The organism is Bradyrhizobium jicamae (assembly GCF_018130215.1).
Lineage (GTDB): Bacteria > Pseudomonadota > Alphaproteobacteria > Rhizobiales > Xanthobacteraceae > Bradyrhizobium > Bradyrhizobium jicamae_A.
In genome coordinates, this window is sequence record NZ_JAFCKQ010000011.1 from 1 (window position 1) to 55,948 (window position 55,948).

Annotated in this window: 57 protein-coding genes (1 of these 57 cut by a window edge); 32 read left to right on the forward strand and 25 right to left on the reverse strand. The window is 61.6% G+C overall.

Features of this window, described 5'->3' with window-relative positions; genetic code table 11:
• The first annotated feature begins 410 nt into the window (after positions 1-410).
• Both JQ586_RS14875 and JQ586_RS14880 read left to right on the forward strand, forming a co-directional pair.
• Complete coding sequence (locus JQ586_RS14875) at positions 411-557, forward strand: hypothetical protein (RefSeq protein ID WP_212395334.1); 147 nt, start codon at positions 411-413, stop codon at positions 555-557.
• A 520-nt stretch (positions 558-1,077) separates the two neighbouring features.
• On the forward strand, positions 1,078-1,416 hold the full coding sequence (locus JQ586_RS14880) for a hypothetical protein (RefSeq protein ID WP_212395335.1): 339 nt from the start codon (positions 1,078-1,080) through the stop codon (positions 1,414-1,416).
• Between the two features lie 483 nt (positions 1,417-1,899).
• On the opposite strand, the gene JQ586_RS14885 is transcribed toward JQ586_RS14880, so the two are convergent.
• Positions 1,900-2,394 carry a heme-binding protein gene (locus JQ586_RS14885; protein WP_312016967.1) on the reverse strand — a complete coding sequence of 165 codons (495 nt, stop codon included), beginning with the start codon at positions 2,392-2,394 and terminating at the stop codon, positions 1,900-1,902.
• 766 nt (positions 2,395-3,160) lie between these two features.
• Between JQ586_RS14885 and JQ586_RS14890 the strand changes: the two genes are divergently transcribed.
• The gene (locus JQ586_RS14890; RefSeq protein WP_212395337.1) at positions 3,161-3,505 is read left to right on the forward strand and encodes a hypothetical protein; all 345 of its coding nucleotides are present in this window, start codon (positions 3,161-3,163) and stop codon (positions 3,503-3,505) included.
• A gap of 42 nt (positions 3,506-3,547) precedes the next feature.
• On the opposite strand, the gene JQ586_RS14895 is transcribed toward JQ586_RS14890, so the two are convergent.
• Positions 3,548-4,072 (reverse strand): hypothetical protein, encoded by a 525-nt coding sequence (locus JQ586_RS14895; protein ID WP_212395338.1) that lies wholly within the window; start codon positions 4,070-4,072, stop codon positions 3,548-3,550.
• A gap of 288 nt (positions 4,073-4,360) precedes the next feature.
• Between JQ586_RS14895 and JQ586_RS14900 the strand changes: the two genes are divergently transcribed.
• The 3 genes from JQ586_RS14900 to JQ586_RS14910 all read left to right on the forward strand — a co-directional run bounded on the left by JQ586_RS14900 (position 4,361) and on the right by JQ586_RS14910 (position 6,015).
• Positions 4,361-4,624 carry a hypothetical protein gene (locus tag JQ586_RS14900; RefSeq protein WP_212395339.1) on the forward strand — a complete coding sequence of 88 codons (264 nt, stop codon included), beginning with the start codon at positions 4,361-4,363 and terminating at the stop codon, positions 4,622-4,624.
• Positions 4,625-4,773: 149 nt separating this feature from the next.
• Entirely contained in the window at positions 4,774-4,953 is a 180-nt protein-coding gene (locus JQ586_RS14905; protein ID WP_312016968.1) for a hypothetical protein, read from the forward strand.
• A gap of 285 nt (positions 4,954-5,238) precedes the next feature.
• Positions 5,239-6,015, forward strand: coding sequence for a hypothetical protein (locus JQ586_RS14910; protein ID WP_212395341.1), 777 nt, complete (start codon positions 5,239-5,241; stop codon positions 6,013-6,015).
• Positions 6,016-6,110: 95 nt separating this feature from the next.
• On the opposite strand, the gene JQ586_RS14915 is transcribed toward JQ586_RS14910, so the two are convergent.
• Positions 6,111-6,773 carry a carbonic anhydrase gene (locus JQ586_RS14915; RefSeq protein WP_212395342.1) on the reverse strand — a complete coding sequence of 221 codons (663 nt, stop codon included), beginning with the start codon at positions 6,771-6,773 and terminating at the stop codon, positions 6,111-6,113.
• Positions 6,774-7,563: 790 nt separating this feature from the next.
• Here JQ586_RS14915 and JQ586_RS14920 point away from each other — a divergent pair.
• Positions 7,564-8,490 (forward strand): catalase, encoded by a 927-nt coding sequence (locus tag JQ586_RS14920; RefSeq protein WP_212395343.1) that lies wholly within the window; start codon positions 7,564-7,566, stop codon positions 8,488-8,490.
• An 8-nt stretch (positions 8,491-8,498) separates the two neighbouring features.
• Here the strand turns inward: JQ586_RS14920 and JQ586_RS14925 are convergent, their stop codons facing one another.
• Positions 8,499-9,428: an AraC family transcriptional regulator gene (locus tag JQ586_RS14925; protein WP_212395344.1), complete on the reverse strand. Its 930-nt coding sequence runs from the start codon at positions 9,426-9,428 to the stop codon at positions 8,499-8,501.
• Between the two features lie 454 nt (positions 9,429-9,882).
• On the opposite strand from JQ586_RS14925, the gene JQ586_RS14930 reads away from it, so the two are divergent.
• From JQ586_RS14930 to JQ586_RS15005, 16 genes are all read left to right on the forward strand, one after another.
• Positions 9,883-10,836 (forward strand): AraC family transcriptional regulator, encoded by a 954-nt coding sequence (locus JQ586_RS14930; RefSeq protein WP_212395345.1) that lies wholly within the window; start codon positions 9,883-9,885, stop codon positions 10,834-10,836.
• A 51-nt stretch (positions 10,837-10,887) separates the two neighbouring features.
• Positions 10,888-11,838: an AraC family transcriptional regulator gene (locus tag JQ586_RS14935; protein WP_212395346.1), complete on the forward strand. Its 951-nt coding sequence runs from the start codon at positions 10,888-10,890 to the stop codon at positions 11,836-11,838.
• Between the two features lie 537 nt (positions 11,839-12,375).
• The gene (locus JQ586_RS14940; protein ID WP_212395347.1) at positions 12,376-13,578 is read left to right on the forward strand and encodes an NAD(P)/FAD-dependent oxidoreductase; all 1,203 of its coding nucleotides are present in this window, start codon (positions 12,376-12,378) and stop codon (positions 13,576-13,578) included.
• An 80-nt stretch (positions 13,579-13,658) separates the two neighbouring features.
• Entirely contained in the window at positions 13,659-14,456 is a 798-nt protein-coding gene (locus JQ586_RS14945) for an acetoacetate decarboxylase (protein ID WP_212395348.1), read from the forward strand.
• A gap of 32 nt (positions 14,457-14,488) precedes the next feature.
• Positions 14,489-15,664 (forward strand): patatin-like phospholipase family protein, encoded by a 1,176-nt coding sequence (locus JQ586_RS14950; RefSeq protein ID WP_212395349.1) that lies wholly within the window; start codon positions 14,489-14,491, stop codon positions 15,662-15,664.
• Positions 15,665-15,697: 33 nt separating this feature from the next.
• On the forward strand, positions 15,698-16,846 hold the full coding sequence (locus tag JQ586_RS14955) for an HlyD family secretion protein (RefSeq protein ID WP_212395350.1): 1,149 nt from the start codon (positions 15,698-15,700) through the stop codon (positions 16,844-16,846).
• Positions 16,847-16,888: 42 nt separating this feature from the next.
• On the forward strand, positions 16,889-18,508 hold the full coding sequence (locus JQ586_RS14960; RefSeq protein ID WP_212395351.1) for an MDR family MFS transporter: 1,620 nt from the start codon (positions 16,889-16,891) through the stop codon (positions 18,506-18,508).
• 28 nt (positions 18,509-18,536) lie between these two features.
• Complete coding sequence (locus JQ586_RS14965; protein ID WP_212395352.1) at positions 18,537-19,001, forward strand: carboxymuconolactone decarboxylase family protein; 465 nt, start codon at positions 18,537-18,539, stop codon at positions 18,999-19,001.
• A 42-nt stretch (positions 19,002-19,043) separates the two neighbouring features.
• Positions 19,044-19,826 (forward strand): 3-hydroxybutyrate dehydrogenase, encoded by a 783-nt coding sequence (locus tag JQ586_RS14970; protein ID WP_212395353.1) that lies wholly within the window; start codon positions 19,044-19,046, stop codon positions 19,824-19,826.
• 56 nt (positions 19,827-19,882) lie between these two features.
• Positions 19,883-20,593, forward strand: coding sequence for an SDR family NAD(P)-dependent oxidoreductase (locus tag JQ586_RS14975; RefSeq protein ID WP_212395354.1), 711 nt, complete (start codon positions 19,883-19,885; stop codon positions 20,591-20,593).
• A gap of 143 nt (positions 20,594-20,736) precedes the next feature.
• Entirely contained in the window at positions 20,737-21,948 is a 1,212-nt protein-coding gene (locus JQ586_RS14980) for a threonine/serine exporter ThrE family protein (RefSeq protein ID WP_212395355.1), read from the forward strand.
• Positions 21,949-22,329: 381 nt separating this feature from the next.
• On the forward strand, positions 22,330-23,505 hold the full coding sequence (locus JQ586_RS14985) for an LLM class flavin-dependent oxidoreductase (RefSeq protein ID WP_212395356.1): 1,176 nt from the start codon (positions 22,330-22,332) through the stop codon (positions 23,503-23,505).
• A 317-nt stretch (positions 23,506-23,822) separates the two neighbouring features.
• Positions 23,823-24,161 carry an MliC family protein gene (locus tag JQ586_RS41535; protein WP_212395357.1) on the forward strand — a complete coding sequence of 113 codons (339 nt, stop codon included), beginning with the start codon at positions 23,823-23,825 and terminating at the stop codon, positions 24,159-24,161.
• A gap of 267 nt (positions 24,162-24,428) precedes the next feature.
• Entirely contained in the window at positions 24,429-25,076 is a 648-nt protein-coding gene (locus JQ586_RS14995) for a CoA transferase subunit A (RefSeq protein ID WP_212395358.1), read from the forward strand.
• A 3-nt stretch (positions 25,077-25,079) separates the two neighbouring features.
• A complete protein-coding gene (locus tag JQ586_RS15000) occupies positions 25,080-25,730 on the forward strand; it encodes a 3-oxoacid CoA-transferase subunit B (RefSeq protein WP_212395359.1) in 651 nt (216 codons plus the stop codon).
• A gap of 18 nt (positions 25,731-25,748) precedes the next feature.
• On the forward strand, positions 25,749-26,207 hold the full coding sequence (locus JQ586_RS15005) for a MaoC family dehydratase (protein ID WP_212395360.1): 459 nt from the start codon (positions 25,749-25,751) through the stop codon (positions 26,205-26,207).
• A gap of 18 nt (positions 26,208-26,225) precedes the next feature.
• Here JQ586_RS15005 and fabI read toward each other — a convergent pair whose 3' ends face one another.
• Genes fabI through JQ586_RS15025 form a run of 4 tightly spaced genes read right to left on the reverse strand, consistent with a single transcriptional unit; the run spans position 26,226 to position 31,436 of the window.
• A complete protein-coding gene (gene fabI, locus JQ586_RS15010; protein WP_212395361.1) occupies positions 26,226-27,017 on the reverse strand; it encodes an enoyl-ACP reductase FabI in 792 nt (263 codons plus the stop codon).
• A gap of 5 nt (positions 27,018-27,022) precedes the next feature.
• Positions 27,023-28,228 carry an acetate/propionate family kinase gene (locus JQ586_RS15015; protein WP_212395362.1) on the reverse strand — a complete coding sequence of 402 codons (1,206 nt, stop codon included), beginning with the start codon at positions 28,226-28,228 and terminating at the stop codon, positions 27,023-27,025.
• 5 nt (positions 28,229-28,233) lie between these two features.
• The gene (locus JQ586_RS15020) at positions 28,234-29,208 is read right to left on the reverse strand and encodes a phosphate acetyltransferase (protein WP_409334533.1); all 975 of its coding nucleotides are present in this window, start codon (positions 29,206-29,208) and stop codon (positions 28,234-28,236) included.
• 17 nt (positions 29,209-29,225) lie between these two features.
• Positions 29,226-31,436, reverse strand: a complete 2,211-nt coding sequence (locus JQ586_RS15025) for a DUF3141 domain-containing protein (protein WP_212395363.1) — start codon at positions 31,434-31,436, stop codon at positions 29,226-29,228.
• Between the two features lie 117 nt (positions 31,437-31,553).
• Here JQ586_RS15025 and JQ586_RS15030 point away from each other — a divergent pair, with 117 nt between their 5' ends.
• Complete coding sequence (locus tag JQ586_RS15030) at positions 31,554-32,075, forward strand: GNAT family N-acetyltransferase (RefSeq protein WP_212395364.1); 522 nt, start codon at positions 31,554-31,556, stop codon at positions 32,073-32,075.
• A gap of 132 nt (positions 32,076-32,207) precedes the next feature.
• On the opposite strand, the gene JQ586_RS15035 is transcribed toward JQ586_RS15030, so the two are convergent.
• The 7 genes from JQ586_RS15035 to JQ586_RS15065 all read right to left on the reverse strand — a co-directional run bounded on the left by JQ586_RS15035 (position 32,208) and on the right by JQ586_RS15065 (position 38,863).
• Positions 32,208-32,627 carry a hypothetical protein gene (locus JQ586_RS15035; RefSeq protein WP_249147615.1) on the reverse strand — a complete coding sequence of 140 codons (420 nt, stop codon included), beginning with the start codon at positions 32,625-32,627 and terminating at the stop codon, positions 32,208-32,210.
• Between the two features lie 33 nt (positions 32,628-32,660).
• Complete coding sequence (locus JQ586_RS15040) at positions 32,661-33,590, reverse strand: DUF2950 domain-containing protein (RefSeq protein ID WP_212395365.1); 930 nt, start codon at positions 33,588-33,590, stop codon at positions 32,661-32,663.
• Positions 33,587-35,239, reverse strand: coding sequence for a DUF3300 domain-containing protein (locus JQ586_RS15045; RefSeq protein WP_212395366.1), 1,653 nt, complete (start codon positions 35,237-35,239; stop codon positions 33,587-33,589). Before JQ586_RS15045 ends, JQ586_RS15040 begins: the two co-directional genes overlap by 4 nt.
• A gap of 87 nt (positions 35,240-35,326) precedes the next feature.
• A complete protein-coding gene (locus tag JQ586_RS15050) occupies positions 35,327-36,625 on the reverse strand; it encodes a TAXI family TRAP transporter solute-binding subunit (protein ID WP_249147617.1) in 1,299 nt (432 codons plus the stop codon).
• A gap of 103 nt (positions 36,626-36,728) precedes the next feature.
• Entirely contained in the window at positions 36,729-37,142 is a 414-nt protein-coding gene (locus JQ586_RS15055) for a hypothetical protein (protein WP_249147618.1), read from the reverse strand.
• Positions 37,143-37,173: 31 nt separating this feature from the next.
• Entirely contained in the window at positions 37,174-38,406 is a 1,233-nt protein-coding gene (locus JQ586_RS15060; protein ID WP_212395368.1) for an HlyD family secretion protein, read from the reverse strand.
• A complete protein-coding gene (locus JQ586_RS15065) occupies positions 38,399-38,863 on the reverse strand; it encodes a hypothetical protein (RefSeq protein WP_249147619.1) in 465 nt (154 codons plus the stop codon). The genes JQ586_RS15060 and JQ586_RS15065 overlap by 8 nt, the downstream gene beginning before the upstream one ends.
• A 135-nt stretch (positions 38,864-38,998) precedes the next feature.
• Here JQ586_RS15065 and JQ586_RS15070 point away from each other — a divergent pair, with 135 nt between their 5' ends.
• Both JQ586_RS15070 and ppk2 read left to right on the forward strand, forming a co-directional pair.
• The gene (locus tag JQ586_RS15070; RefSeq protein ID WP_212395369.1) at positions 38,999-39,454 is read left to right on the forward strand and encodes a hypothetical protein; all 456 of its coding nucleotides are present in this window, start codon (positions 38,999-39,001) and stop codon (positions 39,452-39,454) included.
• Between the two features lie 23 nt (positions 39,455-39,477).
• Entirely contained in the window at positions 39,478-40,278 is an 801-nt protein-coding gene (gene ppk2 / locus JQ586_RS15075) for a polyphosphate kinase 2 (RefSeq protein ID WP_212395370.1), read from the forward strand.
• A gap of 52 nt (positions 40,279-40,330) precedes the next feature.
• Here the strand turns inward: ppk2 and JQ586_RS15080 are convergent, their stop codons facing one another.
• From JQ586_RS15080 to JQ586_RS15090, 3 genes are all read right to left on the reverse strand, one after another.
• Complete coding sequence (locus JQ586_RS15080) at positions 40,331-40,762, reverse strand: hypothetical protein (protein WP_212395371.1); 432 nt, start codon at positions 40,760-40,762, stop codon at positions 40,331-40,333.
• Positions 40,763-40,967: 205 nt separating this feature from the next.
• Positions 40,968-43,715, reverse strand: coding sequence for a beta-eliminating lyase-related protein (locus JQ586_RS15085; protein WP_212395372.1), 2,748 nt, complete (start codon positions 43,713-43,715; stop codon positions 40,968-40,970).
• 186 nt (positions 43,716-43,901) lie between these two features.
• Positions 43,902-45,599, reverse strand: coding sequence for a SulP family inorganic anion transporter (locus JQ586_RS15090; protein WP_212395373.1), 1,698 nt, complete (start codon positions 45,597-45,599; stop codon positions 43,902-43,904).
• 335 nt (positions 45,600-45,934) lie between these two features.
• Between JQ586_RS15090 and JQ586_RS41315 the strand changes: the two genes are divergently transcribed.
• Together JQ586_RS41315 and JQ586_RS15100 are read left to right on the forward strand one after the other, a co-directional pair.
• Positions 45,935-46,270 (forward strand): hypothetical protein, encoded by a 336-nt coding sequence (locus JQ586_RS41315; protein ID WP_312016969.1) that lies wholly within the window; start codon positions 45,935-45,937, stop codon positions 46,268-46,270.
• Positions 46,271-46,305: 35 nt separating this feature from the next.
• Positions 46,306-46,860, forward strand: a complete 555-nt coding sequence (locus tag JQ586_RS15100; RefSeq protein WP_249147620.1) for an invasion associated locus B family protein — start codon at positions 46,306-46,308, stop codon at positions 46,858-46,860.
• Positions 46,861-46,876: 16 nt separating this feature from the next.
• Here the strand turns inward: JQ586_RS15100 and JQ586_RS15105 are convergent, their stop codons facing one another.
• The 3 genes from JQ586_RS15105 to JQ586_RS15115 form a co-directional block, all read right to left on the reverse strand.
• Positions 46,877-47,326, reverse strand: a complete 450-nt coding sequence (locus JQ586_RS15105; protein ID WP_312016970.1) for a response regulator — start codon at positions 47,324-47,326, stop codon at positions 46,877-46,879.
• Between the two features lie 117 nt (positions 47,327-47,443).
• On the reverse strand, positions 47,444-48,076 hold the full coding sequence (locus JQ586_RS15110) for a response regulator transcription factor (RefSeq protein WP_212395374.1): 633 nt from the start codon (positions 48,074-48,076) through the stop codon (positions 47,444-47,446).
• Positions 48,077-48,408: 332 nt separating this feature from the next.
• Positions 48,409-50,250 carry an ABC transporter substrate binding protein gene (locus JQ586_RS15115; RefSeq protein ID WP_212395375.1) on the reverse strand — a complete coding sequence of 614 codons (1,842 nt, stop codon included), beginning with the start codon at positions 50,248-50,250 and terminating at the stop codon, positions 48,409-48,411.
• Positions 50,251-50,486: 236 nt separating this feature from the next.
• On the opposite strand from JQ586_RS15115, the gene JQ586_RS15120 reads away from it, so the two are divergent.
• A complete protein-coding gene (locus tag JQ586_RS15120) occupies positions 50,487-51,155 on the forward strand; it encodes a helix-turn-helix domain-containing protein (RefSeq protein WP_212395376.1) in 669 nt (222 codons plus the stop codon).
• A gap of 9 nt (positions 51,156-51,164) precedes the next feature.
• Here the strand turns inward: JQ586_RS15120 and JQ586_RS15125 are convergent, their stop codons facing one another.
• Positions 51,165-51,602 (reverse strand): potassium channel family protein, encoded by a 438-nt coding sequence (locus JQ586_RS15125; protein ID WP_212395377.1) that lies wholly within the window; start codon positions 51,600-51,602, stop codon positions 51,165-51,167.
• Complete coding sequence (locus tag JQ586_RS15130) at positions 51,602-52,681, reverse strand: AI-2E family transporter (protein WP_212395378.1); 1,080 nt, start codon at positions 52,679-52,681, stop codon at positions 51,602-51,604. Before JQ586_RS15130 ends, JQ586_RS15125 begins: the two co-directional genes overlap by 1 nt.
• 791 nt (positions 52,682-53,472) lie before the next feature.
• Between JQ586_RS15130 and JQ586_RS15135 the strand changes: the two genes are divergently transcribed.
• Positions 53,473-54,429: a helix-turn-helix domain-containing protein gene (locus JQ586_RS15135; RefSeq protein ID WP_212395379.1), complete on the forward strand. Its 957-nt coding sequence runs from the start codon at positions 53,473-53,475 to the stop codon at positions 54,427-54,429.
• 137 nt (positions 54,430-54,566) lie between these two features.
• On the opposite strand, the gene JQ586_RS15140 is transcribed toward JQ586_RS15135, so the two are convergent.
• Positions 54,567-55,091: a DUF3617 family protein gene (locus JQ586_RS15140; protein ID WP_212395380.1), complete on the reverse strand. Its 525-nt coding sequence runs from the start codon at positions 55,089-55,091 to the stop codon at positions 54,567-54,569.
• Between the two features lie 203 nt (positions 55,092-55,294).
• Between JQ586_RS15140 and JQ586_RS15145 the strand changes: the two genes are divergently transcribed.
• Together JQ586_RS15145 and JQ586_RS15150 are read left to right on the forward strand one after the other, a co-directional pair.
• A complete protein-coding gene (locus JQ586_RS15145) occupies positions 55,295-55,462 on the forward strand; it encodes a hypothetical protein (protein ID WP_212395381.1) in 168 nt (55 codons plus the stop codon).
• 140 nt (positions 55,463-55,602) lie between these two features.
• On the forward strand, positions 55,603-55,860 hold the full coding sequence (locus JQ586_RS15150; protein WP_212395382.1) for a hypothetical protein: 258 nt from the start codon (positions 55,603-55,605) through the stop codon (positions 55,858-55,860).
• On the opposite strand, the gene JQ586_RS15155 is transcribed toward JQ586_RS15150, so the two are convergent.
• Positions 55,857-55,948: the 3' end of a PQQ-dependent sugar dehydrogenase gene (locus JQ586_RS15155; protein ID WP_409410990.1), read on the reverse strand. 1,249 nt of this gene lie beyond the right edge of the window; 92 of the gene's 1,341 nt are visible here — the last part of the coding sequence; the start codon falls outside the window, past its right edge; it ends in the stop codon at positions 55,857-55,859. The genes JQ586_RS15150 and JQ586_RS15155 overlap by 4 nt on opposite strands.

Below are 55,948 nucleotides of genomic sequence, written 5' to 3' on the forward strand. Positions count from 1 at the left end.
CCTTAAAGCTAGACTAAAGGTCACACGCTTCGCGAATTACCACCCGTCACGCAAGACGGCCCTCGTCGGAGGCGTACGTCGAACCGATCCATCGACACTTAATTCGAGCATAAGTCTGACGCAGTTGCTGCTCCGCAGCAAAGCAATCCGGCCAGCTATTCGAATGTCACGTGGGGTTAAGGCCGCCTCAGTTGGCGGCCTTAAGGTCACGACCGTGCAGCAGCCTTGACGTATCTCTTGATTATCGAAGCGTCGGAGGCCGCAATTGCTGGCGGCTCTCCGTCCCGCGCCATCGGCGCGATCATCAGGGTATGCCAGGCCCTTAAGACCACCTTCGGCGACATGCGCTGGGCGTCCGCGGCGTGCTGATCTACTGTTCAGACTACCAACGCAGCCACTCGATCGAGCTCATGGCTGACCGCTGGGGCGATGATCTGCGGCCTTCAGACATCGAGCCGCGCCTGGTTTGCACTGCCTGCGGCAAGCGCGGCGCCGACGTCCGCCCGAACTTTAACTGGCATGTAAAGGGGCCGGTCGGCGGCATGGGGTATCGATGAGTCTGTGGCAATCCGCCGGCGCCGCTCATCGTCTGCTGGATGAAAACTCCGTTGGGCAATTTGGGCAAGATAAGTCAGATTTCTGCTGCACCCTCCAAACCAGAAAGGCAGCGAGCACCAACGCCGTGACGACCAGCTTGGCCAAAGTGTCGTTACTCAGCAAATGTGCCTACCCACCGTTCCTGGCGTTTACCCTCTCGCCTCACATGGCCATGACGTAGACCGCAAAGGCGACGACGATTACCACCCAGGCCAGAGAAAGACGGAAAACAATCTGATCGCGATTCATATGGAGGAACATAGATCGCCCGACTGACGCCAACCTTACAGCCCTTCGGCTGGCACGGCCGCTGCGCTTGTGTTTCCTGGCGGGGATTTGGCAGCCCAGCCCGAGACAGGGCGCCGCCGGACAGCACATTTCGAGCCCGGCGGCGAAGCTTTTTGGGACTAGCGGGACAGTTGCCAGTCCGCCAACTATATTGCGCTTGGACTTACCCCCGCCCTGACGGAAGCCCGGCTCATGACGAAGAAGCTCGCATTGCTGATTGTCGCTGCCATTGGCTTTTCTGCACCTTCCCTTGCCCAGGTGAAGGTCATCACTGGCGACATCGAACACGTCTACGGACCGAAGGGGGAAATCCTCGACAGTCCGGAGCTCATTGCGAAGAACCAGCGCGCAAAACGCCAGACACGCAGTGAGGAGACGGCCGCTCAACAAAGGCTGTCCGTCCAGCAAAGCGGCCCAAGTCGGGTGCCAAACAGTTGGTGGAGCAACGATGCCGCACGGCGCGCGCCACCGACGAGCTGGTGGAATAAAAATGGCTATCAACCACCCAAGAGTGTGTGGAGCAATCAGTGAACTGCTCGGCCAGGTTTAAAGCGGCTCATGACCTCGCTCGCCGGGCCCGTTGCTGATCCCACTGACGCGAGCGTTTGGGTCCGCGGTCGCCTGATTGGAGGAACAAGTCAGGTCAACCTGGGTTATAGGTCCGGCTTGGAATTCGTACTCTTCTGGGATCAATCAAATGGCTCGGCTGCTGGCGGTTTTCGCTTTTTGGGCTTTCTGCACGCTTCCAGACGTAGCATCCGCGTATCAGCCGAAGCCACAGCATAGTCTGGCGTCCGATTTCAGCTCTCGTCAGCGCTGCGTGTGCAGCACATCATGGCACGGGCCAGTCCGTATCGCCCGATATAGGCATTCCCGACTAAGAGCAGTATATTTGATCGGCTATGATGCGCTGCCGTACCGTTACGGCTCGACATACGTTTTCGAACCGCCCTATCGCTACTACAGGTGATAGGCTGAGCTGTCGACCAAACGCCAGTTGGCGTCGTGAGGATCCTAAAAATCGAGCTTGTCCTGAACCGCGTCGACTCCAGCCTTGGCGCATGCCTCGTCTTTATCGCCGCCCGGCGCGCCCGCGACGCCAACAGCGCCAAGGAGCGAGCCTCCCGCTTCGATCACGACCCCCCCAGCAAGCGGCGTCACACCTGGCAAGCCCACTAAGCCTGCGCCGATCCTGCCGTCCTTAATTGCCTTGGCGAAGTCGCTGGTATTGCGCGTGAAAGTTATACTGGTCCAGGCTTTGCCTTTCGCTATGTCCAGCGCGCCCACTGGGGTGTAACGGTCACGCAGTTCGACTAGAGGGGCTCCGAACCGGTCGCTCACCACAACCGCAATTTGATAGCCGTCCTTTCGACATTGCTGCAGGGCAGACTGCGCTAGATCGAAAGCGACATCGGGAGCCAGCGATTTATAAGTGACGATACCTTCAGCGGCACGCGCCGGCGCAAGCACGATACAGCATGTCACCGCAATCAGAGACGCTTGTTTCACTTGAGCTCCTTGCGTTTGCCCAAAGCAGGCCGACAATATCATAGTTCCCAGCCGCTGAGCGGTCGGCGGCTGATCGATTCCACTCTCGAGCAATCGTTTCGTTTGCCGTATTCCGATTTGTGTTCTGCCACCCGCGCTGACTCCGCGCGTTCATCCCCGCATGGGCACAAAATCGCGCGAGCACCTATTCGGCGCCATCGTCCGGCACCTCGCCGAACAGGCCGGGGAGGCCCGCAAGGGAGCCGGTGCATAGCCTGCCAGACATGGAACGCCCGCATGCTGGCCTTCGAGGGACCCGCCCAGCCATCCCCTGCCCTAGGTGACGCCCTGAACGCCGGATATAAGCCGCCTGCGTGGCGCACGGAGTTTGGGCTTCTTGACTAAGACTCAGCGGACGGACGTCGGCTAACGTCTCATACGCGAACGCTGCAGACGTCTGCACCGCGATGAACCCAGCAGATATTCCAACTGAGAGTGTCTGAGCCGTTAGTAGTCAATCGCTGAGCTTTCGATCGCGAAATCCTCTTGCAGTCATCGGAGTCTCCCGACGGCGAAGCGAGACTACCTAGTCAGTCCCATGGCGAGGCCTAAGCGGCCTCGAAGGAGCGGTCTCGTGAGACGATCAAACCTTGATTTGCATCAATGCAGACGACAATCCTCCGCGGCTGCATGGTAACGATCTTCTCGGCTTACTCGGGCTATTGGCCCGGTGCGGCCACACTCGATACTCGTCCTCGGCTGGATGTCCCAATTCTTGGAGAAGACGATGAAGCGTGCTGTGCTGACGACGATCATTTCCATATTGGGCCTATTCGCAGCATGCGCCGAGGTCTGGGCCGCCCAATGCTCTTTGTACTATATCTCGGAAATCAACCTTGTATCGACGGCCGACACCGAGGCCGGACATGTGCAGACCTACGTCGGGTTCGGACTGTCGAAAGAAGAGGCCGAGAAGAACGCCTTGGGATGGTGTTCACGTATCAGATTTGACCTTGAGACTTGCCTGAACTCGGATCGTATTACGAGTCCCAACGCCGCTTCCAATGGAAGCGATAGTTCACTTCATTCGAAGTACATGAAGGCCGTGAAGCGCGTTACCAACTGCGACTAGATCGACGCACCCTGGGTCGGGCTGGTGGCAAATCAATCCCGCTTACGGCTTGCCGAGAGCAGCCGTCTCCTTTCTGATGAGTCGGTCGGGCGCCTCCTGGCCGGCGCTCGAAGAGCAATCCCTCAGCTTCACTAGCGCGCCGGATAACGTCTGGCCCAATTGTCCAATCGCTTGGTCGGTGAGGATCGATTTCGCGTTTCCAAGCCGATCGACGCTGACATTCAAGTCGGTCAACGCGTCCCTCAGTTGCACCATCTCGTGTTGAAGCGCCGGACGTTCTCCCGCCTTGATCTCCCGAAGGGTATTGCCAAGCGTGCGGACTTCCGTCGTCAGGTTTTGCAGATTCGCCAGCACGTCTTTCGCTGGCAGGTCGACCTTCGACAGTACCGCTTCGGTCATCGTTGCGGCGACGTTCTCGGCAAAATGGTTGATGCGCGCAATCGCGACTAGCGCAACAATCGCGGCGACAATCACGAGGATTGCCGTCCCATTGATCAGTGCCAGCAGCAACTGTGCAGGAAGCCTCCACAACCGCGAGGAAATCCCATTGGCATCGGACTCGAGCATGGTTGCCTCCGGTCGTTGTCGACAGCCGCTGCTAGCAGGCGGCAAGCCATCCTAGCGCTGCCTCTTAGCCGCGGGTCGCTCGGCTGCCGTGGCCCCACGATTGCAACTAACTGGAGCCGGTGGTCGCAGCGCCGGCTCCTGCACCGCAAGGAAAAAGCAAGGTTGCAGGACCGCACTGTTGCCAGGAGATGTAGCCCGACATCGCGCCCGGCGTTGATCTACGTCAACATCACGTATTCTTCGCCACTCACGATGGGGGCCGGTTCGCGCACGAACAGGAGGATCACCATGCATCCGATGAAGGGTCTCTCGATCAGCTCAGTGACAGTTGCGGGGATTGCAGCCAGCGTCCTGCTTGGGCTTGCAGGTGCGACTCTCAGTCCGGCACCGGCCCAGGCCGTAATTTACTGCACGTATGTTGGCTATCCGGCAGGCTGTGTCGCGCGGGCCGGCGTCGTGCTCAGGCCTCGGCCGGTGGCGCGCGCTGCGGTCCGCCATAACGCCGGCGGCAATATGAATGGCGGCGTCAATCGCGTCGGGGTGCGGCGGTGATGCCGTCTTGCGGATCGCGGCCGGAGCAATTCCCGGCAAGGCAACTTTGTGACCCGGCGAGTTCCGATCAATCGATGAGGCACACCTGGTACGTGACTTTCGAGGTGCGACAGCGTCGTGGGATGTTGCCGAAACCGAGACATTCTCGGTTGACCAAGACATTTGCGACGGAGATCGACGCCAAGCAATTTGCGAAAGAGAGGCTCGATCAGGGACTGGACGTGACAGCCGGCACCCTCAATCCACACGTGCCCAAGCAAATTATTCCATCGAGCGCCATGCCAATCTGGCTTGGGAGCCTGCTCGATCCGAGTGCGGAGGGATCTTAGCGACTGAGGCGGCCATGTCCGTTGATGGCCCGACCGAGACCTCGCGACCATCCCTGACAAACCTTGGCTTCCAGGCTGAAAGCGGAAGGGGTTCGGCAGACAGTCAAGGCGACGGTCATGACCTCCAAACCGACTTCAGTTGAGACCAATATGCGGTACGAAGCACCTTCAAGAATCACAGCGGCCATGCTGGTCCGGCCTGAGCTTGGCCGGAGAGCAGAGGCGTTGCCATTTGATCAACCCTTTTTCGAATCGATTTTGCGTCCGCGTTCTTCGAGCATCTAGATGCTGGATCTCTATCAATATCCCCTACTTTCATTGGGCCTGGGCTGCCTGGCTCTCGTCCTCGCGCCTATCGAAATCGGTTGGCAGTTAGGGACACGCGCCAAAAGTAGTGGCGGGTCCAATGTTTTTGCATTGGAGCAAGCCTTGCTCGGGCTGCTGGCGCTGATAATCGGTTTCTCCTTCCTGATGGCGTTAACGCGGTTTGAAGCCAGACGTGAAGCCGTTGTCAATGAAGCGAACGCGATTGGGACGACCGCGCTCCGCGCTCGTCTTCTCGCCGAGCCTCATCGAACGGAAAGCCTGAAATTGCTACAGGAATACGCGCACATCCGTGTGGAGAATGTTCGGAGGGGCGTGTCATTGGCCGACCTTCCGGACGTCATTGCGCGTTCGAACGAAATTCAGGAGGCGCTTTGGCTGCGTGCGAAAGCGTCAGCGGCAAGCGACGCCGCCTTGATACCGGCCGGCTTATTCATACAGTCGCTTAACGAAATGATCGACAGCCAAGGCAAGCGTCTGGCGCACCTGCGCAACCGAATCCCAAATGTTGTGTTTGTTATGCTGGTGGTGATGACTGTCATTAGCATCGGCATCGCAGGTTACGCGGGCGGACTTGACCTGCAACGAACGCGCGCCCCGATTTATCTGACCGGTTTGATGCTTTGTGGAGTCATCTACGTGGTTTTGGACCTTGATCGTCCGAATGCTGGCTTCATCACCGTTAGCCAGCAGCCGATGTTTGATGTCATTTCAAGCATGGCTGCGTTTTCTGATTAGACGGCGCTTAGAGGTTTCAACGACGTAACAGGGACGGACGGATTGAATAGTCTTGTCCCATAGCAGACCCATGCCACGCCCTGTGCCGTCCTCCATCAACTCATGACGAGGCGATCAATCAAGTCACGATCGATCAACTCGAATGATCGCTTTGTGCGGTCGTATGCATACATCTGACCGGAGGCAACATCAAACCACCACCCGTTAAGGCGAAGCGTGCCGGCAGAAACGCTCTCGCGCACGATTGGATACGACGCGAGGTGTTCAAGTTGGACCAGCACGTTGATCTGTGAGAGCTGGTCATGCACGCACAAGCTCTTGTCGAGCGCTCCCTCATGCTCAAGACGAAATGCCGCCGTCTGTGCGTGGCACAACCATCTGTTCAGATTGGGCACATCGCTTGGGCGCTCCTTTCGGAGTGCGGCTTTCATCGCTCCACATTCGGAATGGCCGCATACGACAATATCGGAGACTTTAAGAACCAGTATTGCGTACTCGATGCCGCTTGCCTCGGAGAGGTCGCCTATGGAGACGCCATCTACCGTAGCAGGCGGTACGAGGTTTCCGATATTCCTCATGGTGAAAAGCGAGCCCGGAAGCGCGGACGCCAACAGATCGGGTACGACGCGGCTATCGGCGCACGTGATGAAGAAGGCGTCGGGTGATTGCCCAGTCGCGAGCTGTCGAAATCGTTCGGTGTAGTGGGGAAGCATTTGCTCCCGGAATTCGACGACACCCTCCATCAGCTTCCGCAACATCGCCCTTCCTCCTTGGCACTTAGTATCCTAATCGCCCCAATTCTTTGGGAATATTGCTTCGGGAGAGGTAACCCTAGGAGGGCCATCTCCCCTGCAGCCATGTCGACGGTACTGTGAATTGCGCTCTGGGATGGGATGGATGGAGCATGGGGACGGCTCTGGCGCTGCAGGCTGCTAGCCCCGGAAGGTACCGGAGACACCGCCCTCGCCGTTTCGCGATCGCGGAGAGAAGAACGGCGCCGGCCCGGTTCGAACCCGTTGTTCTCCACCGTACGAACTCCCATCAAACTCAGCGCCCTTTGTCGGTCGACTGGGTTTCCTAATTCGCCGTCGTTCCCCTCCTCTGCATGTTGTTGATTTTGTTATGATTTGGTGAGCTTGCCGGCAAAGCTGCGGTTGGCATCTGCGGTTGGGCTGCGGGCGCCACAAGACCAGTCCGTTCGACATCGTGCGGGGGCGAAGACGACGCCTCAGCAGCAAGATGGAGCGTGTACATGCGCGGAAGGGAAATCAGCCGTAGGCTTGTACGACGCCCTGGCGCTTAACCCTCAGGCTTATGGCCACCCGGCTTTGCCCCGGAAGGTGATCGAGTCCCGCGCGGGGCGGCGCGCCAGTGTCGGGGGCGCCGACCGGCGCTTGCTATGCGCCCACTTCCCTTGGGGCGCCAACTCACCGGCGACGGTGCATGTATTGACCGCAATCGCTCTGCAATCAGATCAATTGCTCTGGGGTACCGGCAGGGTCGGAGCGGTAGAAGATCACGAACACCGACTTTCGAGCCAAGATCGCCATGTCCGAGTTCCCGCGAGGCCCTGCCACGTCCGCCTCGATTGTTGACGCGCTGAAGGCGATAGCCAGTCATTCACCAAGAGCTCGCCCGAGCTTCGCCAGGGGCCGATGCGTCCGGGGCACGTATATCCCATCGGATCGGGCCGAGGAGATTACAAAGTCCCGGAGCTTCACGAGGCCGTCGCGCGTGCTGGCGCGCTTCTCGGTGGATGGTGGCAATCAGCGCAGGTCGGACGCCGGCAGTCCCGCGCTGCGTGGCTTCAGCTTCAGGCTCGGCGACGCTCAGCATAGCTCGGACATTCTCACGCAGAGCGCTCCCGTTCACTTTGCGAAAACGCTCAGCCAGATGCTGGCGTTCCTCAAGGCGCGTTTGCCCAGGCCGGACGGAACGCCGGACCCGCTGAAAATCAAGGCCTTCTCCGAAGCCAATCCTGAAACGCTGCACCAGGCACGCTATGTCGCCGCGCATCCACAGCCGCCGAGCTTTGCCGGCACGAGCTACTGGGCCGTCCACGCTTTTCCCGCGACCAATGCGAGCAGCGAGACGCAGTTCATCAAATTCAAGGTCGCCCCGGTCGCAAGCAACGATGCTCCGGCCAAGGGCCAAGCCAGGGCAAGATCCGCCGACGTCCTGCATGACGATCTGGAAAGCCGGATCGCCGCGGGTGATATCCGCTTCAGCCTGATGGCTCTGCTGGGTCGCCCCGATGACCCTGTTCTGGATGCCACGATCCGGTGGCCGGATGAGGACAGCCGCGAGGCGGTGCGGCTCGGAACGATCGTGATCACCGCAATTGAGACGAACGAGATGTGCGAGGCATCGGTCTTCGATCCGGCGAATCTCGCCGAGGGCATCGGTTATCCGCCGGACGAGATCTTTGCGGCGCGCCGGGCCGCCTACGCCATGTCGCTGGCGCAGCGCCGCTGATCAGACGATCACGCCTCGCCATCCCCGGCGCCAAGTGCTTCGCGGCGCCAGGTCGCCGGGCTGAGGCCGACCTGCGCCGAGAACACCTTGGTCAAGTGGCTTTGATTGGCGAACCCGGCCGATATCGCAATCTCGGACAACGGCAGGTCGCGCACGGTCATCAGCTGCTTCGCCGCCTTCACGCGCTGGCGAAGCAGCCACTGGTGCGGCGGCAACCCGGTCGAAATGCGAAATGCTCGCGAGAAATGGCTGACCGAGAGACCAAACTCGGCCGCGATCTTCTGCAGCGAAAGCGTCCCGCCGAGATCGGAGTCGAGCTTTTCGCAGGCTCGCTTCACCTGCCATGGCGCAAGGCCGCCGCGAGCCGATTCAGCGATTGGCTGCCATCCGCCATAGGCCTGGGCGATGTGCGCCGCGAACGCAAGCATCATGTGATCGACGAAGAGCTGATTGACCTCAGTCGGCCGGCGTAGCCCTTCCAGCAGCGTGCCGCCGATATGACGCATCATCTCATCCTCATGGCCGAAGCCGAACCGGCAAGCGAGGTCACCGATTCGGGGTCCGCGAGACTCCCTGGCGATTTCATCCAGAGCCGATCGCGGAAGGTAGAAATGGAGCGAGTGGAACGGCTTGTCGATGATGAAGCCCGGATCGCTCCTGAGGTCGTAGAGCCATGTTGTACCGGCTTTGACATCTACCTTCGTGACGCACTTGCCGTTGTCCCAGAGCTCACAGTCCGGGTAATTGTGAAGCTTCAGACTGACGAAATAAGCCTCATCGGCAACCGAGCCCGAACGGCCTGGCACGGGGTTATCGTCCTGGGTTTCGGTGACCGCGAGGTCGATGCCGCGCAGTGAACGGGTCATCAGCGAGGGCGGCGCATCCCTCAAATGCAGTTGCCGCCTGACCCTCTGTCCGAAGGTGCTTGCAAGTACCATTTCGATTGGCCTGTCCGTGTTGTTCGACCGGGCGGCTCACCTCACGGTCGCCCGCGAAGTCGTCACCATTATCCGGTATCTATGTACAGCGGTCCAGATTTGCGGCGGACCGGGTACCCATATGACGCGCGGCAGCATCAATTTGTGACGAAGTCATTTTCGAAAGTAATTTCAACACCAAACGCGGCTTGTTACACGTTTAATCCCTTCGTTGCTCATGAGCGGAGATTCGGGGAACCTGATCACAAAACATCGCGCCGGAGCGCTTTGAGCAGAATCAGGCAAAGCACCGTGGCTTTGGGAAAGACCCCGTAGTCGTACGGAACTAGAACGCGCCGAGAGCTCGCGGCGCCCAGCGGCATCGATACGGGCAGAAAAGAAGCAATGGCTTCACGCCGGTCCCAAGTCACGCCCGGCGACGCGAGTGCAAGGCCTCCTGAAGCGAGCACCTCCAATGAGTGAAACGATCTCGCACGATTCTGCGCATGATAATTCTTCGGCTGCATCCCACGCGAGCCCGGACCAATCGCCGGCCTCCCACCGGCGCGCCGCCGACGCGGAGATGGCGCGTGTGCTCCACACCACACCATTTCGCATGGCTTTGGACTCCTCCGGCGCCGGGATCGCGCACTGGAAACACGATCCGTTGCACGACGTCGTTGAGCCGATGAGCCACCACGTCATCATGGCTTACAACGGCTCGACGCAGCACATGGAGCGGCGCTCAGGAAGGTCGATTGCGACGGGAACGTTTCGTCGCGGGGTCGTGATCATCATTCCGGAAGGGTCAAGCTCCCGATGGGACATTCCGAAACCCGTTGATGTCGTTCAGCTCTATCTCCCTCAGGCAGCACTCAAGCGTGTTGCCGACGAAGCCGTGATCGGCACGCCGACCGATCTATTGGAGCGAACGGCGCATCCGGATCCTATTACGTCCCGACTACTCCTGAGCGCGGCCAGTGCACTGGAGGGTCACGGGGCCCTGGACACGCTGTTCAGGCATCAGCTGATCGACCTCCTGGGCATGCGCCTCCTGGCTGCGCACACCGGCTCGAGAAACACGTTCCAGCCGGCCATGGGTGGACTCTCACCGAAAGTCCTGGGCCGCGCCATCGAACGCTTGCGCTCGGACAGCGATGCGGACGTCTCCCTCGATGCCCTTGCATCCGATGCCGGCCTGTCGCGCTTCCATTTCTGCCGCGCCTTCAAGGAAAGCACCGGGCTTTCACCTCACGCCTGGCTGCGACAGCACCGGATCGAGCAGGCGATGAACTTGCTCCGCGATACCGACACATCGATCGCCATGGTGGCAGCGGAGCTTGGCTATGCCTCACAAACGGCCTTCGCCGCGGCGTTCAGACGGTTGACCGGCGACACGCCGAGCGATTGGCGGCGGCACGTGCGTTAGACGCGATCGCTCCGCCGGTAACGAAGTGTCTTCCGAAGCGAGGACAGCTCCATGAGCAAGACGATCCCGCAAGACCCATTGAAGGCTCTGCTTGTTGCCCCCAGCACGAGCGACAGCGACTCGCCAATCGCCGAGCGGCGCCCGGCCGATGTGGAGATGGCGCGCATCCTTAAGACCGCCCCGATCCAGATGGCTTCGGACCCTTCCAACGGCAGCATCGCACACTGGAAGCATGGGGCGCTGCACGACGTGGTCGAGCCCATGACCGACCACGTCATCATGACCTATCCCACGGGCGTTCAGCGCCTGGAGCGACGCACCGGGAGATCGGTCGCGATTGGAACGGCGCGTTCCGGTGTTGTGACGATCATTCCGGTTGGTTCAACCGCTCGATGGGATATCCCGGGCCTAGTCGATGTCATCCAGCTCTATCTTCCGCATGCAACGCTCGAACGCATTGCTCGCGAAGCCGACGCGCCCGTTCCCACCGACCTTCTGGAGCGGACGGGACATCCCGACCCCGTCATATCCGCATTGCTGATGACTGCGGCGGATGCATTGGAGGGCAATACGCCCCTGGATGCCCTATTCAGACAGCAACTGACGGATCTCCTGGCCACGCGCATTCTGGCTGAGCATACCGGCGTGCCAACCACGTTCGAGCCGATCACGGGCGGACTGTCTCCCCACGCTTTGCGCCGCGCGATCGAACGCCTGCGTTCGGACAGTGATGCTGACGTCTCTCTTGCGGCTCTCGCTTCGGACGCTGGTCTGTCTCGCTTCCACTTCTGCCGCGCGTTCAAGGAAAGCACCGGGCTTTCGCCTCATGCCTGGCTGCGCCAGCAGCGGCTCGAGAAGGCCATGAACATGCTGCGCGATACCGACGCGCCGATCGCGACGGTGGCCACACAGCTTGGTTACGCCTCTCAAACGGCCTTCACCGCCGCGTTCAGGAAGCTGACCGGAGAAACGCCGAGCGATTGGCGACGACGCACGCGCTAGCCGCAATCTCTCTGCAAGGACGTCAATCGCTCTGGCGCAGCCGCGAGGTCACTCCGGTAGATCATATGTCACCCAAGGCGAGAATGCACGGAGACGATCGATGACCTGGATGAACCATATCCCCCTCCTCAAGATCGTGCCGCGACGGAGGGTCATCGTGAGCGCGCTCGTATACGGACTTTCACTGAGTGTCCGCTTCACGTCCGCCACCGGCGAGCAGGTGGAGGTTTCTTCCCTGGCGACGGGCTCCATCATGGCAAGGGACGAAACTCAGACGTCCCACGCTGCCTGGCCGCTGATACCGACCGAACCGATCGCTCTTCGGCTCAGCTGGCCGTTGGTTGGCCGGCGTTGCCACGCTACGTGTGAGCGTCCCGAGTCCACGGCATTGGCGCCCACCTGCGGCGCTTTCTAAAGCGCAGACGACTTCGCTTCACATCTTCGCGTCGTTAGCGATCGCAACAAGCTCCCCGCGCGCGGTGGGCAGCGACGGTGACGCGCGTGCGTCCGAGAAGTCAAACCAGAGGAGAAACTGACATGCGACTCATCATCATCGGCGCCGGCTTCGCCGGTATGTATGCCGCCCTTTCCGCTGCCCGCCTGCGCGACATCCATGGCGCATCGCCCGACGAGCTCGAGATCGTGCTGGTCGCACCCGAGCCCACGCTCGTGATCCGCCCGCGCCTCTATGAAGCGAAACCCGAAACCCTGACGGCGCCGCTGTTGGACGTCCTGAACGCCGTCGATGTCGCCTACGTGCAGGGCAGCGCGGAGGCGGTCGACACGGCGTCCCGTACAGTGAAGGTCGCGACCACCACCGGCACGAAGGCGCTCTCCTACGATCGCCTCGTCGTGGCCACAGGCAGCCGGCTGTTCCGCCCGAATATTCCCGGCCTTGCCGAACACGGCTTCAGTGTCGACCAGCTCGACGATGCGATTGCCCTCGACAAGCATCTGCACGGCCTGGCAGACCGGCCCGCAAAGAACGGACGCGACACCGTGGTTGTCGCCGGCGGCGGCTTCACTGGCATCGAGGCGGCCACCGAGATTCCTGCGCGGTTGCGCAAGATCCTCGGCAAGGGGACCAGGCTGCGCGTCATCATCGTCGAAAGAAATCCCGCGATCGCTCCTGACATGGGCTCAGATTCCCGCCCCGTCATCGAGGACGCGCTGAAGCAGCTCGGTATCGAGGCGAGGGTCGGTGCAGGCGTCGCATCCATGGATGAATCCAGCGTAACGCTTTCCGATGGCGAACGCATTGAGACCGAAACGGTGATCTGGGCGGCGGGCATTCGCGCCGCCCCGTTGACCGCGCAGATTCCCGGCGAACGCGACAAATCCGGCCGGCTGCTTGTCGACCGCGACTTGCGCGTGCCGGAGGCGGCCGGCGTGTTTGCGACCGGCGATGCCGCTCGCGCCGCGTGCGACGATGCCGGCAACTACGCGCTGATGTCGTGCCAGCATGCCACGCGGATGGGCGCCTTTGCCGGCAACAATGCCGCAGCCGAGCTCCTGGGCGTGCCGACCAAGCCGTATCACCAGAAGGGCTATGTCACCTGCCTCGATCTCGGAGAGGCCGGTGCGCTGTTCACGCGCGGTTGGGAGCGCAAGGTGGAGATCGTCGGCGACAAGGCCAAGCAGACCAAGCACGAGATCAACACCGTCTGGATCTATCCGCCGCGGCCCGAACGCGCCGCCGCGCTCGCCTCGGCCGATCCGGAGCATGTCACCGAGGTGTAAGCGCCTCACGCGACCGGGCCACGCGTTCGCAAAGAGCGCGCGGTCCCCAAAACAAGTCAATCAATCTGGAGTTCACGACGATGAGACACGACACCGTGCGAACAGCGGCGTTCGCGATGCCGCTCACGAACCCGGCATTCCCGCCCGGCCCCTACCGCTTCGTCAACCGCGAATACTTCATCATCCAGTACCGGACGGACCCCGAAGCGCTGCGTCGGGTCGTACCGGAGCCGCTCGAGCTGACCGAGCCGGTGGTGAACTACGAGTTCATCCGCATGCCGGATTCAACCGGCTTCGGCGACTACACCGAAAGCGGCCAGGTGATCCCGGTGTCCTATCAAGGCCAGGCCGGCGGTTTCACCCATCAGATGTTCCTCAATGACCATCCGCCCATTGCGGGTGGCCGCGAATTATGGGGCTTTCCCAAGAAGCTGGCGCAGCCGAAGCTCGCCGCCGAGATCGATACGCTGGTCGGCACCCTGAATTACGGCTCGGTCCGCATCGCGACCGGCACCATGGGCTACAAGCACCGCGCTCTCGACACATCAGTCGAAGCAAGGAAGCTCGCGGCTCCGAATTTTCTGCTCAAGATCATCCCACACGTCGACGGCACGACGCGCGTCTGCGAGCTCGTGCGCTTCCACCTCGAAGACATCACCGTGAAGGGCGCATGGACGGGACCGGCTGCGCTCGACCTGTATTCGCACGCGCTGGCCCCGGTCGCCGAGCTGCCGGTTCTTCAAGTGCTGTCAGCCAAGCACCTCGTCGCCGACCTGACGCTCGGGCTGGGCACCGTCGTGCACGACTATCTGTCCCCGGCGACGGCACGACGACGCGAGCCCGGATCCGGAGTCTTGATCGAGGCCAATGCGAGTTGATCGGAACAGCGGCAATGCGAGGAGTTTTGGCAATGTTGAACGTCATGCGCGAGCAGGCAAATCCCACGCAGCGGGAAACCAGGACGATGCCGTATGACGTCGTCGCGCTGGTGTTGCAAGGCGGCGGTGCTCTCGGCGCCTACCAGGCCGGAGTCTACCAGGGCCTCCACGAGGCCGGGATCCGGCCGAACTGGCTGGCCGGCATTTCGATCGGTGCGCTGAACGCCGCCATCATCGCCGGCTCACCTGAAGGCGAACGGGTCGAACGGCTCCGCGAGTTCTGGGAAAGCATCTGTGCCTGCCCGGTGGGATGGCCCACGGGCGAAGGGCTCGCCGACGCCCTGCCCTTCGCCTTCGATCTCCGTTCAGCGAACAACGCGGTCGCGGCGACGAGGGCCTTGTTCCAAGGGCAGCCCGGCTTCTTCAAGCCGCGCTTTCCATTCCCGTTCTGGTCACCATTCTCGGGTGATGCGGCAACGAGCTTCTACGATACGTCACCGCTGGGCAAGACGTTGGAGCGGCTCGTCGACTTCGACCGGCTGAACTCGGGCGAGGTGCGCGTCAGCGTCGGCGCCGTCAACGTCCGCACCGGCAATCTCATCTATTTCGATACCGCCGAGCGCAAGCTGGACGCCAAGCATTTCATGGCTTCCGGCGCGTTGCCGCCGGCGTTTCCGGCTGTCGAGATCGAAGGCGAGCACTATTGGGACGGTGGTGTGGCCTGGAACACGCCCCTGTCCCGCGTGCTGTCTGCCGAGCCGTGTGACACACTGACATTTCAGGTTGATCTCTGGTCAGCCAGAGGCCGTGTCCCCCACGACATGATGGAGGTGTCGAGCCGGCAGAAGGACATTCAATATTCGAGCCGGACGCGCGCCATTACGGATCAGGCGCTGCGGATGCAGAAGATGCGCCAGGCGTTGCACCGGACGCTCGCAAGGTTGCCGGAGAGTGCAAAGCAGGACACGGAACTCCGCACCATCGCGGACATGGCCCGCCACTGCTCCCACAACATCATCCACCTGATCTACCAGTCCAAGATCTACGAGGGGCAGTCAAAGGATTACGAGTTCGGGCTGAGCGCGATGCGCGCCCATTGGCAAAGCGGGCTGGAGGACATCCGCCGCACGCTGGCCGACCCGCGCCGCCTCGACGTGCCGCCTCCCGAGCTCGGTATCGTCACTCATGACGTCCATCGCCCCGATTGAGCTCTAACGCTCCCGCAGCTTTAGGAGAATACCATGTCGACCCTTTCCTATGCCTCCGAACAGAAGGCCAAGCTCCATCTTTCGCCCTCGCGTCAGGCGATCCGGCGCGCAGCCCTTGCGTTCGCCGCAGCGTTGGGTGTCGCCGGGACTGCCGCCTTCGGCCACTATTATCTCACCACGGGTCGCTACCTGGAAACGACGGACGACGCCTATGTCAAAGCGGATTCCACGATCATCGCGCCAAGGATTTCGGGCTACATCGCGGAAGTGCTGGTGGCCGACAACGAAGCGGTGAAGGCCGGTCAGCTCCTGGCCCGGATCGACGACCGCGACTTCATGACCGCGCTGACGCAGGCTCAGGCGGATGTTGCTGCGTCCGAGGCTGCGGTCAGCAATCTCGACGCACAGATCGCATTGCAGGAGCCGGTGATCCGGCAGCAGGCGGCCGAGGTCGACGCGACCGAAGCCAATCTGAAGTTCGCCCAGCAAGAGCGCGCTCGCTACGACGAGCTCATGAAGTCGGGTGCAGGTACGGTTCAACGCGCCCAGCAGACCGACGCGGCGCTGCGCTCGCAGACTGCGCAGATGCAGCAAGGAAAAGCGGGATTGATGGCCGCGAACAGGAAGGTCGAGGTGCTCCTGAGCCAACGCGCGCAGGCGCTTGCCCAGCTCGATCATGCCCGCGCGCTCGAGCAGCAGGCAGCGCTCAACCTGTCCTATACGCAGATCACCGCGCCTGTCGACGGCACGGTCGGTGCGCGAACGCTGCGGGTCGGACAATATGTCCAGGCCGGCACGCAGCTCATGGCGGTGGTGCCGCTGGATGCGGTCTACGTGGTCGCGAATTTCAAGGAAACCCAACTCACCCATGTGCGGAATGGACAGCCGGTCGAGCTTCGGATCGACAGCTTCCATTCGACCAGGCTGAAGGGCCATGTCGACAGCCTGTCGCCGGCGAGTGGCCTCGAATTTGCGCTGCTGCCGCCCGACAACGCCACCGGCAACTTCACCAAGATCGTGCAGCGCGTACCGGTGAAGATCGTGCTTGACGACCAGAACCTGAGGGGCCTCCTGCGCCCGGGCATGTCGGCCGTGCCGACGGTCAATACCAGGTCGGAAGTCGTTGCCGAACGCGAGGCCGAAAAACACCTCGCATCGCGCCGCTCACAACCCCGCGGGTAGTCGTCGCAAGCACGTTCCCCCCTCGCCTGCGAGGAGACAACCATGACCACACTGCAAAGCGCCACCAACACCATCCTCGCGGGCGACTCTCTGCCGCCCGCGGCAGCTCCGGTCGCTCCCGCGGTCTCCGGCAAGACCTGGCTCGCGGTGGTCGGGGCCACCCTCGGCGCCTTCATGGCGGTGCTCAACATCCAGATCGTCAATGCTTCGCTTGCCGACATCCAGGGCGGGATCGGCGCGGGCATCGACGACGGCGGCTGGATCTCGACTTCCTATCTGATCGCCGAGATCGTGGTGATTCCGCTCAGCGGCTGGCTCGCCCAGGTGTTCTCGGTGCGCATCTATCTCCTCACCAATGCGCTCCTGTTCCTGGTGTTCTCGGCGGCCTGTGCGTTGGCGCAGGATCTGCCGCAGATGATCGCGCTGCGCGCCGTACAGGGGTTTACCGGCGGCGTGCTGATTCCGATGGCATTCACGCTGATCATCACGCTGTTGCCGAAAGCGAAACAGCCGATCGGGCTCGCAATGTTTGCGATTTCGGCGACATTCGCACCGGCGATCGGTCCGACCATCGGCGGCTATCTCACCGAGAACTTCGGCTGGGAATATGTCTTCTACGTCAACATCGTGCCAGGCGCGGTCATGATCGCCATGCTGTTCTTCTCGCTGGAAGCGACACCCATGAATCTGCCGCTGCTGCGCGACGGCGACTGGGCCGGCATCATCACCATGGCGATTGGGCTCGCCGCGCTGCAGACCGTGCTGGAAGAAGGCAACAAGGATGACTGGTTCGGCTCGCCCTTCATCGTTCGGCTGGCCGTGATCGCTGCTGTTGCGTTGACGCTGTTCCTCGCAATCGAGCTAGCCGCGACGAAGCCGCTGCTCAACTTGCGAATTCTGTTTCGTCGCAATTTCGGCTTCGGCGTGCTCGCGAACTTTTTGCTCGGCGTGTCGCTATACGGCTCCGTCTACATTCTCCCGGTCTACCTCTCCCGCATCCAGGGCTACAATTCCGAGCAGATCGGCATGGTGCTGGCATGGACCGGCCTGCCCCAACTCGTGCTGATCCCGCTGGTGCCGCGGTTGATGCAGCGGCTCGATCCGCGCCTCGTGATCGGCATCGGCTTTGTGCTGTTCGGCGGTTCCAACTTCTTGAATATCCACATGACCAACGACTACGCGGCCGATCAGCTGTTCTGGCCGAACGTCATTCGCGCGTTTGGTCAGGCCCTCGTCTTCGCGCCGCTCTCGGCGGTCGCCACCGCCGGAGTCGAGACCGAGAATGCCGGATCCGCATCCGCCCTGTTCAACATGATGCGCAACCTCGGAGGCGCGATCGGCATCGCCGCGCTGCAGACCCTGCTCACCAAGCGCGAGCAATACCACTCGAACGTGCTTTCGCAGCAGGTCACGATGTTCGAGCAGGCGACCCGCACGCGGCTCGACCAGCTGACGCAGTACTTCATGAGCCACGGCGTGATCGATCGCGTCGATGCCGTCCACCACGCCTACGTCGCGATCGGCAAGATCATCCAGAAGCAGGCCTTCATCCTTGGCTTCAGCGACACCTTCTATCTGCTCGGCGTCTCGCAGATCGTTGCTCTTGCGGCAGCCCTCATGCTCGCCAGGCCAGACCGTCTCGACGGCGGCGGCGCCCACTGACCGTCTTCAACACCAGAGGAGAACGACCATGAAACCCCGCATGAACTTCTACCAGGCCGCGCCCGAGACCATCAAGGCGCTGACGGCGGTGGAGACCCAGATCCAGTCGTCAGGTCTCGAACAGTCGCTGATCGAACTCGTCAGGACCCGTGCCTCGCAGATCAACGGCTGTGCTTTCTGCATCAATATGCACACGCTGGATGCGCGCAAGCGTGGCGAGACCGAGCAGCGGCTCTATCTACTGAACGCCTGGCGCGAGTCGCTTGTCTACACCGATCGCGAACGTGCCGCGCTTGCCTGGACCGAGGCGGTGACGCGGATCGTCGAAACGCGTGCGCCCGATGACGTCTATGAAGAGCTCCGCAAGCACTTCTCCGACGCCGAAGCCGTGAACCTCACGATCCTGATCGGAACCATCAACGCATGGAACCGGCTCGCAATCTCGTTCCGCGCCATGCCGCCGAGCAAAGCCAGGCCGGCGTCGGCCGCCTGATCCAGCATGACATTCAATTCACAGACATCGAAAGGACTTCCCATGTTGAAGGGCAAGGTAGCGATAGTCACGGGATCGACAAGCGGTATCGGTCTGGGCATCGCGAAGGAATTAGGCAGGCTCGGCGCCGACCTGGTACTGAACGGCTTCGGCGATGCCGGCGAGATCGAAACCATCCGCAGCGACATCGAAAGCGAGCGCGGCGTGCGTGTTGTCTACGACGGCGCCGATATGTCGAAAGGACAATCCGTGCGCGGATTGGTCGCGGCGACGATCGAGACATTCGGACGCCTCGATATCCTGGTGAACAATGCGGGCATCCAGTTCACCGCACCGGTGGAGGAGTTTCCTCCGGCCAAGTGGAACGCGATTCTCGACATCAATCTGTCAGCGGCATTCCACGCAGTCGCCGCGGCCCTGCCCCAGATGAAAAAGCAGCGTTGGGGACGGATCGTCAACATTGCCTCCACGCACGGCCTCGTCGCATCAACGCACAAGGCCGCCTACGTTGCTGCCAAGCACGGGCTGGTTGGCCTCACCAAGGTGGTCGGCCTGGAGACGGCTGGCAGCGGTGTCACATGCAATGCGGTCTGTCCGGGCTGGGTGCGAACGCCTCTGGTCGAAAAGCAGATCAGCGACATCGCTGCGCAAAAGCACAAGAGCCAGAAGGAAGCGGCCGCAGAGATCCTGGCGGAGAAGCAGCCGTCTCAGGAGTTTGTGTCGCCCGCGCAGCTCGGCGGAACCGTCGCCTTCCTCTGTTCGGCTGCGGCCGACCAGATCACGGGCACGGCGATCTCGGTCGATGGCGGCTGGACCGCACAGTAACGAAGCCAAGCACGGCGGGCGCTGCCCGCCGTTTCAGGAGAACATGGAGTCCCATCATGGGTGCAGAGCAGAAAGTTGTCATCATCACCGGCGCTTCGCAGGGTATCGGCGAGGCCTTGGTCAGGGCATATCGCGATCGCAATTATCGCGTTGTCGCCAATTCCCGCTCGATCAGGCCGTCGTCTGATCCGGATATCCTGGCGGTGGCCGGGGACGTCACCGATTCAGCCACCGCGGAACGCATCGTGTCGCAGGCGCTCGAGTGCTTCGGCCGCGTGGATACCCTCGTCAACAATGCCGGCATCTTCGTCGCCAAGCCATTCACCGAGTATACGGACGAGGATTATGCCAACATGCTGGGGATCAATCTCGATGGCTTTTTCCAGGTCACTCGGCGCGCAGCCAAGGCGATGCTGAAGCGGCGGTCCGGGCATATCGTGCAGATCACGAGCAGCCTCGATGAACATGCGGTCAGCAGCGTACCGTCGGCACTGGCCGCCCTCACCAAGGGTGGCTTGAACGCCGCGACGAAGTCGCTCGCGATCGAATATGCGAGCAAGGGAATCCGTGTCAACGCCGTGGCGCCCGGCGCGGTCAAGACGCCGATGCATGCACCTGAAATGTACGACTTCCTGGCCAAGCTGCATCCGGTCGGACGGATGGGAGAGGTCCAAGATGTTGTCGATGCAGTGCTGTACCTTGAAGGTGCCGCCTTCACCACCGGCGAGATCCTGCACGTCGACGGCGGACAAAGCGCCGGACATTGAGGGGACGTCGCACCGCCCATATCGGCGGCGCGGGCCGAACGCCACCGGAACTTCGAGGTCCAATTGCAATGACGGTCGCATTTCGACCATTCAGGCCTGGCTCCGGGCGTCCGACGCGCGAAGCGGCACTGGATGCTACCGTATTGGCAGCAAAGCTGCTGTTCGCTCACGGGCAGACCACGGAACGCACGGTAGTCACGGCCGAACGCCTCGGGCGCACTCTGGGCGCACCGGTGAAGGTGCTGCCGGACTGGGACAAGCTTACGGTCGAGATCGAGGACTCATCCGTGTCCCGGATCGTTCCCACGAAGCCGCTCGGCATGGACATGAACAGGGTGCTGGCTATCACGCTCGTTGTAGAACGGCTGTGCGACGGTACGTTGCGCGCCGAGGAAGCACGGCCGTCTCTGTTGTCGGCAGGAAGCCTGCCACCCGTGTCCACGCTGCGTTTCACGTCATTCGCAGCCATCGGTGCGGCGTCGCTTGGAGTGATCTTCGGTGCACTCGATCTCACGAGTTTAATGCTTATTGCGGCGAGTGCCGCTCTTGGCGCAATCGTCCGCCGCGGGCTTTCGGCTTTCAGCAGGAATCCTTTCGTCCAGCCGCTTTGTGCCGCCTTCATCGCCGGCATCGTGGCTGCCGTCTCCGCTATCAGCTTGCGTCAGCCTATCTCGACCACTCTCGTCGCGTTCTGCCCTTGCATGGTGCTGATGCCTGGTCCGCATCTTCTGAACGGCGCAATCGATCTGGCACGCACACGGATCGCACTTGGCATCGCCCGTCTGACCTACGCCGGCATCGCCGTGCTGATGATCTGCTTCGGCTTGCTCCTGGGCTTCAATGCCGGCGGAGCAGTCCAGCTTACGGCTGGGCCGGCCCTGCCCGTGCCGTTCCTGGCGGACGTGGTCGCAGCGGGATGCGCCGTCGCCTCCTTCGGCACCTTGTTCTCGATGCCCTGGCGCCTGCTGCCGCTGCCCATCGTAGCGGGCATGCTCGGGCATGCTGCTCGATGGGCCCTAATCTCGCTTGTTGGGGCAAACGTCGCGACCGGAGCGTTCATCGCGTGCATTTTGATAAGTATCATCGTTGCGCCGGTCGTCGACCGACTTCATCTGCCGTTCGCGGCGCTCGGCTTTTCCGCCGCTGTCTCGATGGTTCCGGGCTTCTTCCTTTTTCGTGCGGCGAGTGCGACCGTCGAGTTGGTCTCTATGGGACCCCGTGCATCGGCAGATCTGCTAACGAATATCGCGGCAGACGGTGTCACCGCGTTTCTGACCATATTAGCAATGACCTTTGGGTTGATCCTGCCACGCATGATGCTCGAGCACTTTTCCCTCCATCCGTCCGAGCGTTAGGCGGCAAGTTTATCGGACCGGTGCATTTTGAAGACATGCCGCGAGCGATCGTCATCGACAGGTGCGCAAATTGTGGGCGGACGTGCTGGCAGGCCTTGGGACCTGGCACCGCGCAGACGACGAATGACGCGGGCCTTGACCCAGATCAACGTGAGCACTCCAGCCAGTCCAGAATGAGACGCCCGAGAAGGGCGGAGAGAAAGAAGCTGCCGCTTTCCGACGCGCGCGATTCTGGCAATCAACAGCGCCTTGCAGTTCGGTGCAGGGAGCGGTTATCGTGTCGGTCCAATCCCCTGTCGGGGAACCGCGAATGAAGTGACAGCTTGGTCCGGATCTGGAGGCCAGTGAAGGCCCCATCATAAATGCAGAGGAACCTCGCCAATGACCCAGCACCTGCGTTTCGGCATTTTTCTCGCGCCCTTTCATAAGCCCGGCATCAACCCAACGCTCGCATTGCAGAGCGATCTCGATCTCATCCAATGGCTGGATCGCTGCGGCTATGATGAGGCATGGCTCGGCGAGCATCACTCCGCTGGCACCGAACTCTCCGCCTCTCCGGAAATCATGATAGCGACGGCAGCCGAGCGCACGCGGCACATCAGACTGGGCACCGGGGTGATCAGCGTTTCGTATCACAACCCTCTTTGGGTCGCTGAGCGCATCGTCCTCCTTGACCATTTGACCCGCGGGCGGGCGATGCTCGGGCTCGGCCCGGGCTCGCTACCCACCGACGGCGCCATGATCGGACTGCAGCAGAGTCAGACGCGCGGGCTGCTGGAAGATGGCGTTGCCATCGTCACGAAGCTTTTGACCAGCGACGAACCAGTCACGTTCAAAAACGATCGCTGGGACCTGCGCGAGGCTCGGCTGCACCTGCGGCCTTACTCCAATCCACTCTTCGACGTTGGTGTCGCTGCCGTAGCGTCGCCGACCGGCGCCAAGCTCGCCGGCCGATACGGCCTGGGTATGCTGTCGGTGGGCGCAACCACCGCCGCCGGCTTTGATGCGCTGGCGCTGCACTGGGATGTGCTGACTGCGGAGGCGAAGGCGCATGGCAAGACCGCCGACCGGAACAAGTGGCGACTTGTTGGCTTGTGCCATATCGCGGAAACCAAAGAACAGGCGTATCGCGACGTGGAATATGGCATCGAGCATTGGTTCCGCTACTTCCAGCAGGTCGCCGCGTTCCCCCAAATGGCGGTGGTCGGCAACTCGGTCGCCGAAATGATCGAGTTCATCAACGGCTCGGGCCTCGGTGCAATCGGCACGCCGGACGCGTGCGCCGCCCAGATCGAGCGGTTGTGGCAACAATCTAACGGCGGCTTTGGCGCCTATCTCCTGCTGGCGCACAACTGGGCCAATCCTTCAGCAACAATGCGCAGCTACGAACTGATCGCACGCGAGGTCATGCCGCAGTTCCAGGGCCACGCGCAGGCGACGCTTGATGCCGCGCGCCGCGCCAAGGAGGTCCGCGAAAGCCTCGCGGCGGCGCAGGCGCAAGCCGTCGAAGATGCCCGAGCGCGTTATGGCGCGGAAGTGGCCAAGCGGAAGGGCTGAGTTCGGCAGCGCTGCAAGCCCGTACATTTCCGCGCTTTGCATCGTCGGGCGCCGGGCTTCCTTTTCGGTCGCTCGTTCGCTCGGGCGAAGTCTTTGTGGCTCGCGTTAAACTGCTTATGGTCCTCTGCGACTTCGGTTTTTCAGTGAACGCTGCTTACAGCGGTGAGCGGACCTCCACACACCGCTCGTTACATTCTACAGCGATTGGCCGGAAAGCTGCGGTGGAAATCTACGGTGAAGACGAAGATTGGTAGCTATATTTCAGCGTTACCCTAAACTCTTCACGCAAATTCTATGCAGCCCACGAGGGGGCAAGGATGATCCGGGGCGGGTTCATTGGTGTCGTGACGATCGTTGCAGGATGTTGTTTCTGCGGTCCGCCATCGTCGGCGCGGGCAACGACGTTCCAGAATTACGATTGCGCCGACGACACCCGATTCACCGTGGCATTCTACCCCCACGACTCGCGCGCATTTGTGCATTTCCGCGATGGACGAGGGACGGAAACGCTGCGGAAGCGGCTTGCGTTTTCCGGTACCCGCTATTCGGGCAATCGGGTCACTTTGAAGATCTCGAAGTCGGGCCGCACCACAATCAAGCGTCCAGGGCGGCCGGAAACCGTGTGTGAATTGATGTCCACGGGTGGTGGCGACTAGCGCCCGCCGATGCACTCCACTGGGTTACTGGCAACGGGCGCAGGGCCGTTCTCGGGGCACGGTTCCCGAGTGCGTAAGGTTTCGTCGAACAGACCTGCTCGCGCATCGCCTTGGAAGTCTCATTAGGGCCCTGTCCACCACTGTGCAAACGGAGACGCCGCGCAGACGAAGAGGACGCCGGCCTTGACCCAGATCAACGTGAGCACCACGCCAAACGACAGTGTTCGCTGAGACAACCCGCCTCGGATCGATTGCCGGAGCCCAATCATGAAGGCCGTGTCCGCCGAAGAAGCCGTTGGGATGATCCCGAACAACGCGCGCATCATGGTTGGCGGCTTCATGGGCGTGGGCACGCCTGAGCGCCTGCTCGACGAACTGGTTCGACAGAAGAAATCCGGCCTGTCGCTCATCAGCAACGATGCGGCCACACCCGGCAAGGGCGTCGGCAAGCTGTTCGACGGCGGCCAGGTGTCGAGCATGATCGGCACTCATATCGGGCTGAATCCCAAAGCGCAGCAACAGATGCTGGGCAAAAAGATCACGGTCGACCTGATTCCACAGGGCACATTCGTCGAGCGGATCCGCGCCGGCGGCTGTGGTCTTGGCGGGGTTCTGACGCCCACCGGCGTCGGTACCCTAGTCGAGGAAGGCAAGCAGAAGATCGAGGTCGACGGCAAACCGTATCTGCTTGAGACAGCACTGCGTGCTGATTTCGCGCTCGTACACGCCTTCCTGGCCGACTACGCAGGCAACCTCTCCTATGCCCTCACCGCGCGGAATTTCAATCCGGTCATGGCGATGGCGGCAGACACTGTGATCGTGACCGCCGAGCACATTGTTCCGGTCGGCGTGATCGGTCCCGATCACGTCGTCACGCCGGGACCGTTGGTCGACTATCTCGTCGCGAACGGGTGACCCATGGATCCACAAACCATCATCGCACGGCGTGTAGCCAAGGAACTCCGGCCGGGTAACCTCGTCAATCTCGGCATCGGGATTCCAACACTGGTTGCGAATTATGTTCCTGCCGGGCTCAGGGTTTTCTTCCAGTCCGAAAACGGCTTGATCGGCACGGGCCCGATCCCCGAACAGGGCATGGCCCATCCGCTGCTGACCGATGCCGGCGGAAGGCCGATCAGCGCATTGCCGGGTGCGGCCATCTTCGACAGTGCGATTTCGTTCGGCTTGATCCGTGGCGGCCACGTCGACATCACGGTGCTCGGCGGCCTGCAGGTCGACGTCGACGGTCATCTCGCCAACTGGATGATCCCGGGAAAGATGGTTCCCGGCATGGGCGGCGCCATGGATCTCGTCACCGGTGCCAAGCGCGTCATCGTCGCCATGCAACATGCGGCAAAAGGTAAATCGAAGATCGTGGCCAGATGTAACCTGCCGCTGACATCGGCGCGGCCGGTTGATCTCGTGGTGACCGATATGGCGGTCATCGCGTTTCCGGATGGCAAGGCAACGCTTCTGGAAACGGCGCCGGGCCTGACGGTTGCGGAGGTTCTGGCGGTGACGGAAGCCGAACTCGCGCTTCCCGATGCGATCCCCGAAATGACGCTCTGACAAAAGCGAGCAGATACCATGAGGATTTTCAACGGGTTCGACGAGCTCAAGTCTGCTGTCGGCACTGAAGTCGGCATCAGCGAATGGATCGAGATCACCCAGGACCGCATCAACAAGTTCGCCGACGCGACCTGCGATGAGCAGTGGATTCACGTCGACCAGGAACGCGCGAAGGCCGAGATGCCCGGAGGCAAGCCAATCGCCCACGGCCTCTTGTCACTGAGCCTGACGCCGATGTTCATCCGCTCGGTGATGGGCCTCAAGGGTCTGAAGAATACCCTCAACTATGGTGCGGACCGGATTCGTTATCTGACGCCGGTGCCTGCCGGATCAAAGTTGCGCGGCCGCGTCGGCATCGCGGAAGCCGAAGACGTGCCGCCGAATGGGCTGAGGGTTCATTATCGCGTCGTGATCGAGATGGAGGGCGGTACCCGCCCTGCCTGCGTCGCGGAAGTCATTGGCCTGCACTACAGCTGAACCGGATCTCGGCGGCGTTCAATCGATGATGTGGTACCCGCCATCGATATAGAGCACGCTGCCTGTGATCAGCTTGGCACCATCGAGCGCGAGAAATGCCGTGGCCTTGCCGACGTCATCGATGCTGACCAGGCTGCGCGTCGGCGCCTGCGACTGCGCCTTGTCCATCAATTCGTCGAATTCCGGAATCCCGGATGCTGCGCGGGTGGCAAGCGGCCCTGGGGAGATGGCGTGGACTCGAATGCCTTTCGGCCCGAGCTCGGCCGCGATGTAGCGCACTGCTGCCTCAAGCGCTGCCTTCGCGACGCCCATGACATTGTAGTTCTTCACCACCATCTGGCTTCCGTAATACGTCATGGTGAACATCGTACCGCCGTTCTTCATCAGCGGTTCGGCGAGATGGGCCATGCGCATGAACGACCAGCAGGATACATCCATGGTCTTCTGGAAGCCCCCGCGATCGACATCGACCACACGACCATGCAGGGCGTCCTTCGGCGAGAACGCGATCGAGTGAAGCAGGAAGTCGAGCTGGCCCCAATCCTTTTCGATGCGCTCGAACACCTTCTCGGTCTCGCCTTCGACCATCACGTCGAGCGGCATGAAGATGGACGACTCCAGCGCCCTGGCCAGCGGTTCAACGTGCTTCTTCGCCTTCTCGTTGAGGTAGGTGACAGCGAGTTCGGCGCCGAGCGCCCGAAACGCCTTCGCACAGCCCCAGGCGATCGATTGGTCATTGGCTATGCCGACGATCAATCCCTTCTTGCCTTTCAGTGCGACATTGGTTTCAGGATAAACGGGGATGTTCATGACTTTTACTCGCGTTTTGGATTTGGCGATGGCTGCTTCATGAGCAGCGTCAGCGTATGGTGCGCGATCATCAGTTCCTCGTCGGTCGGCACGACATAGACGGGAATGCGGCTGTCGGATCGGGAAATTCTGGTTGCATGCCGCGCATTCTCGGCGGGATCCAGCACGATCCCGAGCCATGCCAGCCTTTCGGCGATGCGGGCGCGGATCGAAACCGAATTCTCGCCGATCCCCGCGGTGAAGACGAAGCCGTCGAGCCCTTCCAGGGCGGCTGCCAGCATGCCGGCGTTGAGGCCAACGCGGTAGACGAAATAGTCGATCGCAAATGCAGCTCGTGGGTCGGCGCTGACCTCGAGTTCGCGCATATCGTTGCTGGCGCCGGACAGACCCTTCAACCCGCAGTCACGATACAGAAAGTCCTGTACTTTGGACGCGGACATGCCCTTCTCCGTGAGCAGGTAAAGGACGACACCAGGATCGAGCTGACCCGGCCGCGTTCCCATCGCGAGGCCATCAAGGGCCGTGAAGCCCATCGTGCTCTCGACGCTCTTCCCTGCCCGCATCGCGCACATCGAGGCGCCGCTACCGAGATGAGCCACGATCACACGTCCGACCGCGACCTCCGGCGCCAGTTGGGGCATGCGCTTGGCCACATATTCGTAGGACAGGCCATGGAAGCCGTAGCGCCTGATGCCCTCGGCGTACAGCTGGTGTGGAATGGCGTAATGGTCCGCCAGTGGGTCATGGTCGCGGTGAAATGCCGTGTCGAAGCAGGCCACCTGTGGCAGGGCTGGAAAATTCGCCAGCAGTGACTTGATGGGCGCCAGGTTATGCGGCTGGTGCAGGGGCGCCAACGGCGCGTAGCGCTCCAGTCGCGACACGACCAGGGGGTCGATCAGCACCGGGTGCGCGTAATCCGGACCGCCGTGAACGACCCGATGGCCCACGGCGAGAGGGCTGATGTTGAGTTCCTCTCTCAACCACGCGCCGGCGACGGACATTGCGGCAGGAACATCGGCAACCGCCTCGATGGGATATGCACGCTCGGCCAGCGGCTCGCCGCTGGAGCCGCTGGCGCGCATCCGCGGTCGGCTGCCGATGCCATCGATCTGGCCCTTCAGTTGCCGCCGCAGCTGGCCTTCGCCTTCTACCGCGAAGACCTGGAATTTCACGCTGGAGGAGCCGGCATTGACGACGAGGATCGTATCCATGGCAATCACGCGGCGGCGATGGGAGCACTTCGACGCCGGGCATCCGCGTAAAGGCACGCAACTGCGGCTGACGCCATCCGTGACCGCGCCGAATCGGCACGTGATGTCAGCACCACCGGCACCCGAGCGCCGAGCACGATGCCGGCACCGTCGGCCTTGGCGAAATAGGCGAGATTCTTCGCCAACATGTTGCCGGACTCGAGGTCGGGCACGACTAGAATCTGCGCCCGGCCAGCGACCTCGGACCTGATTCCCTTGATCCGCGCCGCCTCCGTGTCGATCGCATTGTCGAAAGCAAGCGGACCATCGAGCAGCGCGCCGGTGATCTGCTTGCGATCCGCCATCTTGCAAAGCGCGGCCGCTTCGATCGTCGACGGGATCTTCGAAGTCACCGTCTCCACCGCCGACAGGATCGCGACCCGCGGTGTCGTGCCAAAACCTGCCACGTTGTAGAGATCGACAGCGTTCTGGATGATGTCCCGCTTGGCATCGAGGTCCGGAAAAATGTTGATCGCGGCATCTGTGACGAACACCGTCTCGGTATAGGCAGGCACATCCATCACGAACACGTGGCTGATGCGCCGGTCGGTGCGCAGCCCGCCGACCTTTGCCGTCACGCTCCGCATCAGTTCATCAGTGTGGAGGCTGCCCTTCATCAGGATTTCGCCTCGACCTTCAAGAATCAATTCGACGCCCCTGGCCGCGGCAGCCGCCTCAGTTGGCGGCGTATCGACGATCTCATAGCCCGCAACATCAATATCGTGCTTCGCCGCTGTTTCCCGGATCCGCGCGGCCGGCCCGACCAGAACCGCCTTGATGATCCCGGCTTCAGCGGAGTCGATCGCCCCTCGCAGTGAGCTCTCGTCGCAGGGATGCACGACGATGGTGGATACCGAGGGAACGCCCTTCGCGGCGACGATGAGGCGATCGTATTTCGATCCCGGCTGGGCTTCGTTCGGTCCGGTTGCCATGGCACTCATCGCTCCGCTCTGATTTGCTATGACGCCCGGGCTTTCGGATCGAAAGGGGCGCTGTTGCTGTGGTCGTCGAGCCCGAACAGCCCGGCGACCTGCTTCAATCGCTTGGCAACTTCGCCGGATATCTCCGCGCTTGCCGACAGCACGTCCCGAATGGCGGCAAACACCCTGCGGCGCTCGTCCATGTCGTCCGGCAAAAGCTTTGGAATAGTCGCAAGTGCGGCCTCCCGATCAAGCAGAAGCATGAAGAACTGCTCGCGGACAAGCATCTTGAAATCCGCGAGCGTCATGCGCGCGGCCTCGTCGGCCTGGCGGAGCCGCCGCAGCGCCTCGAGGCTGCGCTCGTCCACCATGCCCCGGGCCGATCCGACGTAAAGCAAGGCCCGGATGCCGGCCTCTCGCATCCCGCCGGAGCCGATCCTGGATGTGAGCTCCGCCGTGCGAGCTTGCAAGAACTCGCGGTGCTTTGGATTCATGTCGCGGCGTCGGGAGGGTGTCGACTGCGGATCGACCCCGACCGCGGCTTGCAGGGCTGGCGAGCCATAGATGGCTAGGAACATCGCCTCGCTCAGCGCCTCCTGCGAGTCGCGCCACTGATCGAGCGAACTGACGATCTGTTTCGATACGCGCTCCTGGAACGCCAGAAACGGATTGTCCTTGGCAACAGGCTTGCGCTGGTCGCGCGCCCTGTCTGCGGCGTTCTCAATCATCTTCATCCAAGGGTTCTCGCTGCTGAACGCCTCGTATTGCAGGCGGAGCGGATGCCAATTGCGCATCATTTCCGCCATATGTGGCGTGACCATCGATTTGACCCAAGGCTGCACGTATTTCTGATAGGCAGCCAGATTCATTTCTGAGACACGCTTGGCGGTTTCGAACCTCCGCTCGTCCTCGGGCGAATTCCCCCCCATCGCACGGATATCATCGAGCGTTCTGGCCTCGCAGCGCATTACCCACTGTCCGATCGCAAGCTCATCATTGAGCGTATCGGATCCCTTCGCCTCGAAGGTCGCCTCGTAAAGACCGGGCGGCAACACATCGATCAGGTCGATGTTGCTCGAGAACTCCGCGTGCTCCTTCTTGGCTACGCCACCGGAAACGAAGATGCCGAGATGGCCGACCGTCTCGTGCACGGTGTAGACGATGGTCTGCCCATGTGCCCTGATCTCGTCGACGTCCGCGTAAAGGTCCAGAATCCAGTGCAGCGCCTGTTGCGGAGGCGTGATGTTGTCGCCCTTCGAGCAGAACACCACGATCGGCGAGCGAATATTGCGCAGATCGACCGTGGCCCCGTCGGACATCGTGACACGTCCAGCGGCCAGGTTGTTGCCGATGAAGAGCTCGTCGACGATGAACTGGATCTCCTCGGCATTGAGGTTGACGTGTCCACCCCACCAGCGCTCGAATTCGAGATAGCGATCTGCCTCGGTATCGACCTTGGAGTAGACGTTGTACTGCTTCGTCCACAGCGTGTTCGAGGGATTCTGGTTCTCGAAGTTCTGCACCAGCCAGGCACCGTCAAACTTGCCGGCGCCGAGGTCACTGGAAAGCGCGGTCAGCCAGCTTCCGCCGAGCAGTCCGCCGGAATAGCGCATCGGATATTTGCCGTGTACGCCGGCCCAGTACGCCAGCGGCGCGCCCGCCACAATCACCGGACCGAACAGTTCCGGCCGTAGGGAGGCGAGAATCATGATCGCCCAGCCGGCCTGGCAGTTGCCGATCACGCATGGTTTGCCATCAGCCTCGGGATGCCGCTCGATGACCTTTTCAATGAAGATGGCTTCAGCGTGAGCAATGCGCTCGATGGTCTGGCCCGGCATCGGCTCGGGCAGGAAGCCGATGAAATAACAGGGATGCCCTGCCTTCATCGCGACTCCAATTTCGCTGTCGGCCTTGAAGCCGCCGATCCCCGGTCCATGGCCCGCACGCGGGTCGACGACTACGAACGGCCTGCGGTTGAGGTCGATTTCCACACCCTTGGGCGGGACGATGCGCACCAGCGCATAGTTGACGGGCTGCTCGAGCGTGCGGCCGTCCAGGATGAGCTCGGCTGCATAGCTCAGGACATGGGGCGCTGTCTGGGCAACCTGCTCGCGATACTGATCGCCGCGCTGGCGCAGGACATCGAGAAGCAGCACGCTTCGCTGCCCGGCATCCACCATATATTCCACGGCCTTGGCGACGACCCCTGACAGGGGGCCGCCCGGGAGTTGCGGATTGTCCAGCGACATCGTTTTGGGTCCTTCCGCCGACGCATCGATTGAAGGCGTCTGGCGCGCCCGGATCGTTGATCTAGGTCAAACCACGAACTCGACTGTGCGCCCTTCTGGCACCGGGAGGACATTTGGATGCCCGTGCCTGAGAATTATGCAGCGCGCGAACGTCTGCGCGACGGCCGGAGCGTCGAGATCCGCATGTTACGGGCCGACGACCAGGAAGACATGTTGGAGGCGATCGGTCGCACGAGCAGCCAGTCACTGCAACGTCGTTTCTTCGGTCCCAAGCGAAGCTTCTCGGCGAGGGAGGTCGATTTCTTCATGAACATCGATTTCACCAATCACGTCGCCTTGATCGCGCTTTCCGACGAGGACGGAAACGAAGTGATTATCGGCGGCGGCCGCTACATCGTAACGAACTCCGGAACAGCGGAGATCGCGTTCGTGACCATCGACGACTATCAGGGACAGGGCGTCGCTAGCTTGCTCATGCGACACCTTATCATCCTGGCGCGCACGGCTGGACTCGAACAGTTAGTCGCGGACGTCCTGCCGGGGAACACGGCGATGCGAAAGGTTTTCGCCAAGTTTGGCTTTCAGGTCCGCCGCGGAAAGGACCCGCAGGCCATTTGTCTGGAGCTATCTCTGCATTAGGCAGAAGTTCACCTCCTCAGCTGCTTCTACGCCGCAAAATGCCCAGCTGCCCAGATCGAACAGCACGGACGATTGAACCTGCGCAGCAACGTTGAAGGCGCGGTGCACCGTTCATAGCCCCAGGGGGTACCGTCACCGCAGCGAAATCGTGAGTCCGCCCAGATTGGCCGCAAATTCCAGACCTGCCTTGGGGCCTTTGAGTATCAGCACCACGCCGTGTTCATTTCGCATGCTCACCCCGCCTACGCCCGCGGCCCATGCTCCACCCGCTCCGACGAGAGCATAGCTGCCGGCGAAATCGTTGACATCTCTGATGCCCGAGGCCGTGCCTTCCAGCCAGCTCACCGAGGCGCCCGCGGTTATGCCGAGGCTGAAGCCGGACACGACAAATCGATACTGGCGTCCGCGGTAGATCAACACGCCGTTTCCGCCGCCGCCGCCGACGACAAGAGCCGCCTTCACGAACTTGACCTGGACATGGCCCGTCGCCTGCGCGAAGCATGGCGTGACCAAAAGAATCATCGCAACAAGCGTCCGCACAACCGTGCGCATTATGCACCGCATCACTGCAACTCCCCTCATCCCTCAGGGATTGGCGACATCCACCTTCTTCCAGGTGTGGTCAGGGTCGAAAACGATCATGCGCTTGGCGACGAAATCGGTGCGTGAACCGAGATCCTTCTGGTAGACGGTACCGGTATGGTTCACCAGAAATGTCATGACGCCGGAGTTGCCGTATTCTGCGGGATAGGCAACCAACGCGAAGCCGCCGATCATCTTGCCCTTCACGACGTAGTTGAGTGCCCCGCCGGGAGCGTCTGAGCCCTGCGCCTTCAAGATCCGATAGTAGTACCCGTGGTATGGCGCGCCCTCCGCTCCGACCTTGTAGCCTTCGGTGGCTGCCTGGGCTGCCAATTCGCCGAGTGGGCTGGGGTCCTTGTCGTCGCGCCAGAACAAGCCATCCGTCTTGCCGGGGCTACTGACGACGCGTTGGGCATAGACCCCTACCCCCTGACCGCGATCCTTGTCGGCATATTCTCGCTGGGCATCGACATAGGCAAGACAAGTCTGGATGGTATCGAGTTCGTTGCGCCCGATCCGGCGGTAGAGGATTTCACGGCGGCCTGCCGCTGCATCGAAACTCCAGCCGTCGCGGTTGTTGACGAGCGGAATCGGAAACGGGAAATCATCCGGGCCCAGGATCAACGTGGCCCGCTTGTGCTGGTCAGCCTTGATCGAATGCTTGGCGTCGTAAGCAGAAAGGAACCGCTGCCGCGCGTCGGCGTCGGCGACGTCGTCGCCGGATTCGATGATATCGGCGGCATCACGGCCGAGCACCTTCAGTATGGCCCGACTCGTGCCCTCCTTGACGGCGATCGCCAGAGCGGCCGCCGCATCCTCCGGATTGGGAAAGGCTTGCTGGGCCCGGGCCGGCGACCACAGCAAGGCAAGCGCCGCTGCGGCCGCGATTCCGACGGACGCCGCGCGATGTCGAGAGAACGGGGAGCCGGTCATCGTGACACCTCCGGTCGGCCGGGAATCCGCGCGCCGGCAGCCAGCCATTCGCGGTAGCTGCGGAACTTGAGGCCAAGCTTGTCGTAATAGACCCTGAGATAGCCGTCATCGCCGCGCTTCACCGCCCCGGGCATCACCTGCTCGACCTCCTGCGCGATCACGCCGACATACGCCTTGCTGCTGCCGAGGTAGCTGAAGCGGTAGTAGCCGAGGCCGTTGGCGAGATGCCCGAGCAGGACGACGTCGTGCTTCAGCGCGAGGTCGGAACGCCGTCCGCCACCACCGCCTCCTCCACCACGGAAGCCGCCACCGCCCCCTCCACCACTGAAGCCGCCTCCGCCGCCGCCTCCACGGCCTGCAAAGCCGCCGCCCCCTCCTAAGCCGCCTCCGCCGCCGCCCCGTGCGCCAAGGCTGGCCTGCCCACGTGCGGATTGCAGGTTCGCCGCGCGTCCCGACGAGACATTGCCAAGGGCGCCGTCGCGGCGGCCACCGCTGCTCCGTGCGCCATCACGGCTGCGATCACTCGTCCTGGCGCGATCGCCACCACCCTTGGCCTTGTTGCCGGCGCTCGCGCGGTCGCCGCCTTTGGCGCGATTGGCTGCACTCGCACGGTCGCCGCCCTTCGCGCGATCACCTCCACGGTCGCCAGCCCGATCGCCTGCGCGATCCGCGCCCGGACGGTCGCTTCCCGGCTTCACAACCTGCTGGCCGTCGCGGCCGCGATAGTTCATGCGGTCATCGACACCGGCGCGATTGCCGTTGCCGCCGAATCGCTGTTGCACGTTGCCGTTGCTGTAGCGAACACCCTGACGATGCGCCGGATTGTGTTGCCAGCCGTTCCCGATATTGTTGACCTTGTTGAAATGGTTCACGTAGACGTTGCGGTTGCCCCAGTTGCAGCCGCCGCCCCAGTAATTGCCCCAGCGTCCGATCGCCCAGCCGGCGCCGAAGGCGAGGCCCGCCGCGATCACACCCGCGCCGATATATGACGGATAGCCGAAGTAATACGGCGGATAGTCGGCATAGGGCCACGCACCATAGACCGTCGCGGGATCGTAATAGGGCACGTAGATCGTGTCCGGATCGGTCTGCTCGATGACGATGACCTGCTTGCTCTCCTCGGTCTGGACGCTGACCTTTTGTTGCTTGGTCGTTACCAGCTTGTTGTTGGCCTGCGCCTTGCTGCGTAACCGCTGGATCGCATCCATCACATCGGCCTGCTGAGCCAGCACGGCGTCGCCGAGATCTTTGGTCCAGTCGACCTTGTCGCTCATCATCGAGAGGACGTCGGCGGTGCTGGTGAGCGCCTTTACGCTGTCATCCCAGGCCTGCTTGCCGACCTCCGTCTTGAGCGCCTCGCCTTTGAGATTCTTGCGCGCGCTCAGCCAGCGATCGGCTTGCACGACCTCGAGCGGATAAGTCGAAGCTGCAAGCACATTTGCCAGCAGGGAATCGGGATAAAGCGCGATCGGCGCCACAAGCGCTTCCAGTTGTTCGGGCTTCAGGAGTTGATCGGGCGATTGTACTGCGGCAGGGGGTTGCGGCTGGCTAGCTTGAGCCGGCGGATTTGCAGAGGTCTGGGCGATCGCGGCGGTCGGCGCTGCCGACAGCAGCACGATCGCAAGCAGGGTCCTGCCCCAACCAAACATCGCAATCTCCATCAACATTGATCCCCGGCAGCATCGGTCGCAGCCATGCCCGCTCGTTGATCGAGATCAAGGAACGCGACCGTTGGCTCAGCTTCCGGCATCGTCCGGCTGCTGCGACGCGAGATGGAGGCGACGGTCGTGGATCAGGTTCTCGAGACGATGGGCTGCAACGTTCACCGCCGTGACGGCACGCTCGGCCTTGTCGTCGGCAACCGGCTGGCTACGCTGCGTCCGCAGCACGTGGTCGATCTCGCGCTCGATCGCCTCCAGTTCAGCTTCGCGTCCGGCTTCCCTGATCCGGGGGCCCAGCGCATAAAGCGAGTCGAGCGCTTCCTGGCGGGTCTTCGTCTCGAGCGGGCGGAGGAATCTCCACGCGGCGGCAAGCACGGACGCGAGCCCACCCGCTATCATCGGCGCCAGGAAGATCGCATTGCCCCACCGGTCGAGAAAACTCTCTCGAGTCCCTTCATAGAACGCGGCTGCCCCTGGATGCAGGGGTATGTAGGCGCCCGCATCGCTATCGGGCGTTGCGATCTGCGACAGCGCCGGCAGTTCGGCAAGCAAGTCCCGACGCGCGCTCATGATCGACTGTGTCAGGTCGCCGATCAGGTCATTCCCAAGCTTCTTCTGGGCCACCAGATAGAACGACGTCTGCAGCGTCGTCACGTCGTCAGGGGGAATGGGCGGCGAACCGCGCAGGGTTCCCTTCGGCACGTCAAAGCTCTGATAGGCGCGTTCCTTTTCAGCGATGGCTCCTGCGGACTCAACGGCGATCACCACCGGGCCGGCTCGCCCGGTATGCGGGAAGACATTGCGCAGCAGCGCAAGATACTTTTCGGTCAGGGGCATGACGAGCAGGATCGCGCGCACGTCCTTGGCGTCGAGAGCCCGGCGCGCGTCCGCGGGGGCAAGCGGCTTGAACGTAACGCCCGCCCGGGTCAGGTCGTATTCGTCGGTCAGCACCTTGATCAGCTTTTGATTGGCTTCGGCGCCGATGACACCGATCGTTGCGCGCTTCAGCTCCGCAATGTCAGATATTGCAGCGCCGGGCGGCGCGACGATCAGCACGGTGGCGTGGGCCAATACGATGACGGCCTGAGCTTGCGAGAGATCGCCGACATCACCGCGTACCACGGCGAGGTCGACCTTTCCGGACGCGAATGCGTTGGCGGACTCGAGCGGTCCCGGGGTCTGGATCAAGCTGAGTCGGACTGGCGCTTTCGACTGAGCGAGATTTCCCGCGATCGCCGAGACGAGCTTGCCGGCCTCGCCGTCCAGCGAACCGACCGCGATCGTCAAAGTCGTCGGCCTCTCATACCAGCGATAGGCCAGCAGGCCGACGCCCCCTGCCAAGAGGACAAGTCCCGCAACCAGGGCGATGCGCAACGATCTCGGCAACCTGCGCGGATCCACGGCGCCTCACTCAATCGGTTCGGCATCTGCCGACAAATGTGTGGCATTGCTCAGCCAGGGCGGGGACCAGGCGCCTTTAGATCTTGCAACGATGATAGTTGACCTCCATCCCCTCGATGCCCGGGAACTGGCGCGTAATGGTGTCGTCGTCGACGGCCTTGAGGAAAAACTGCACGCTCGAGACCATGATCCCCGACGCGCAACCAACGACGATGTTGATATTCTGGCCGTCGTCCTTCCGCGACTTGATCTTGCAATTCTCGAACTTGCCTCTCAGACGATCGGGTTCGGCGATGAATCCGCCGCCATAGACGCCCGAAAAGTTCGTGAACGTGAGCTGATTCGCCCGGCCCTTGTGTGTGAACACTTTTCGGCACTGCTCGGCGCTTGTCGCCCAGGCGCCGGTGAGATCGAACGCCGCGGCGTAATCGGGCAGCGCGACGGCCAGACATCCCGCCAGGAACGCGCCATATCTCCGGCCCGTGTTCATTCAACATCTCCCTGGCGCCCGGTTCGACTTGTCAGTGCCCGCTCAGAACCAGCGTCTTGATCGGCAGCAGCAGGGCCTGGATGCGAAGCAGCAGCGCATGCACCAACCCCACGGCATCGATCGCATGCAGGACGAAGGCCTGCCCGGCGCTTGTGTCCTTGGCCGAGATGACCTCGTGATTGCTGGTGTAGGCGTTGACGATGCAGCTGCTGCCCGCGGTTACGCCTTCCAACCCATCCTTGTACAAGGGCTCGAGGAACACCAGAATGGTGCCGGGCCGGGCAATATTCTGGGCTTCGATCAATTGCTCGCCGCCACGAAATTGGCCGGCCGCGATGTAGTCCTGGACCGAGGTGATGACCATCGGGATGATCGTCCACGGCTTTGAGACGCAGGTCGCCTCGGCGACCATCCCCTCCTTCAAAACCTGTGCCTCGATCTGGCCGAAACCGGCCTGGAGCGACTGCTGACCCGCCCCTTCCGGAATCAGGACGCCTGCCGGACGCATCAGCGGATTGACGACGTCCCCCGGGCGAAGAAAGAACTGCTCGACGCGTCCGTCAACGCCGGCACGAACCACCGTCTTGTCGAGATCGACCTGTGCCTGCGCCAGCGCCGCCTCCGCGCTCGCCTTCTCTGCGGGCAACAGCGTCGACACCCGCAATGACGCCGACTGCTTGACGGCGGAGGCGGCATCGATGCCGGCCTGCCGTTGATCGACCAGAACCTGGAGCTTCTCAATGTCGCGCTGCGGAACAATTCCGGGATTGCGGCGCTGCAGATCGCTTTTTACGTCGAGCTCATCCTTGGCCTGCTGGTAGGCGCTCTTGGCTTCCTGGACCTGCGCTTCCGACTTCACCACATCGGCCTCGGCTGCGATCAATGATGCATCGACCTCGGCGACCTTGCGCTTCGCGGTGTCGAGGGCCGCACTCTGCTTCGAGCTGTCGAGCCGGAAGATGACCTCGCCCTTCTTGACCGGCGCGCTGAAACCGATGTTGACCTCCGCAACGCGCCCCGAGCCCTCGGGAAGAATTGGGACTGTGCGGTAGAACAACGCGGCGCTGGTCGTCGATGGATGGAAATAGAAGATCGTGGTGATCAAGGCGACCGTCAGCATCAGGCAGCCTGTGATGCCCCAGCGAAGTTCGTACCAGACGGAATAGAAGGTTATTTCCTTGCCAAAGCGCTTTCCCTGGACGTAGCGGCGAAAGAGATAGTCGGGCAAGATCGTAAGCAGTGAGCAGAGGATCAGTTCAAACATGGCCGTGTACCTCGCTCTTGGGGATACTCGGCCCCTTTGCCGATTCCCCTTCAGCCGTCGTCACCTGAGCGGGCTCGCTGCCGCCTTCCTCCGGCTGCGCAACTGTGTCCGAGTTGTCGGCGAGTCTCTCCACCGATCCGGCGATGCTGCGCAGCGGAGTGCTGAAATCGGGAATGTCGATCAGGGCAAGCAGCAGCCCCGCAACCCAGAAGGCGTGGATATGCGTGAATAGCGATATCAGGCCAAGGATGGCTACGACCTCGAACTGCAGTTTCTGTGACTTATGCGCCATGCGCTCGGGCAAACTGTGCAGGCGCCAATAGAGATTGCCGACATAGAGCACGACAACAACCAGGAAGACGCCCGTCCCAACCATAAAGAGGTCCGTCTGGCCTGTGGGCGGAGCGAGATAGAATGGCAGATGGTGCGGTGCTAGCGGGTGAAGCTGTTCACTCAATTCCAGTCTCCCGTTCGATTACCGCACAGTGGGGCCCGTACCCCGCCGATACTTGATCTGGATCAAACGAACGTGTCTCCCCGGTCCTAGCCTTCGTTTCGCAGGGCGAAAGATCGGTCCCAGGAGGTCCAGGCCATGCGAGACAAGATCGACGACTTGATCCCAAATGCGCACGATATCCAGAAGGAAGCTGCGGTCAAGCAAGCTGAAAAGGCCGATGAGTACGCCCGTCGAGCGGCTGCGGTCGAAGCCGAGAAGAAGGCTCTCATCGAACGGCTGAGCAAGCCTTCGGGACTGACTGAGGAGGAAAAGATCAAGCTCGCGTCGACCGTGATCCAGCGCGCCGTCCGAAACGGGTTGGCCGAGGTCCAGGTCTACCGCTTCCCGAACACGCTTTGCACCGACAAGGGGCGCGCGATCAACCAGATGGAGCCGGGCTGGGAAAATACGCTAACCGGAATCCCGAAGGAAATCTACCAGCTCTGGGCTGACTATCTGCAGCCCCGTGGCTATCGCATTCGCTACCAGATCATCGACTTCTCCGGCGGGGTGCCCGGCGACATCGGCATCGTTATCGCCTGGGGAAACTAGTCCTCATAACCATGGATATCCCAATGGCAAAAGACGAAGCTGCAACGAAGATGAAGCGTAAGGTGTACGAGAAGGAACTGCACAAGCTGCAGGTCGAACTCTGCCATCTTCAGGAGTGGGTGAAGGCGAACAACCTGCGTGTGATCGTCCTGTTCGAGGGCCGCGATGCCGCCGGCAAGGGTGGCACGATCAAGGCCCTCACGGAAAAAGTCAGCCCTCGCGTGTTTCGCGTGGTTGCACTGCCCGCTCCGTCCGATCGCGAGAAGTCGCAGCTTTTCATCCAGCGCTATATGCAGCAGTTTCCGGCCGGCGGCGAAATCGTCATTTTCGATCGCAGTTGGTACAACCGCGCTGGCGTCGAGTATGTGATGGGCTTCTGCACCCCGGCCGAGCACAAGCGCTTCCTCTCGCTCTGTCCGCAGATGGAGCAATATATCATCGAGGGCGGCATCATCCTCATCAAGCTGTGGCTCGAGGTCGGCATGGAAGAGCAGGAGCGACGCTTCAGGGCGCGGATCGATGACCCGCTCCGGCAGTGGAAGCTGAGCCCGATGGATACGGAGTCCTTCCGCCGCTGGTATGAGTATTCCCACGCGCGCGACCTGATGCTCAAGGCGACCAGCACGAAGCATGCACCCTGGTATGTCATCCGCTCCGACGACAAGCGGCGCGCGCGGCTGAACTGCATATCACATCTTCTGAAGACCATCCCCTATAGTCGGATTCGGCGCGACAAGGTCAGGCTGCCCAAGCGATCCGCCAAGGGACGCTACAACGATCAGACCGCCCTGCGCGCGATCAAGTCTGTTGTCGAACGATATTGAACGAAACAGGCCGCGCATTACCGCGGCCTGTTCCCAAAATTGCAACCTGGTTCTACTTCAGCCGTATCGTCACGCCGCCCACGGCGGCCGATACTTCCGCGCCGACCTTCGGGCCGCTGAGCTGCAGGATCACGCCATTGGCGTTCTGCAATTGAACGCCGCCGGCACCGGCCGCAATCGCCCCGCCTGCGCCGGCCGCCGAGTAGGAGCCTTCAATCGAGGCCGGTCCCTTCAGATTTATAGCTCGCCCGACGAGCTTGGTGGTGGAAGCACCGATTGTGAAGCCGACGCTCATGCCCGACACGGTGAACGGGTAGTGCTTGCCGCGAAGCGTCAGAACGCCCTCTCCGCCTCCGACGCCGACGATGAAGCCACCCTTGGTGAAGACCACGGCAACCGATCCTGTTTCAGCCTGCGACCGCGCGCTGAAACCGGTTACTCCCATCAACAACGCAATCAGGGCAACGAGCAAACGAGTCTTCATATTTTCTCCTCCATGGACAAGGTGCGATGGCGAGCTATTACGCTAGCAGCATTGCGAAATAGCCCAGGTTGGTGAGCAGTATGCCAGATACGGCGTAGCCGACCGGAAAACCGATCCAGACGGCCAAGCCAACGACGAAGAACAGTAGCAGATAGGGATCTGCTGAACGAATGTGAAAAGCTCTGCGTAGCCGTCCCCACATGAATTACGACGCAGCCTTGAGCTTCGGCGCGGCAGCTCTTGGTTTGCCCATCCTAGCCAGGGCCTCGGTTTTCACGAGTTTCAGGCCTTCAGTCGCGTCGTAGCCGTGGATCTCCTTCACATCGAGCTTGCGCATGAAATCGATCGTCTCCTGGGTGATGACCTGTCCCGGCACCATGATCGGGAATCCGGGTGGGTACGGGATCACGAAATTCGCCGAGACGAGATCGGGACCGCTTTTCAAGCGGCGATCGATCTCCGGATCGTTGAGGCGGAGGTATTCGCACCCACCTGCGTCGTAGGCCGAATAGAAGCCGCTGCGGATGTCGCCCTCGTTGGTCTTGGTTCCGGCATCGCCGCGATAGCTCTGATGGAAGTGCGAGAAATTCGGCAGGTCAGGCACATCCTTCATCAGGCTGTTGACGCGCACGTCGAAATCGACCTTCGCATTCGCGCCGCCCTTGGCGAGGCCGCGATCGATCTCACCGGAGATTTCCGCCAACACCCGCACAAGATGTGCGACGTCGCTCCGGCTGTTGTTGATGTTGGACTGGATCAGGACCGAGTTGCGCGAGGTCTTGTTGACCTGGATGTTGTAGCGGCTGGCAAGCAGCCCCTTGAACTGCGTTCCGTCGTACCCTGCCGTGCCGCAGACCAGCGTCATCCTGGTCGGATCGAGGCAGAATTCGTCGTCGTTCAGGCTCTTCAGGGCACTCGCCCAGTTGGTGCCGGCCGCCAGATAGTCGGTGAAACCGCTCTGGCGATATTCGCTGGGAACCATGGCATCCGCGCCGAGAACGCGGAAATACCTCGAGATCAACGCATTGGTGTTGACTGCATTGCGGATGGCGAACGCAATCTCCATCGCATTGGCCACCAGTCCATAACCCTCGAGCTCCATCTGGCGGCGCGACACGTCGAGACTTGCAATCAGCTGCTGGTTCGGGCTGGTCGAGGCATGGGTGAATACGGCCTCCTTGAATTGGGCCTCCACGGTGTGGAATTCGATGTCCTTGACGGCCAGCATCGACCCCTGTCGGATCGCCGACATCGACTTGTGTGTCGAATTTGTCTGGTAGACGCGCAACCGGATCTGGCGCGGATCGGGGATGAGCCTGGCCTTGAGCAGGACCTCGTCCGAGGGGTTCTTGCCGAGCTCGGCCTGTTGCTTTTCGTAGGCCGCGACCGACTTGGGGTCGCGCATCCAGGCTTCGATCTCGTTGGCTGCCCCCATCGCGGTTCGCCGCCTCAGGAATGGCGAGAATCGCGCGAAGCCGAACCAGGCCTCATCCCAGAGGAAGATCAGGTCGGGCTTGATCGCGAGGCATTCTTCCATCACCCGCCGCGTGTTGTAGATATGACCATCGAAGGTGCAGTTGGTCAGATCGATCATCTTGACCCGGTCGAGCCGGCCATCGGCCTTCGCGTTCAGGAGCGCTTGCTTGATCGTCTTCAGCGGCACCGCGCCATACATCGAATATTCGGTCATCGGGAACGCTTCGACGTAGAGCGGCTGCGCGCCGGCAAGCACCATCCCGTAGTGGTGCGACTTGTGGCAATTGCGGTCGACGATTGCGATGTCGCCGGGCGCCAGCAGCGCCTGCACTGCCATCTTGTTGGATGTCGAGGTACCGTTGGTGACGAAGAAGACGCGGTCGGCGCCGAGAGCGCGCGCGGCCTTTTCCTGTGCCTTCTTGATGTTGCCGGTCGGCTCCAGCATGCTGTCGAGGCCGCCGGTGGTCGCGCTGCTCTCGGCCAGGAACAGGTTCAGGCCGTAGAATTCACCCATGTCGCGAATCCAGTCCGACTTGAATACGGACTTGCCCCGCGCAATCGGCAGCGCGTGGAAAGTCCCGATCGGTCGCTGCGCATATTTCTTCAGGTTGTCGAAGAACGGCGTGTCGAAGCGATCCTGCACGCCCTCCAGAATCGAAAGGTGCAGCTCCAGGATATCCTCGATGGAGTAGAAGACCCGGCGCACCACATCGGCCTCGGGACTGCCTGCGATCTGCTCGACGTCGCGATTGGACATGAGGTAGAGGTCAAGCTCGGGACGGACCCGGTTCAGGATATGGGCCAGCCGCAGCGCGGAAGCGTCGGACTCCTCGTTGAGCCCCATGGCACCTGTCATGGCACGAAGCACGGGCGCATCATGGCGCGAGCGCAGGCCAAAGCCTTCGTTTATCACTACCGCCGCGATGTTGGGGTTGAGCATTGCAGCACAGAATGCGTCCTCAAGGCTGCCGACGATAACCGGCTCATAGATGAACGCGTCGACCGGACGCCGCAGCTTGCGCCATTCCGCCGCGAGCCCCTGCCAGTTGCTGGCTGGCAACCCGGTCACAATCAGGGTCTCGAAGTAAGGTCGGCGCGCCGCGGATTGCCCCAGAGTCGGCGGAAGCAGATCGGGAACGTCGCCATTGCTCTCTTCCTGCGTGCTCCAGTCACCCGCATGCTGACGAAACGACTTCGTCTGAAGTGCGTGCGCGATCCGCGTCGCGAGCGCATGTGAGGTGGCGGCATCGCCCGCCGCCGCAGCTTCCTTCAGCGCCGTCATCAAATGGAGACCGGGGTAGCCGTGAAATTCCTCCGTTACCGCGAGAGCCGACAGCGCCGCATCGTATTTCGCGCGGTCTCCGCCCTTGCTCCATGCCTTCGCGGCGTCGACCAGGTCCCGCCAATTGTCGGCACGTCCGCCCGGTCCTGAGAAGAATTGGTCAATGCGCCGCTGTGCCGGTTTTTCGTTGGTCATGAGGGACTCCCGATCCTGCGCTGGTTGCCCGGGATTGTTGGCCCGAACGCCGCGCGCCTCTTGATCTAGGTCAAGCTTCGTGGGTTAGGCATGCAATCTCGATAATCACTTGCAGCTCTCCTCGCCGGGCAAACGAGCTGCCTGACGCACCGGAGGTGGGTGGCAGGCCAAGCCGGTTGAACGGCGTCAGCTCTCGTCCGGTGGCTTTCTGTCGCTTAGTACGCTGTCGAGCGTTCGCATCCAGTCACTGGCGTCGGTCTTGTCCGCCAGGCCATCCGCTCTCAGAAGCTCCCGCAGTTGCGCGTGGGCGCCGACGATGCAGAACGTGACGGAGCGGGACCACAGCTCGTCTCGGAGATCGTGCAGCATCTGCGATCCTGCCAAATCGATGAAGGGCGATGCCGAAAGGTCGCAGACAACCAATCGGACGTCAGGCGAAGCCCTTACTACGTCCTGCACGGTCTCAAGAACCGTCTCGGCATTGACGTAGAGCAACGACGTTTCCGGACGAAAGGCGATGACCCCGACCAGCGGCTCCACGCCCTCGTGGCGGGCGCGGTCGGAATAGCGACCGCTGCCGGGGAGACGACCGAGGAAGGCGACATTGGGCTGCGAAGCACGCAGCAGCAGCAGGAAGATCGAGGCAACAGCCGCCAGGAGGACACCTTGCAAGATTCCGAGGAACAGCACGGAGACCAGCGCAATGGCCGCTGCATAGAAATCGATCCGGCTGATCCGCCACATCCGCGCAAGCGCCGGAATGTCGACCAATTTGTAAACGGCGGAGAATACGATCGCAGCAAGCACGGCCTTCGGCAGATTGGTCAGCAGGCCCGTGAAAAACAGCAGGCACAGCGCGAGGGTTACAGAACAGAACACCAGCGCCAGCGGCGTTCGCGCGCCGGCCGCATCGTTCACCGCGGACTGCGATAAGCCTCCCGCGACGGGATAGCCGTGTCCGAAGGCCGCGGCCAGGTTGGCGGCGCCGATGCCCAAAAACTCCTGCCGAACGTCCAGCGGGTAGCCGTGTTTTGCCGCAAAGCTCCGCGCGGCGGATACGCCTTCGACATACGCCAGCACCAGGCAGCCGGCGGCGATGGGAAACAGGTCGTCGAACTCGACCAAGCCGAAGGTCGGAACAGACATCGCCGGCAACCCGGTCGGGATCTCTCCTGTTACGGGCACGCCAAGTTTTGCAAGACCGAGCATCGAGACGATCAGGATCGAAAGCGCGACCACAGCCAGCCCGATGGGCTTTCCGGGCAGCCGGCGCTCGCCGAGCAAGAGCAACAAGGTTGCAATCAAGCCGATTGCGAGGACCAACGGCCTGGTATCGCCAAGCTGACCGGCGAGCTTGATTACCCGGTCAAAGAAGTTGTGGCCGCCGCCCGTCACGCCGAACAGGCTCGGCAGCTGGCTCATGATGATGGTAAGCCCCGCTCCAGCCTTGAAACCAACCAGGATGCTGTCGCTGATCAGCCGCACCAGCACGCTCAACCTGAACAGCCAGGCGAGCAGGCAAAGCACTGCCACAGAGAACGCGACGAGGCTGGCGATCTGTCCATAGCGCGTCGGATCACCAGCGGCCAGTACCCCGACAGAGCCTGCGATCATGAGGGAGATCGCTGAGGTCGGGCCAACCGCGAGCTGGCGCGACGAGCCAAGCAAGGCATAACCGATGCCGCCCAGCAGATAGCCGTAAACGCCGATCTGTGGCGGCAAGCCGGCGAGTCCCGCATAGGCCAGCGATACCGGGATCGCATAGGCGGCCAGCGTGACCCCGGCGATCGCATCCGAGTTGAGCGAGGACCCACGATCTTGCGAAAGCCAGGTCGCCGGGGGAAACAACCGAAGCCAGCTCGCCTGCTGCGGGGGTAGCTTCATGTCCGCTGGTCACCCTCGGGGTTGCGTTGACCTAACGTCTCCTTGCGCTGTGCGCGCGACTGCAGCTTGATTCAGATCAAGTCGCGGGCCTCATCTCGCAACGCAGTAAGACGATCAAAAGTGCGACCATGAGAATGGAGCGCGATCGGCACCCTCTCGGCGCCGCGGATCGGCGGCGATGTCCAGAGCGCTCATGGACGAGTGGCCGGGCGGAGCAAGTCCTTCATCGGAGCGGAGGCGGACAGCTTAAGGCGTCAAGGCTTGATTTGGATCAAGCCCTAAGCCGAAATCCGATCACTAGGTTGGCATTCTCGCCCTGCCTGGGACATGCGGCCATGGATTCCGTCAAGTGGATATTCTCCGCTGCATCGGAGATTTTTCTGCTCCTCGCGGTCGCCATAGGCACGATCCCAAGCCGCATCAGGATTCGCGTCATCGCGGCCGTCGACATGGGAGAGCGCGCCATGCGCCAGCAGAGCCTACGAAGTCTCGCAACCGCCGCACTCCTGCTGCTCGGTCTGATCGCGCCGTCATTCACGCGCGCCGGCGGCCGCGCCGAGTATCACCTGCTGCCCCCGTTCCGGGACGAAGGGCATTTCCTGATCGGCTCCGCCGATTCCATCCCGACATGGTCGCCCTACGTCGAGCGATTTCTCGACAACATCCGCTAGACGCTGGAGGAGTCGACATGACTAGACTTAGAGCTTTGGCGACCCTTCTGCTGGTGGCGGGAATCAGTCCGGGCCAGGGTCAGCAGACACCATCACCACCGGCGGCGAAGGACGGCGCCGAAGTCGCCCCGCGCGGGCAGCATCCTGCTCGGGACATCAAGTACGGCGATTGGCGAAAGCTCTGTTTTACGGCTGCCGGCGCCAAGACGCTGTGCCGTACGACAATCACAGGCACCTTCGAAACCGGCCAGACAGCTATTCGCATCGATCTGATCGGGCGCGAGGACGGCAATGCCAGGCTGCAGCTGTTCCTGCCGGTCGGGATGTATCTGCAAGCCGGCGTCAAACTGTCGGTTGATCAGAAGGCGGCGCTTCGCCTGCCCTATACCTGGTGCCTGACGAACATGTGCATCGCCGCCGACGTCGCAGACCAAAAGTTCCTTCAGGACATGGACGAGGGAAAAACACTGTCGGTGGAAGTCGTGGATAGCAACGTCCTGACGGTAACAACGTCGGTACCGCTCGAACACTTTGCGTCGGTCCGCAAGGGAGCGGCGGTGCAAACACTCGATCAGGCCATCGATGAGTAACCAGAGTGTGCCCCCACTAGACGATTCCATCCAATACCCGCTGGATCGGTTCGATCAGTGAGCTCGCCGTGAATGGCTTGGTCAGATAGGCCACGCATCCCGACGCCGTTGCGGCCATGCGGATTGCCGGGTTGTCATTTCCCGTGATGTATATGACCGGCACATCGATACCCTCATCTGCGAGACGATGCCGCAATTCGATGCCGGAGCCATCGCTAAGATTAACGTCGAGGACCAGGCACAGCGCGCTCTCGACCCCCCCCTCTCTCAGCATCGCACTGCCGGTCTCAAACAGTTTCGACACGAAGCCACATTCCCGCAGCAATCGCCCAATGCCGCGGAGCATGGAGGGGTTATCATCCACGACGAAGACAAATTTCGTGGTCGGCAAGATCCGGTGCCTCTGTCCGATCAAAGACGTATGAAATTCCACGCTGCCGCCGCAGCAACCGACCTGGGCAGACAAAGAGCGAATACTCCGTCAACGGCCAGCGACATCGTCGCGGCCAGTCTTGCAGTCTACGCCTTGTCGAAAAACCTTCATATTGTCCCATTGGACAGGGGGCTGCAGCTGGATTGACCGTCAATCCTGCCCCTCGCCAGTCGGTTCGCGCGTTCCGAGCCGCTCCGCAATCGAGACGAGCTCCGCGAACGACTGCACGCGCATCTTCTCCATGACCTGATGACGATGGGCCTTCACCGTCCGTTCTGTCGTGCCGAGCTCGTGGGCGATCTGCTTGTTGATCTTGCCGCGCACGATCAGGTCGAATACCTGCCGCTCGCGGGGAGTCAACTTGGCTAGCAGCACCCGCAACGCGTCGAGCCTGCTGCGCTGGCTGCGCGCCAAATCCTGACGCGCAATCGCGCGGTCGATGGCCTCGATCAACTGTTCCGACGCAATCGGCTTGGTCAGAAAATCCTCGGCACCCGCCTTGATCGCCTGCACGGTCGTTGCGGTGTCGGCATATCCGGTCAGGAACACGATCGGAAGCGTCGATCCCAGTTCGCTGAGCCGCTTCTGCAACTCCGGACCGCTCATTCCGGGAATCCGTACATCCAACAAGATACAGCCGGCCTCCTCATTGCCGGGAAGTCGATCGAGCAACTCCTGGGCCGACGTATATGTCGCAACGCAATAGCGCGCCAGCTTGAGCCGGCGCTCAAGGGCAGTTCGAAACGACACGTCATCGTCGACGATATGAACGAAGCCGGGCATTTCTCTCTCCTATGCGATCGGCGGCCAGGAAAGACGGATCACGGCTTAACCTCAGGCAAGTTATCCGACAAATTCTAATCGACTAGTTCTATCTACTAGTTTGCTTGGACGCGGCGAAGGCAGCAGCGCCGCGGCGGAGGATGGTCGAGAAATTGATCCGACAGATATGCTAAAAGTCCCCAGTCCGTCGCAGGCCGAAAAGATCAATACAGCCAATTGACCGACGAACATCTTGCTAAAATGACCCTTTAGGCCACTGTTGGGAAATAGTGCATTCGTCTTAGATCGCAGACTTCCCGCATTCCTTCCAGTGAAATTCGATCATGGGCATCTCATGCCGCCAGCGGTAAGGAGAGGTGGAATACGGCACCACCGCCGGGCTGGTTTTCGGCCCAGATCTGGCCGCTGTGAGCCAGAACGATCGTCCGCGCGATCGACAGGCCGATCCCCATCCCCTGCTCCTTTGTGGTGAAAAACGGATCGAAGACGTCATTCAGCCTGTCCTGCAGTATGCCCGGACCGGAATCGGAGATCGAAATCACGGCCGACGCATCGCCATTGACCTCGGTGCGACCTATGATCGTTCGTCCATAAGGCATCTTGGCCATCGCATCCATGCTGTTGACCACGAGATTGATGATAACCTGTTGCAATTGCACCGGGTCACCCCTGACCCGTGGCACCTGCGGCGACGTCTGCAAGTAGAGCGCGACATTGCGCGCCGACGCCTGTAACCCGAGGAAATCGAACGCTTCACGTACGATTTGATTGAGATCAATCTCCTTTGTCTCAAATGGTGCACGCTTCAACAGACTGCGCATTCGGCGGATCACCTCGCTGGCGCGCAGATCGTCGCGCTTGATGTCGGAGATGATTTCGCGCACCTCGCCCAGGTCCGGTTTGGCGGCGCCAAGCATTAATTCCGCCGTTTCGGCGTTGGTCAGGATCGACCCGAGCGGCTGGTTGAGCTCATGGGCGATCGAGGATGACAGTTCGCCAGCCGTGGCCTGCCGGTTGACATGGGCCAATTGCGACAGGCGGTTGCGGGCCTCGACTTCGGCCATCCTTCGCATGTGCCGCTCATGCAGCAGAAACGAAATCAGCGTGGCCTGGAACAGAAGCGCAGCAACAAGGACGACCGATCGCCAGCGGTATTTCTCCAGAAACGACGGCTCACGAAGCTCGATCCTGCTGCCCGGAGGCAGGCTGGATTCGCTGACGCCCCAATGCTGCATCTGCTGCCAATTGAAAACTGGCTGCACTGCATCGATGACCGAAGCCGGAAGATTCTCCGGAGCCTCGCCATCCAGAATGCGAAGGGCTCGTCTGGCGGCATCCATTCCGATCTGCGTCGGGAGAAGCACAAAGCCACCGACGCCGCCGGGTTCGATAAACGTTTCGGAGGCCACGACAATTGGCCGGTTGGCTTTTGCTGCAACAAGTCGCAGCGCCTCGGCGGGAGGCTGGTAATTCCCGGAACCATCCGAATACAGCCCGGAATAAACAATCGCGCTGTTTTCAGGAAGTGCAGCCACCCGTTCGAGCACCTCCTTCATCGGTCGTCCCAGGATTTCGATCACGCGGACATCGGTGCCGACAGCTGTAACCTCGTCCTTCCAGTTGCGAAAGACGAGTTGGCGCCCCCAGTCTTCGCCAACCAGGGCTACGGCCGTGAGATGAGGTACGATCGCGCGCGCTGCCTTGATCGCGTCCGCGAATTTGGTCGACGTGATGCCCCCGGTCGCCATTGATGGTGGACGCAGCCGGGCGAAATCGGTTTCCTCAACCAGCGCGAAAACCACCGGAACATCCGCCCACAACCTCGATCGCCAGCGCAGCACGAGCTCCAGTGCCGCAGTGCCAACGGCTACGACGACGCCGATCGGCCGGTCGCGGTACTTGGTCTCGAGAAATTGCCTGAAGCTCTCCTCGTAGGCTTCGCCTCCGAAGCGGCTGAGGTCAAGGCTCTCCGAATAAACCGTCGTCGGCGCGTGCGCGTGAGCGTTAACCTCAGTCCTGAGCGCGGCGAAGATCTGATAGTAGAATGGGCCGCGTCGATCGGATTGGTCCAGGACCAGCATGGAATGCGGCCGCATCTCCTGTGCCCGGACGTCAACCGGGGATAGAAGCGCCGCCAGGAGAATAATCAGGGATAATCGAAACGCATTGTCCATTGCATTCGAAGCCGGAGCCCAATGACTTCGGAACCCTAGCACTCGACCACGAGAGTGGAAATTGAAAGCAGCCGCTGCCGCACGCAAATTGCCGGATTTTGCGCACCCTGTCCCTTAGGACAATGACCTCAAGACCAATAGAGATCGAATGGCTCCCGTTGTAGATCACAGCGCGCGGACAGGTATTGCGCGCCGCAGCGGACGCCGTCAGTTCAGTACAAACAGGGAGTTGGTCCATGTTTGCTCTCGTCAACACCAGGCCGGCGCATGCTCCCGGCATCCTGGGTAGACTGACTGCCCATCACGCCAGCTTCATCTCCAGTGAATTCCATTACCGGAAAGGCACCGAGATCTACGGCGAGAACGAGCCGGCGGAATACGTTTACCAGGTCGTTTCGGGGGCGGTGCGCAGCTACAAGCTGCTGTCCGACGGACGCCGCCAGATCGGCGCCTTCCATCTTGTCGGAGACATTTTCGGGTTGGAGAACGACGAAACCCACCGTTTTACCGCCGAGGCTATCGTCGACACCAACGTGCGCCTGACGAAACGGGTGTGCCTGGAGCGGGTGGCCCGCGTGGACCCCGCCATCGCCCACAACCTGCTGATCATGACCAACAGCAACCTCCGGCATGCCGAAGACCACATGCTGCTGTTGGGGCGAAAGACCGCGCTGGAGCGTGTCGCCGCATTCCTGCTCGAAATGGACCGCCGGCTGACCGGGGTCGATGTCGTCGCCCTGCCGATGTGCAGGCGGGACATCGCCGACTATCTCGGGCTGACGCTCGAGACCGTATCACGCGCGCTCTCCAAGCTGCATGCCTTCGGCGCTCTGAACTTTCTCGGTTCAAACCAGCGCGAAATCATGCTGGTTGACCGCGACCAGATCGCGAGGCTGAACGCATGAGCGACCGGTCTACGGCGACTTTCGGAAGTCCGCCTGGCGCTCGAGGGTTTTTTGCAGCACTTCGAACAGCACCGCGGTGGACCAGCCGAACATTAGAATACCGTTCATGGCTGCTATCGGTCCGAGCAACAGCCACTGCTTGACCGGCGTGATGTCGCCATAGCCGAGCGTCGTGTAATTCACGAAGGCAAAATACAGCAGATTGGTACCTGACGGCGCTACGCCAAGCACCCAATAGGCCAGTGCCCACACCACAATCTCGAGCGTGTGGGCCAGCATGAGCGCAAGGGCCGCTGCGATCATCACGCCGCTGAGCTGCAATCCCACCCGACCGGCGGCGCCCAAGGCGATGTTGCGCAGCAACCCGATCACCGCGACGGTCCAGAGCGAGTGGATCGCGATATTGATCGCGCTCACCGCCGATCCGACGAGGAGCTGAAACAACATCACTGCCCCTTCGCCTGCCGTGCGCGGTCGTCCCTGATCCAGGCCGTCATCAGCTCCCAGGCAACCGCGAGGATGATTGGCCCGATGAACAGGCCCACGAGCCCATGCGCAAGCGTACCGCCGATCACGCCCGCGAAGATCACCGGCGCCGGCGTGGTCAGCCCTCGTCCCATCACCAGCGGCTTGAGCACATTGTCGAGAACGCCGACGACCAGGAAGAACAGCGTCAGGCCCAGAGCCGTGGGGAAATCCTTGGCCGACCAGAGCCAGATCACGACCGGCAACAGCACGATCGCGGCCCCGATCTGTACGATCGCCAGCAGCATCACGATGAACGCCAGGAGCCCCGCGCTCGGAATTCCCGCCAGCTTGAAGCCGATCCCCGCCAGCAGCGACTGCAGCACTGCGACACCAATCACACCCTGCGAGACTGCACGAATTGTTGCGCCTGCGAGATCGAGGAAGTGCTCGCTCTGCTCCGGCACGATACGGGACAGGAAGCCCCGGCACGCCGCGGCCAACTGCGAGCCATAAGGAAACAAGAACCCCGCCAGCGCGACTGCGAGCAGAAATTTCAGCATTCCGACGCCGGCATTGCCCGCGAAGGCAAACAGGGGGCCGGCCAGCGGCTTGAGGTGCGGCACGACGTCCCGCAGCACCGCGCTGAGATTGGTCGATGCGTTGGCCCACAAATCGTACAGTGGCGCACCAACCAGCGGCCAATCCCTGATCTGGGCCGGCGGAGACGGAACGGCGATACTGCCGGCGTTCAATTGTGCGGCGATATCCCTCACGCCATCCACGGCCCCTATTCCGAGCCACGCCGCAGGTCCCACGACGATTCCGAGGCTGACGATGGTCAGAAGAGTTGCCGCAATCTTGGGACGGTAGCCGAGCCCTCGCGAAAGCCAGGAGAAGACAGGATAGAGCGCCACGGCAAGAACCACGCTCCATGCCACGATCGGCACGAACGGTTCGACGAGAACGAATGACCAGTAAATCAGGAGCGCCAGCAACCCCAGCCGGATTGCAAGCTGGATGAATTCGTCTCCGGCCACGAGTTGGCGAAGGGTCCTCAAGAGCGAGCTTTCCGTTGTGCGTCGGCAAGGCGTGGTCAGCCTAGCCGGCGACCGCCCGCGGCCGGCTTGATCCAGATCAAGCGAAGCAACAGGCGTCCCCCAAGGGCGATGGTCGGCAACGATGCGGTGCAGGTGCCTGGGCAGCAGGAGTTGGCGGATTAGCCGTCCGGAGCCGTAGAGCATCGGTTGGTCCAGATTGGGGATTCCAGCGTTCGCGGCGATTGTGCTCTCGTGCCTCGCTCAAAACGCGACCGCCTCCGCAGACGGGAGGTGTTGCAACCCCGTCATAGCCCAATCAGGCTATACGCCATTTGCGAGTGTCGAAAGCAGGCCAGCCAACACACCCGTCGTGAATGCAAGATCGCCGTCGGAAGACTCCAGAAGACGGCGCGACCAACGACGCGCGGAAGAGAGCTTCCTTGCTGCCGCTTGTTCATTAAAATTGTCGCCAATGAACCCCATGGTGGCAATCATCCCCCTCGAGGAGTCGAAGTTGACCAGTGCAGCTTGTGCCCCCTCCTGGCTTGACGGAATCGGCCTTGCGCCAACGGGCGAGCCCTCCGAACCAGGCCACGGAATGGCCGGCATTGGCGACCCAACGTCGCCTTATATGCACGTTTGCGTGCGCAGCCACCAGAGCAAGTGCTTCGTTGTACCGGGTGTTGTCGCGCGCTAGATTCGCGCTAAATTCGCTTGGACATCAAACAATTGACCGATCCAGTCAGCGTTTAATCTGCACTTCAGGAAGATGGCCTAAATAGAGAAATCGCGTTTCAGTTGCGGGTGGGGACATGGGCGAACATCTGTTGGTCAGCACCGGTGAGCTCGACAGCTTCGAGGGGCTTCATAACGCCGTCAAAGGCTCGCACGTCGACGTCATGCAGCTCGAACGCGGCAAACTGTGCGGTACGTTGTCTCATGTCGGGATCGGCGATTTCTCGCTCAGCATCGGCTCCTTCAATGTCGGCGTCCGCACCCAGCGCGTCTCAACCGATGAGAAGCTAATCATCGGAATGCTGCTCAGTGCCAAGGACCGCGTGACACACTGGGCGTTCGACATGCAGCCGGGAGATGTGCTGGTGATTCCGCCGTCGATCGAGCACGACGGCGTTTTTCAAAGCGCTTCGTCCTATGCAGCGATCCGCTTCGACCTGACCGACCTGCCAAGGGTGTTCGGCAGCGAGCCACGACTGAGCGATGCGGAGACCTGGCGGCAGAAGAACCACTATCGCGCCGATAGCGCGATCGGTATGGTCGCGACGCAAAGGCTGCCGCAGATCGTCTCGCATCTCGCGCGCCATCCGGGCGTACTATCGGAAAATTCAGCCGAGTTCTGGAAGCAGACGATTGTCGACTGCATGACGGCGACGATCGTCACTTCGCTGCCACCTGACGATTACGGCAATCTGCCGTCGGCGATGAAGATGGTTCGCTATGTGGAAGACTATCTGGAAGCCGCCGGCACACGACCGGTCCATGTCTCGGAAATTTGCTCGGAATTCCGCCTGTCGCGACGCAGCCTGCACCGGGCATTCCATGAGGTATTCGGCATCGGCCCGGTGACGTTCCTGCGCCACAAGCGGTTGTGCGCGGTCCATTCCCTCTTGCGCCAAAGCGCGCCTGGACAAACCACCGTGACTGAAGTGGCGCTTCAGCAAGGCTTCATCGAACTCGGGCGGTTCTCGCAGTATTATCGCGCGATGTTCGGCGAGTATCCGTCGCAGACGCTCGGCTATGCAACAAAGTGAAGGACCCTCAGCCGCAGGACGGTACCGGTCCGATCCCCGTGGTCAAACATTCCCAGGGCGTGGGCGGCGTAGTCCCGGCGCATTTCGGATGGTCCGGCACTGATCGCGCGTTGCAAGGGGATCGTTCATCTCTCGCATCATTTGTCCTGCGGCGGGGGCATCGGAATGGTCGACAGGCTCTTCTTCTGCAATTCAGGGACGTTGATCTTCATCCCGTTGCCAAGCACAACATCGCCCGGTTTCTGGTCGGCCGAGCAAGCACCCAGCCATTTTCCGTCCATGGTCATGATCATCTTGCCACCCGCGAACTCATCGCTTTCGGCTGTTACGGTCAGGGTGTAGGCATCGTCGAAACTGCCTGTCATGACCGAATGAGCCGTGGCCGGCTTGCCTGCGACTGCGCATTTGAAATCAACGGCCAGACCACCAGCCGCGTGACTGACGTTGCGTTCCGGACAGGTGGCTGGATTGAACGGTCCTGCAATTGATTGCAACATCTGATCCGTTGTGGCGTCGATACATTGACGGACCACTCGCGCGGGCGTCTTGCCGTCTCCGATCACGGTCTTGACCTCCCACAGGCCCGGCTTGCGCCGCAGATCATCGGCAGCGAGCGCCGGTGTCGCGCAAACGACCAGCAAAACGACCGGGAAAAATCGCATCGCCCATTGCTCCTTGATTCGCATCCTGCAGGCTGTGCTGCAACGACAGTTCTATGGATCGATCAGCCGGCCGGTCACGGCCTTGATAACAGCTTCGGTCCGCGCCGGTGGCGCCTTGCGTGAGGATTCAGCCGCAGTTTTCGTCGCGTAGCGAAATGTTAACCCCCCTTGCCGCACCCTTCATCTCGTGGAGGAGACGACCAATGCAGACATTCCGGGTTTCGCTGAGCGACGGCACGCGCAAATTCCACACGGTGATTCAGGCGCCTGATTCCGCCTCCGCTCACATCAAGGCCGCTTACTTCTTTGATACTTCCAAGTGGCGAATCCTCAGCGTGGCATTGAGCGGCGCCAGCGCCGTGGCGGCGTAGTCCCCGTGGCTGGTTCCCTGCGCATCCCATAGGCAGCGGGATCCTGAACAGGTTCCCGCAATCCTGGCCATGTTGGCTGGTGACAGCCCCCACCCGCCTTGCGCTACAATGTTGTGCGCCGGCGGACGGGAGGTACGACGATGCCGCGAAAGGGAATTACCGGTCACGATGATTGGGTGGTCACCGAGGCCCTGGCTACGGCCCTGGTCGCCCTGGAGCAGCTTCCGTCAAAGCATCAGCCGCGGGCGCATATGGAGGATGTCCGCAAAATCCTGACCGCGCGATGCGAGGCCGGCTCGGTCACGCTGCATCTTGCACAGGCCAAATGCAGGCTGTCTCCCGATACGGATCCGTTGACGATCTATGAGGCCTATGGCCTCAAGGACGGTCAGGGCTAATCGTGGCTGATGCGCCAGATCGTGCCATTGCCGTCCTCGGAGACCAGCAGCGCGCCGTCGCGGGCCATGGTGACCCCGACTGGGCGGC

Bases quoted from the DNA above. Each gene is read 5' to 3' on its own strand.
- JQ586_RS15070 (WP_212395369.1), top strand. From the start codon at position 38,999: ATGCGAGACAAGATCGACGACTTGATCCCAAATGCGCACGATATCCAG.
- JQ586_RS15030 (WP_212395364.1), top strand. From the start codon at position 31,554: ATGCCCGTGCCTGAGAATTATGCAGCGCGCGAACGTCTGCGCGACGGC.
- JQ586_RS15015 (WP_212395362.1), bottom strand. From the start codon at position 28,228: ATGGATACGATCCTCGTCGTCAATGCCGGCTCCTCCAGCGTGAAATTC.
- JQ586_RS41315 (WP_312016969.1), top strand. From the start codon at position 45,935: ATGGATTCCGTCAAGTGGATATTCTCCGCTGCATCGGAGATTTTTCTG.
- JQ586_RS15045 (WP_212395366.1), bottom strand. From the start codon at position 35,239: ATGTTTGGTTGGGGCAGGACCCTGCTTGCGATCGTGCTGCTGTCGGCA.
- JQ586_RS14930 (WP_212395345.1), top strand. From the start codon at position 9,883: ATGAGTGAAACGATCTCGCACGATTCTGCGCATGATAATTCTTCGGCT.
- JQ586_RS14925 (WP_212395344.1), bottom strand. From the start codon at position 9,428: ATGGTACTTGCAAGCACCTTCGGACAGAGGGTCAGGCGGCAACTGCAT.
- JQ586_RS14970 (WP_212395353.1), top strand. From the start codon at position 19,044: ATGTTGAAGGGCAAGGTAGCGATAGTCACGGGATCGACAAGCGGTATC.
- JQ586_RS14960 (WP_212395351.1), top strand. From the start codon at position 16,889: ATGACCACACTGCAAAGCGCCACCAACACCATCCTCGCGGGCGACTCT.
- JQ586_RS15005 (WP_212395360.1), top strand. From the start codon at position 25,749: ATGAGGATTTTCAACGGGTTCGACGAGCTCAAGTCTGCTGTCGGCACT.
- JQ586_RS15115 (WP_212395375.1), bottom strand. From the start codon at position 50,250: ATGGACAATGCGTTTCGATTATCCCTGATTATTCTCCTGGCGGCGCTT.
- JQ586_RS14965 (WP_212395352.1), top strand. From the start codon at position 18,537: ATGAAACCCCGCATGAACTTCTACCAGGCCGCGCCCGAGACCATCAAG.
- JQ586_RS15080 (WP_212395371.1), bottom strand. From the start codon at position 40,762: ATGAAGACTCGTTTGCTCGTTGCCCTGATTGCGTTGTTGATGGGAGTA.
- JQ586_RS15000 (WP_212395359.1), top strand. From the start codon at position 25,080: ATGGATCCACAAACCATCATCGCACGGCGTGTAGCCAAGGAACTCCGG.
- ppk2 (WP_212395370.1), top strand. From the start codon at position 39,478: ATGGCAAAAGACGAAGCTGCAACGAAGATGAAGCGTAAGGTGTACGAG.
- JQ586_RS14890 (WP_212395337.1), top strand. From the start codon at position 3,161: ATGAAGCGTGCTGTGCTGACGACGATCATTTCCATATTGGGCCTATTC.
- JQ586_RS15125 (WP_212395377.1), bottom strand. From the start codon at position 51,602: ATGTTGTTTCAGCTCCTCGTCGGATCGGCGGTGAGCGCGATCAATATC.
- JQ586_RS14935 (WP_212395346.1), top strand. From the start codon at position 10,888: ATGAGCAAGACGATCCCGCAAGACCCATTGAAGGCTCTGCTTGTTGCC.
- JQ586_RS15035 (WP_249147615.1), bottom strand. From the start codon at position 32,627: ATGCGCACGGTTGTGCGGACGCTTGTTGCGATGATTCTTTTGGTCACG.
- JQ586_RS14900 (WP_212395339.1), top strand. From the start codon at position 4,361: ATGCATCCGATGAAGGGTCTCTCGATCAGCTCAGTGACAGTTGCGGGG.
- JQ586_RS14915 (WP_212395342.1), bottom strand. From the start codon at position 6,773: ATGTTGCGGAAGCTGATGGAGGGTGTCGTCGAATTCCGGGAGCAAATG.
- JQ586_RS14910 (WP_212395341.1), top strand. From the start codon at position 5,239: ATGCTGGATCTCTATCAATATCCCCTACTTTCATTGGGCCTGGGCTGC.
- JQ586_RS15110 (WP_212395374.1), bottom strand. From the start codon at position 48,076: ATGCCCGGCTTCGTTCATATCGTCGACGATGACGTGTCGTTTCGAACT.
- JQ586_RS15140 (WP_212395380.1), bottom strand. From the start codon at position 55,091: ATGCGATTTTTCCCGGTCGTTTTGCTGGTCGTTTGCGCGACACCGGCG.
- JQ586_RS15040 (WP_212395365.1), bottom strand. From the start codon at position 33,590: ATGACCGGCTCCCCGTTCTCTCGACATCGCGCGGCGTCCGTCGGAATC.
- JQ586_RS14945 (WP_212395348.1), top strand. From the start codon at position 13,659: ATGAGACACGACACCGTGCGAACAGCGGCGTTCGCGATGCCGCTCACG.
- JQ586_RS14920 (WP_212395343.1), top strand. From the start codon at position 7,564: ATGTCCGAGTTCCCGCGAGGCCCTGCCACGTCCGCCTCGATTGTTGAC.
- JQ586_RS15120 (WP_212395376.1), top strand. From the start codon at position 50,487: ATGTTTGCTCTCGTCAACACCAGGCCGGCGCATGCTCCCGGCATCCTG.
- JQ586_RS15145 (WP_212395381.1), top strand. From the start codon at position 55,295: ATGCAGACATTCCGGGTTTCGCTGAGCGACGGCACGCGCAAATTCCAC.
- JQ586_RS15020 (WP_409334533.1), bottom strand. From the start codon at position 29,208: ATGAGTGCCATGGCAACCGGACCGAACGAAGCCCAGCCGGGATCGAAA.
- JQ586_RS15060 (WP_212395368.1), bottom strand. From the start codon at position 38,406: ATGTTTGAACTGATCCTCTGCTCACTGCTTACGATCTTGCCCGACTAT.
- JQ586_RS14950 (WP_212395349.1), top strand. From the start codon at position 14,489: ATGTTGAACGTCATGCGCGAGCAGGCAAATCCCACGCAGCGGGAAACC.
- JQ586_RS14985 (WP_212395356.1), top strand. From the start codon at position 22,330: ATGACCCAGCACCTGCGTTTCGGCATTTTTCTCGCGCCCTTTCATAAG.
- JQ586_RS14995 (WP_212395358.1), top strand. From the start codon at position 24,429: ATGAAGGCCGTGTCCGCCGAAGAAGCCGTTGGGATGATCCCGAACAAC.
- JQ586_RS14895 (WP_212395338.1), bottom strand. From the start codon at position 4,072: ATGCTCGAGTCCGATGCCAATGGGATTTCCTCGCGGTTGTGGAGGCTT.
- JQ586_RS15135 (WP_212395379.1), top strand. From the start codon at position 53,473: ATGGGCGAACATCTGTTGGTCAGCACCGGTGAGCTCGACAGCTTCGAG.
- JQ586_RS14955 (WP_212395350.1), top strand. From the start codon at position 15,698: ATGTCGACCCTTTCCTATGCCTCCGAACAGAAGGCCAAGCTCCATCTT.
- JQ586_RS15025 (WP_212395363.1), bottom strand. From the start codon at position 31,436: ATGTCGCTGGACAATCCGCAACTCCCGGGCGGCCCCCTGTCAGGGGTC.
- JQ586_RS15085 (WP_212395372.1), bottom strand. From the start codon at position 43,715: ATGACCAACGAAAAACCGGCACAGCGGCGCATTGACCAATTCTTCTCA.
- fabI (WP_212395361.1), bottom strand. From the start codon at position 27,017: ATGAACATCCCCGTTTATCCTGAAACCAATGTCGCACTGAAAGGCAAG.
- JQ586_RS14875 (WP_212395334.1), top strand. From the start codon at position 411: ATGGCTGACCGCTGGGGCGATGATCTGCGGCCTTCAGACATCGAGCCG.
- JQ586_RS14880 (WP_212395335.1), top strand. From the start codon at position 1,078: ATGACGAAGAAGCTCGCATTGCTGATTGTCGCTGCCATTGGCTTTTCT.
- JQ586_RS14975 (WP_212395354.1), top strand. From the start codon at position 19,883: ATGGGTGCAGAGCAGAAAGTTGTCATCATCACCGGCGCTTCGCAGGGT.
- JQ586_RS41535 (WP_212395357.1), top strand. From the start codon at position 23,823: ATGATCCGGGGCGGGTTCATTGGTGTCGTGACGATCGTTGCAGGATGT.
- JQ586_RS15055 (WP_249147618.1), bottom strand. From the start codon at position 37,142: ATGAACACGGGCCGGAGATATGGCGCGTTCCTGGCGGGATGTCTGGCC.
- JQ586_RS15090 (WP_212395373.1), bottom strand. From the start codon at position 45,599: ATGAAGCTACCCCCGCAGCAGGCGAGCTGGCTTCGGTTGTTTCCCCCG.
- JQ586_RS15150 (WP_212395382.1), top strand. From the start codon at position 55,603: ATGCCGCGAAAGGGAATTACCGGTCACGATGATTGGGTGGTCACCGAG.
- JQ586_RS14940 (WP_212395347.1), top strand. From the start codon at position 12,376: ATGCGACTCATCATCATCGGCGCCGGCTTCGCCGGTATGTATGCCGCC.